Annotated in this window: 45 protein-coding genes, 2 pseudogenes and 1 riboswitch; of the genes and pseudogenes, 24 read left to right on the forward strand and 23 right to left on the reverse strand. The window is 70.7% G+C overall.

Going from position 1 to position 57,297, the window contains the following annotated elements; genetic code table 11:
* Positions 1-62: 62 nt before the first annotated feature.
* Entirely contained in the window at positions 63-473 is a 411-nt protein-coding gene (locus tag ACIA1L_RS24300; protein ID WP_396075188.1) for an ankyrin repeat domain-containing protein, read from the forward strand.
* An 88-nt stretch (positions 474-561) separates the two neighbouring features.
* On the opposite strand, the gene secA2 is transcribed toward ACIA1L_RS24300, so the two are convergent.
* Positions 562-2,850, reverse strand: a complete 2,289-nt coding sequence (secA2, locus tag ACIA1L_RS24305; protein WP_396075189.1) for an accessory Sec system translocase SecA2 — start codon at positions 2,848-2,850, stop codon at positions 562-564.
* 160 nt (positions 2,851-3,010) lie between these two features.
* On the opposite strand from secA2, the gene ACIA1L_RS24310 reads away from it, so the two are divergent.
* From ACIA1L_RS24310 to ACIA1L_RS24320, 3 genes are read left to right on the forward strand one after another with little or no spacing between them, the layout of a single operon-like run.
* Positions 3,011-3,751 carry an ATP-binding protein gene (locus tag ACIA1L_RS24310; RefSeq protein ID WP_396075190.1) on the forward strand — a complete coding sequence of 247 codons (741 nt, stop codon included), beginning with the start codon at positions 3,011-3,013 and terminating at the stop codon, positions 3,749-3,751.
* 32 nt (positions 3,752-3,783) lie between these two features.
* Positions 3,784-5,625 carry a CheR family methyltransferase gene (locus ACIA1L_RS24315; protein WP_396075191.1) on the forward strand — a complete coding sequence of 614 codons (1,842 nt, stop codon included), beginning with the start codon at positions 3,784-3,786 and terminating at the stop codon, positions 5,623-5,625.
* A 56-nt stretch (positions 5,626-5,681) separates the two neighbouring features.
* Positions 5,682-6,407: an STAS domain-containing protein gene (locus tag ACIA1L_RS24320; protein ID WP_396075192.1), complete on the forward strand. Its 726-nt coding sequence runs from the start codon at positions 5,682-5,684 to the stop codon at positions 6,405-6,407.
* 3 nt (positions 6,408-6,410) lie between these two features.
* Here ACIA1L_RS24320 and ACIA1L_RS24325 read toward each other — a convergent pair whose 3' ends face one another.
* On the reverse strand, positions 6,411-7,535 hold the full coding sequence (locus tag ACIA1L_RS24325) for a SigB/SigF/SigG family RNA polymerase sigma factor (RefSeq protein WP_396075193.1): 1,125 nt from the start codon (positions 7,533-7,535) through the stop codon (positions 6,411-6,413).
* Positions 7,536-7,728: 193 nt separating this feature from the next.
* Positions 7,729-8,994 carry a hypothetical protein gene (locus ACIA1L_RS24330; protein ID WP_396075194.1) on the reverse strand — a complete coding sequence of 422 codons (1,266 nt, stop codon included), beginning with the start codon at positions 8,992-8,994 and terminating at the stop codon, positions 7,729-7,731.
* A gap of 420 nt (positions 8,995-9,414) precedes the next feature.
* Between ACIA1L_RS24330 and ACIA1L_RS24335 the strand changes: the two genes are divergently transcribed.
* The gene (locus ACIA1L_RS24335; RefSeq protein ID WP_396075398.1) at positions 9,415-9,519 is read left to right on the forward strand and encodes a pentapeptide repeat-containing protein; all 105 of its coding nucleotides are present in this window, start codon (positions 9,415-9,417) and stop codon (positions 9,517-9,519) included.
* 1,866 nt (positions 9,520-11,385) lie between these two features.
* Positions 11,386-11,664, forward strand: coding sequence for a CDGSH iron-sulfur domain-containing protein (locus ACIA1L_RS24340; protein WP_396075195.1), 279 nt, complete (start codon positions 11,386-11,388; stop codon positions 11,662-11,664).
* A 24-nt stretch (positions 11,665-11,688) separates the two neighbouring features.
* On the opposite strand, the gene ACIA1L_RS24345 is transcribed toward ACIA1L_RS24340, so the two are convergent.
* Complete coding sequence (locus ACIA1L_RS24345) at positions 11,689-12,642, reverse strand: iron-containing redox enzyme family protein (protein ID WP_396075196.1); 954 nt, start codon at positions 12,640-12,642, stop codon at positions 11,689-11,691.
* Positions 12,643-12,784: 142 nt separating this feature from the next.
* Here ACIA1L_RS24345 and ACIA1L_RS24350 point away from each other — a divergent pair, with 142 nt between their 5' ends.
* On the forward strand, positions 12,785-13,327 hold the full coding sequence (locus ACIA1L_RS24350; RefSeq protein WP_396075197.1) for a hypothetical protein: 543 nt from the start codon (positions 12,785-12,787) through the stop codon (positions 13,325-13,327).
* A gap of 9 nt (positions 13,328-13,336) precedes the next feature.
* Here the strand turns inward: ACIA1L_RS24350 and ACIA1L_RS24355 are convergent, their stop codons facing one another.
* The gene (locus ACIA1L_RS24355) at positions 13,337-13,690 is read right to left on the reverse strand and encodes a DUF3817 domain-containing protein (protein ID WP_396075198.1); all 354 of its coding nucleotides are present in this window, start codon (positions 13,688-13,690) and stop codon (positions 13,337-13,339) included.
* 94 nt (positions 13,691-13,784) lie between these two features.
* On the opposite strand from ACIA1L_RS24355, the gene ACIA1L_RS24360 reads away from it, so the two are divergent.
* Positions 13,785-15,260, forward strand: coding sequence for a glutamate--cysteine ligase (locus tag ACIA1L_RS24360; RefSeq protein WP_396075199.1), 1,476 nt, complete (start codon positions 13,785-13,787; stop codon positions 15,258-15,260).
* Here the strand turns inward: ACIA1L_RS24360 and ACIA1L_RS24365 are convergent.
* The 5 genes from ACIA1L_RS24365 to ACIA1L_RS24385 form a co-directional block, all read right to left on the reverse strand.
* The gene (locus tag ACIA1L_RS24365; RefSeq protein WP_396075200.1) at positions 15,257-15,664 is read right to left on the reverse strand and encodes a cobalamin biosynthesis protein; all 408 of its coding nucleotides are present in this window, start codon (positions 15,662-15,664) and stop codon (positions 15,257-15,259) included. The genes ACIA1L_RS24360 and ACIA1L_RS24365 overlap by 4 nt on opposite strands.
* Complete coding sequence (locus ACIA1L_RS24370; RefSeq protein WP_396075201.1) at positions 15,661-17,019, reverse strand: cobyrinate a,c-diamide synthase; 1,359 nt, start codon at positions 17,017-17,019, stop codon at positions 15,661-15,663. Before ACIA1L_RS24370 ends, ACIA1L_RS24365 begins: the two co-directional genes overlap by 4 nt.
* Positions 17,016-17,618, reverse strand: a complete 603-nt coding sequence (gene cobO / locus ACIA1L_RS24375; RefSeq protein ID WP_396075202.1) for a cob(I)yrinic acid a,c-diamide adenosyltransferase — start codon at positions 17,616-17,618, stop codon at positions 17,016-17,018. Before cobO ends, ACIA1L_RS24370 begins: the two co-directional genes overlap by 4 nt.
* Positions 17,618-19,726, reverse strand: coding sequence for a VWA domain-containing protein (locus ACIA1L_RS24380; protein ID WP_396075203.1), 2,109 nt, complete (start codon positions 19,724-19,726; stop codon positions 17,618-17,620). Before ACIA1L_RS24380 ends, cobO begins: the two co-directional genes overlap by 1 nt.
* A gap of 33 nt (positions 19,727-19,759) precedes the next feature.
* Positions 19,760-19,884: riboswitch (cobalamin riboswitch) on the reverse strand.
* A 168-nt stretch (positions 19,885-20,052) separates the two neighbouring features.
* Complete coding sequence (locus tag ACIA1L_RS24385; protein ID WP_396075204.1) at positions 20,053-21,648, reverse strand: gluconokinase; 1,596 nt, start codon at positions 21,646-21,648, stop codon at positions 20,053-20,055.
* A gap of 93 nt (positions 21,649-21,741) precedes the next feature.
* On the opposite strand from ACIA1L_RS24385, the gene ACIA1L_RS24390 reads away from it, so the two are divergent.
* The gene (locus tag ACIA1L_RS24390; RefSeq protein WP_396075205.1) at positions 21,742-22,986 is read left to right on the forward strand and encodes a glycosyltransferase; all 1,245 of its coding nucleotides are present in this window, start codon (positions 21,742-21,744) and stop codon (positions 22,984-22,986) included.
* 125 nt (positions 22,987-23,111) lie between these two features.
* Here the strand turns inward: ACIA1L_RS24390 and ACIA1L_RS24395 are convergent, their stop codons facing one another.
* Positions 23,112-24,395, reverse strand: a complete 1,284-nt coding sequence (locus ACIA1L_RS24395; RefSeq protein ID WP_396075206.1) for a citrate synthase — start codon at positions 24,393-24,395, stop codon at positions 23,112-23,114.
* A gap of 519 nt (positions 24,396-24,914) precedes the next feature.
* On the opposite strand from ACIA1L_RS24395, the gene ACIA1L_RS24400 reads away from it, so the two are divergent.
* The 7 genes and pseudogenes from ACIA1L_RS24400 (at position 24,915) to ACIA1L_RS24430 (ending at position 31,680) form a co-directional block, all read left to right on the forward strand.
* Entirely contained in the window at positions 24,915-27,212 is a 2,298-nt protein-coding gene (locus ACIA1L_RS24400) for a putative bifunctional diguanylate cyclase/phosphodiesterase (protein ID WP_396075207.1), read from the forward strand.
* 137 nt (positions 27,213-27,349) lie between these two features.
* Positions 27,350-27,499, forward strand: coding sequence for a hypothetical protein (locus ACIA1L_RS24405; protein ID WP_396075208.1), 150 nt, complete (start codon positions 27,350-27,352; stop codon positions 27,497-27,499).
* Positions 27,500-27,636: 137 nt separating this feature from the next.
* Positions 27,637-28,407, forward strand: coding sequence for an exodeoxyribonuclease III (locus ACIA1L_RS24410; RefSeq protein WP_396075209.1), 771 nt, complete (start codon positions 27,637-27,639; stop codon positions 28,405-28,407).
* An 81-nt stretch (positions 28,408-28,488) separates the two neighbouring features.
* Positions 28,489-30,213, forward strand: coding sequence for a PP2C family protein-serine/threonine phosphatase (locus ACIA1L_RS24415; RefSeq protein WP_396075210.1), 1,725 nt, complete (start codon positions 28,489-28,491; stop codon positions 30,211-30,213).
* Positions 30,210-30,464, forward strand: a pseudogene (locus tag ACIA1L_RS24420) (B12-binding domain-containing protein); the annotation flags it as partial. The gene ACIA1L_RS24415 and the pseudogene ACIA1L_RS24420, both read left to right, overlap by 4 nt.
* A gap of 105 nt (positions 30,465-30,569) precedes the next feature.
* Positions 30,570-31,253, forward strand: a pseudogene (locus ACIA1L_RS24425) (B12-binding domain-containing protein); the annotation flags it as partial.
* 196 nt (positions 31,254-31,449) lie between these two features.
* Complete coding sequence (locus ACIA1L_RS24430; protein ID WP_396075211.1) at positions 31,450-31,680, forward strand: hypothetical protein; 231 nt, start codon at positions 31,450-31,452, stop codon at positions 31,678-31,680.
* Positions 31,681-31,852: 172 nt separating this feature from the next.
* Here ACIA1L_RS24430 and ACIA1L_RS24435 read toward each other — a convergent pair whose 3' ends face one another.
* From ACIA1L_RS24435 to hrpA, 3 genes are all read right to left on the reverse strand, one after another.
* Positions 31,853-32,608, reverse strand: a complete 756-nt coding sequence (locus ACIA1L_RS24435) for a LamG-like jellyroll fold domain-containing protein (protein WP_396075212.1) — start codon at positions 32,606-32,608, stop codon at positions 31,853-31,855.
* A 66-nt stretch (positions 32,609-32,674) separates the two neighbouring features.
* Positions 32,675-33,055, reverse strand: coding sequence for a DUF6401 family natural product biosynthesis protein (locus tag ACIA1L_RS24440; protein WP_396075213.1), 381 nt, complete (start codon positions 33,053-33,055; stop codon positions 32,675-32,677).
* A 93-nt stretch (positions 33,056-33,148) separates the two neighbouring features.
* Positions 33,149-37,066 (reverse strand): ATP-dependent RNA helicase HrpA, encoded by a 3,918-nt coding sequence (gene hrpA, locus ACIA1L_RS24445; RefSeq protein WP_396075214.1) that lies wholly within the window; start codon positions 37,064-37,066, stop codon positions 33,149-33,151.
* Positions 37,067-37,207: 141 nt separating this feature from the next.
* Here hrpA and ACIA1L_RS24450 point away from each other — a divergent pair, with 141 nt between their 5' ends.
* Positions 37,208-37,585 carry a response regulator gene (locus ACIA1L_RS24450; protein ID WP_396075215.1) on the forward strand — a complete coding sequence of 126 codons (378 nt, stop codon included), beginning with the start codon at positions 37,208-37,210 and terminating at the stop codon, positions 37,583-37,585.
* Here the strand turns inward: ACIA1L_RS24450 and ACIA1L_RS24455 are convergent.
* Together ACIA1L_RS24455 and gsmA are read right to left on the reverse strand one after the other, a co-directional pair.
* Positions 37,506-39,797 carry an ATP-binding protein gene (locus ACIA1L_RS24455; RefSeq protein ID WP_396075216.1) on the reverse strand — a complete coding sequence of 764 codons (2,292 nt, stop codon included), beginning with the start codon at positions 39,795-39,797 and terminating at the stop codon, positions 37,506-37,508. The two genes, ACIA1L_RS24450 and ACIA1L_RS24455, sit on opposite strands and share 80 nt — an antisense overlap.
* 70 nt (positions 39,798-39,867) lie before the next feature.
* Positions 39,868-41,004, reverse strand: a complete 1,137-nt coding sequence (gene gsmA, locus ACIA1L_RS24460) for a sporangiospore maturation cell wall hydrolase GsmA (RefSeq protein ID WP_396075217.1) — start codon at positions 41,002-41,004, stop codon at positions 39,868-39,870.
* Between the two features lie 197 nt (positions 41,005-41,201).
* Here gsmA and ACIA1L_RS24465 point away from each other — a divergent pair, with 197 nt between their 5' ends.
* Both ACIA1L_RS24465 and ACIA1L_RS24470 read left to right on the forward strand, forming a co-directional pair.
* Positions 41,202-42,098 carry a phosphatase PAP2 family protein gene (locus tag ACIA1L_RS24465; RefSeq protein ID WP_396075218.1) on the forward strand — a complete coding sequence of 299 codons (897 nt, stop codon included), beginning with the start codon at positions 41,202-41,204 and terminating at the stop codon, positions 42,096-42,098.
* Positions 42,099-42,126: 28 nt separating this feature from the next.
* The gene (locus ACIA1L_RS24470; protein ID WP_396075219.1) at positions 42,127-42,696 is read left to right on the forward strand and encodes a general stress protein; all 570 of its coding nucleotides are present in this window, start codon (positions 42,127-42,129) and stop codon (positions 42,694-42,696) included.
* A gap of 144 nt (positions 42,697-42,840) precedes the next feature.
* Here the strand turns inward: ACIA1L_RS24470 and ACIA1L_RS24475 are convergent, their stop codons facing one another.
* Complete coding sequence (locus tag ACIA1L_RS24475; protein ID WP_396075220.1) at positions 42,841-44,538, reverse strand: hypothetical protein; 1,698 nt, start codon at positions 44,536-44,538, stop codon at positions 42,841-42,843.
* A gap of 109 nt (positions 44,539-44,647) precedes the next feature.
* On the opposite strand from ACIA1L_RS24475, the gene ACIA1L_RS24480 reads away from it, so the two are divergent.
* The 3 genes from ACIA1L_RS24480 (at position 44,648) to ACIA1L_RS24490 (ending at position 46,305) form a co-directional block, all read left to right on the forward strand.
* On the forward strand, positions 44,648-45,190 hold the full coding sequence (locus ACIA1L_RS24480) for a GNAT family N-acetyltransferase (RefSeq protein WP_396075221.1): 543 nt from the start codon (positions 44,648-44,650) through the stop codon (positions 45,188-45,190).
* Between the two features lie 118 nt (positions 45,191-45,308).
* Positions 45,309-45,725 (forward strand): VOC family protein, encoded by a 417-nt coding sequence (locus ACIA1L_RS24485; RefSeq protein WP_396075222.1) that lies wholly within the window; start codon positions 45,309-45,311, stop codon positions 45,723-45,725.
* 202 nt (positions 45,726-45,927) lie between these two features.
* Positions 45,928-46,305, forward strand: a complete 378-nt coding sequence (locus ACIA1L_RS24490; RefSeq protein WP_396075223.1) for an MmcQ/YjbR family DNA-binding protein — start codon at positions 45,928-45,930, stop codon at positions 46,303-46,305.
* Positions 46,306-46,529: 224 nt separating this feature from the next.
* Here ACIA1L_RS24490 and glgB read toward each other — a convergent pair whose 3' ends face one another.
* Genes glgB through ACIA1L_RS24510 form a run of 4 tightly spaced genes read right to left on the reverse strand, consistent with a single transcriptional unit; the run spans position 46,530 to position 53,827 of the window.
* A complete protein-coding gene (gene glgB / locus ACIA1L_RS24495; protein ID WP_396075224.1) occupies positions 46,530-48,704 on the reverse strand; it encodes a 1,4-alpha-glucan branching protein GlgB in 2,175 nt (724 codons plus the stop codon).
* A gap of 19 nt (positions 48,705-48,723) precedes the next feature.
* A complete protein-coding gene (locus ACIA1L_RS24500) occupies positions 48,724-50,037 on the reverse strand; it encodes a maltokinase (protein WP_396075225.1) in 1,314 nt (437 codons plus the stop codon).
* A complete protein-coding gene (treS, locus tag ACIA1L_RS24505; RefSeq protein ID WP_396075226.1) occupies positions 50,034-51,809 on the reverse strand; it encodes a maltose alpha-D-glucosyltransferase in 1,776 nt (591 codons plus the stop codon). The genes ACIA1L_RS24500 and treS overlap by 4 nt, the downstream gene beginning before the upstream one ends.
* 50 nt (positions 51,810-51,859) lie before the next feature.
* The gene (locus ACIA1L_RS24510; protein WP_396075228.1) at positions 51,860-53,827 is read right to left on the reverse strand and encodes a maltotransferase domain-containing protein; all 1,968 of its coding nucleotides are present in this window, start codon (positions 53,825-53,827) and stop codon (positions 51,860-51,862) included.
* A gap of 577 nt (positions 53,828-54,404) precedes the next feature.
* On the opposite strand from ACIA1L_RS24510, the gene ACIA1L_RS24515 reads away from it, so the two are divergent.
* Complete coding sequence (locus tag ACIA1L_RS24515) at positions 54,405-54,983, forward strand: hypothetical protein (protein ID WP_396075229.1); 579 nt, start codon at positions 54,405-54,407, stop codon at positions 54,981-54,983.
* Here ACIA1L_RS24515 and ACIA1L_RS24520 read toward each other — a convergent pair.
* Positions 54,980-55,444 carry a PPOX class F420-dependent oxidoreductase gene (locus ACIA1L_RS24520; protein WP_396075230.1) on the reverse strand — a complete coding sequence of 155 codons (465 nt, stop codon included), beginning with the start codon at positions 55,442-55,444 and terminating at the stop codon, positions 54,980-54,982. The genes ACIA1L_RS24515 and ACIA1L_RS24520 overlap by 4 nt on opposite strands.
* A gap of 8 nt (positions 55,445-55,452) precedes the next feature.
* Positions 55,453-56,265 carry a polyphosphate--glucose phosphotransferase gene (ppgK, locus tag ACIA1L_RS24525; RefSeq protein ID WP_396075231.1) on the reverse strand — a complete coding sequence of 271 codons (813 nt, stop codon included), beginning with the start codon at positions 56,263-56,265 and terminating at the stop codon, positions 55,453-55,455.
* A 224-nt stretch (positions 56,266-56,489) separates the two neighbouring features.
* On the opposite strand from ppgK, the gene ACIA1L_RS24530 reads away from it, so the two are divergent.
* Positions 56,490-57,269: an RNA polymerase sigma factor SigF gene (locus ACIA1L_RS24530; RefSeq protein WP_396075232.1), complete on the forward strand. Its 780-nt coding sequence runs from the start codon at positions 56,490-56,492 to the stop codon at positions 57,267-57,269.
* Positions 57,270-57,297: the final 28 nt, after the last annotated feature.

Genomic DNA, 57,297 nt, shown 5'->3' on the forward strand with positions numbered 1-57,297 from the left:
CTGGACCCCCTCGCAGAATGCAGGGGAGATTAACACCGAGACCGGCGGGTAAGGCCGGACAAATGGATGCCGAAACGATCGCGTTCGCGCACCGGATGTTCGACCTCGCCCGATCCGGTGACGCCGGCGAACTCGCCGCCCAACTCGCCCACGGGCTGCCCGTGAACTTGACCAACGACAAGGGCGACACGCTGCTGATTCTGGCCGCGTACCACAACCATGCGGCGGCGGTGACGGTCCTGCTGGCGCACGATGCCGACACGGGGCGGGTGAACGATCGGGGGCAGACCGCCCTGGCCGCCGCCGTCTTCCGGAAGAACACGGCGACGGTGACGGCACTGCTCGCAGCCGGCGCCAACCCCGACGGCGGCAACCCCAGCGCCCGCGAGACCGCTGCGTACTTCAACCTGCCGGACATGACCGCGCTGCTAGACCGGCCGGCGCCAGTCCCACCGCAGCCGCCCGGGCAGTGACCGCGCTACGAGACACTGCGGCGTCCGCGTGGTGGGTGGGCGACCTCCTCGCCGCCCACCACGCGGACCGACACACAGCGGAGAGGAGTCAGCTGCCCGAGGTCAGGCGGCGACCGATCGCCGCGATGAGCCGGTCGAGCTCCGAGCCGAACGGGTTGTCGTGCACGAGGTACGTCCAGGTGGCAGTCGGACGCACCATGCCCGCCCGGTCCGGTTCCCAGCCCTCGGCGAGATCAGCTTCCTCGAACGTCTCGAGGGTGCGGCGCTCGATCTCGGTGAAGACGTTCTGGAACGCTGGCACGGCCGCCCGGTGAAACTCGTCCAGCGGGTCCAACTTGCCCAGCGCGCGCAGGTGCACGCCCTCACGCACCTCGGACAGCTCGGCCAGGTGCTCGGCCCACAGCCGGTCCAGATGGAAGAGCGCGATCGAGCGGGCCGCGTCGGAAAGCACGTCCTCGTCGGTCTCCTTCGCCTTCTCCGGCGACCGCTCCAACAGCATGATCGCGGCGACCTCCGAGGTCAGCAGCCGCTCTCGGCGCTCGGCCAGCGCCAACCGCTGTTCCTCGATCACCACGCTGTAGCGCCAGGTGTTGCGGTGGATCTCGTGGTTGACGCCCTCGGCGACCCGCTGGGCGTGCTCCACGGCGTAGTCGACCTGCTCGTCGTGCACGACGCCGTCCATGTCCATCCGCGGCGACGATGGCAGGACATCACCCGCGTGCCGGGCGACCAGGTCGTCCTCCAGACTGACGAAGAACACCGAGCCACCCGGGTCGCCCTGGCGGCCCGCGCGGCCGCGTAGCTGGTCGTCCACCCGACGGCTGTCGTGCCGGCCGCTGCCGATCACGTACAGGCCGCCCAGCTCGACGACCTTCTCCCGGTCCTTCTCGTCGCTGCCGCCGAGCCGGATGTCGACGCCGCGGCCGGCCATCTGCGTGGAGACGGTGACCGCGCCGAACGCGCCCGCCTCCGCGATGATCGCGGCCTCTTCACTGTCATTCTTGGCGTTCAGCACCACCGAGGGAACGCCTGCCGCGGCGAGCTGCTTGGCCAGCAACTCGGAAGCCTTGACGTCCAGGGTGCCGATCAGGACCGGGCGGCCCTTCTCGTGGGCAATCTTGATCTCCTCGACCAGCGCCTCGTCCCGGCTGTCGTGCGCGGAGTAGATCCGGTCCGGCTCGTCCTCGCGGATGTTCGGCGTGTTCGACGGCACGACCGCGACTTCGAGCTTGAAGTACTCGCGGAGCTGCTCACCAACGTGCACAGCGGTCGCCGTCATGCCGCAGACCGTCTTGTAGAGCGCGATGAACGCCTGCACGGTGATCGTGTCGAGCACCTCGCCCTCGGCGGTAGCGTGCAGGCCCTCCTTCGCCTCCACAGCCGCCTGCAGGCCATCCGGCCAGCGGCGACGCTGGGCGACCCGGCCGCGCATCTCGTCGATCAACTCGACCGTGCCGTCCCGCACGATGTAGTCCACGTCGCGGCGCAGCAGGGCCTTGGCGTGCAAGGCCACGTTCACCGCGGAGAGCTGGGCGACGTTCTCGTCCGCGTACAGGTCGAGGCCCATCTTCTCCTCGAGGGCCTGCAGACCCGCCTCGGTGAAGGCCACGCTGCGGCCATCCTCGGCGACCTCGTAATGCTTGTTCGCGCGCAGCTCGCGGACCAGCTCCGCGGCGTCGTGCACCGGGTCGCTCTCGACAGAGGTGCTGCCGGCCAACACCATCGGCACGCGCGCCTCGTCGATCAGGATCGAGTCGGCCTCGTCGACGATGCAGGTAGCCAGCTCCCGCTGCACCCGGTCCTCGACGTCCGTGACGAGCTGGTCCCGCAGGTAGTCGAAGCCCGCCTCGCTGACGGATACATACGTGACGTCAGCGGCGTACGCCTCCCGACGCTCCTCGGGGGTCGAGGCCTCCGTCACCCAGCCGACGGTCAGGCCGAGCAGCCGGTAGACCGGACCCATCCAGGTGGCATCCCGGCGGGCCAGGTAGTCGTTGACGGTGAGGATGTGCACCGGGCCGTTGCCGAGGCGGACGTGGCCGTACGCCGCGACCGTCGCGGTCAGCGTCTTGCCCTCACCGGTAGCCATCTCGGCGACCGCGCCGGACAGCAACGCCATCGCGCCGACCAGCTGCACGTCGTAGGGGCGCTGGTCGAGCGCACGCCGGGAAGCCTCCCGCCCGATCGCACAGATCTCCTCGTAGCTGGTGGCCTCACCTGCCGCCGCGGTCAGCGCGTCATCGTCGAGCTCCCGCAGCGCATCCTCACGAGCCTCGATCGCCGGCAACCGCCGCTGCAACGGCGCGATGTCAACCGTGGTGCCCGGACGCTGCAGAAACTTGCGGAACCGGCTCTTCAGCCGCTGAGACACACCCATGGCGCGATACGGTACTTCACTTTTCTGCGCGTGGGTTGCCGACTCCCGCGCGGAAACGCCGGGCTTTCCCTCCGCGGGGCGTTTGCCAGGGCCCGGCGAAGGGCACTGGGAGCGGGCGACGTGCAGGGTACGCACACACGACGGCCGATGAAGGGGGCCCATGTCTCGCCAGCTTGTCTGCCGGCCGGAGCAGGATCTCCCGGTGGCGGTCCTGCGGGTGAGTGGCGTGCTCGACGAGGTGACCGGCGACGCTCTGGAACGGGCCGTGGCCCGGAGCCTGTCCGCGCAACCGGAGTCGCTGCTCGTCGACGTCAGCGCTCTGCGGGTGGCCGAACCGTCCGCCCTGGACGTGCTCAGCTCGATCGTCTGCCGCACTGCCGAGTGGCCCGCCGTCCCGGTGGTGTTGTGCGGGGCGGAGACCGACACCGCCCGGGCATTGCAAGACTGGCCTGGCTGCCACACCGTCAGCACCGAGGAGAGCTGCGAGAAGGCGCTGGCCGACCAACAGGACGAGCCCGAGCCGCGGCGGCTGCGGGTGCGGCTGCGGCCCGTACCCGATGCGTGCCGGCAGGTGCGCCACCTTGTCACCCAGGCCTGCACGGCCTGGCAGGTCCGCGAGCTCGCCGCCACGGTCAATCTGGTCGCCACCGAGCTGGTCGCCAACGTCGTCCGACACGCCCACACGACGATGGAGTTCACGCTCGGCCTGCGGGACGGCCGGATGTGCCTGACCGTCCGCGACGGCAGTCGTCAGTTGCCCCGGCCGAAGGCTCCGGGGGTGGCTGAGGCGGGCGGTCGCGGTCTGCACTTGGTGCGGGAATTGACCGACGCGTGGGGTGTCCTGCCCGTTCCGGACGGTAAAGTCGTGTGGACGAAGCTGACCGCGGGAGCGCCTTCCTGAGCTGGCCCGCCGTGTGCGATAGGTTCTGCGGCGTGAACCCGATCGATCCCGACTTCGAGGCTCTCCTGGTCCATCTCAAAGAGTCCCGGGGGTTCGACTTCACCGGCTACAAGCGATCAAGCCTGATGCGCCGGGTCAACCGCCGAATGTCGCAGGTGGACGCGGACGACTACCTGGACTATACCGACTATCTCCAGGTGCATCCGGATGAGTTCACCGCGCTGTTCAACACCATCCTGATCAACGTCACGGGGTTCTTCCGGGACGCGGACGCCTGGGACTACCTCCGGGCTGACGTCCTCGAGCCGCTCCTCAAGGCCCGGCCCGCCGATTCGCCGATCCGCATCTGGTGTGCGGGCTGCGCGTCCGGCGAGGAGGCGTACACCTTGGCGATCGCGTTGGCCGAGGCGATGGGCATCGAGGCGTTCCGTGAGCGCGTGAAGATCTACGCCACGGACGTCGATGAGGAGCAGCTCGCCGAGGCCCGGCAGGCGACGTACGGCGAGCGCGAGATGCAGGCGGTGCCGCCGGAGTTCGCCACCAAGTACTTCGAGGCGACCGGCAACCGGTTCGTCTTCCGTAAAGACCTCCGGCGCTCGATCATCTTCGGCCGCAACGACCTGGTGCAGGATGCCCCGATTTCGCGCATCGACCTGCTGACCTGCCGTAACACCCTGATGTACTTCAACGCGGAGACCCAGTCCAAGATCCTTTCGCGGTTCCACTTCGCGCTTGCCGACGGGGGCGTGCTCTTCCTCGGCAAGGCCGAGATGCTGCTCAGTCACGGCAGCCTGTTCACGCCGATCGACCTCAAGCGCCGCGTCTTCCGGCGGGTGCCCCGGATCCAGCCGAACGTCGGCACAGTCTTCCCCGAGCAGATCACCGCCGCCGCGGGCGCCGTCGTCGGCATGGACGTGCTGCGCAACGAGGCGTTCGCCGCCAGCCCGGTAGCCCAGCTCGGCCTCACCTTCGACGGTCTCGTGGCACTGACCAACCGGCGGCTGGAAAAGATGTTCGGGGTCTCCTCCCGCGACATCGGGCGCCCGTTCCGCGACCTCGAGCTGTCCTACCGGCCGGTGGCGCTGCGTCGCTACATCGAGCAGGCCCAGGTGGAACGGCGCACGCTGCGGGTCACCGACGTCGAGTACGGCCGCAACGGCGACATCGCCCACCTCGAAGTGCAGGTCAGCCCGCTCACCAGCAGCGACGGCAGCCTGCTCGGCATGAACCTGATCTTCCACGACGTCACCGCCGCACGGCGTCTCCAGGACGAACTGGAACACGCCAACCAGCAGCTCGAAGCGGCGTACGAGGAACTTCAGTCCACCAACGAAGAGCTGGAAACCACCAACGAGGAACTGCAGTCGACCGTCGAGGAGCTGGAAACCACCAACGAGGAGCTCCAGTCGACGAATGAGGAACTGGAGACGATGAACGAGGAGCTCCAGTCCACCAACGACGAGCTCCAGAGCATCAACGACCAGCTCCGGATCAGCACCGCCCAGCTCGACGACGCCAACTCGTTCCTGGAGACCGTGCTGACCAGCCTGCGGGCCGGGGTGGCCGTCGTCGACCCGGACCTGCGGATCAGAATGTGGAACCGGCGGGCCGAAGACCTGTGGGGGCTGCGGTCCGAGGAAGTTGTCGGTGACCATTTCCTCAACCTCGACATCGGCCTGCCGTTCGAGCAGGTCCGGCCGATGCTGCGCGGTGCGCTGGGTGACGACGGCGCGTCCGGCGAGGTCACCCTGGACGCGGTCAACCGGCGCGGCCGGGCCGTCGTCGTCCGGGTGGCCTGTGCTCCGCTGCGGGGAATCGACCCCGGACGCGGCACTGAGGGCGCCATCATCGTCATGGAGGCGGACGACCTCTGACGTTTCCCCGGCGCGACCGCGGGTATCCGGACGCATCAACGGGCAGGGGGATCGGCGTGAGCATTCAGGCGCTCGTGCAGGCTGACGCCGGTCGGCTCGTCGTGACGATCTCCGGCAGCCTCGACCTGGCGACCGTCGCCACGGTCCGGATGCGGCTGATGAAGTGCCTCGCCGAGCAGCCCGACGCCCTGCTGATCAACGTTCCCGACCTCGAGGTCCGTGAGCCGCTCGCGCTCGCTGTCTTCGCCACGGTCGCCCGTCAGGCGCAGCGCTGGCCCGGCGTCCCGGTGCTGGTCTGTGGCCCGCAGCCCGAGGCGCGGCGCATCCTCACGATGGCGGCGTACCGGCGACTGCCCGTCCTGCCCTCGGTGGCCGCGGCGGAAGAGCTGCTGGAGAAGGACCCCCGGGTGCCGGCCTCCCTGTGCGATGAGCTCCTGCCCATGCTCGGGGCGGCGCGACAGGCCCGCAACGTCGCCACCGAAGCATGCATACGGTGGGACGTGCCGCACCTGATCGCCCCGGCCAGTCTCATCGCCAGCGAACTCGTCAGCAACGTCATCGACCACGCGCGCACGATCATGGACCTGCGACTCACCCTGCGCGGCCGCTTCCTGTGCCTGGCCGTCAGCGACGGTTCCACCACTCCCCCGGTGCCCGCCGGCGCCACCGTGCCGTCCGCGGCTGGCGGACGGGGATTGATGCTGGTGGCCGCCAGCGCCCACTCATGGGGGTGGCTGCCCTGCGAAGACGGCAAGGTCGTCTGGGCATCACTGCTGATCTGAGCGTCACCGCAGCTGGGCGCGCAGACCGGAGACACCGAGAATCCGAGCAACGTAAGGCTGGGCGCCGGTCACCACGACGTCGATCTCCGCGTCCGCCGCGGTCGTAGCGGCATCGAGCAGGGCCGAAACCCCGGCGGCGTCGACCAACGGAACGGCGGTCAGGTCGATCACCAGCCGGGCACCCGGCGCCGCCGTCGAGATGCCGTAGCGCAGGGACGTCCGCAAACGTTCTGCGGTGTCCCGGTCGACCTCGCCGTGCACGCGTACGGTCAAAACGGTCCCGACCTGCTCCACCGCGACCCGCATGCCCGGCATTTCGGCGGGGTTCGCCCCCTCCCAGCGCGGCGGCACGTCGCTGAGCATCGCCTCCCGCAGCCAGGCCAGCGACCGGCTCAGCATGCGCGACACGTGCATCTGGGAGATGCCGAGCTCCGCGGCGATCTCCGCCTGCGTCCGGTTGCCATAGAAGCGCATCGCCAGCATTCTGCGCTCCCGGACCGGCAACCGCAGCAGCAGCTTAGCGACCGTCAGCCGGTCATCGACCATCTCCAGGTCGCTGTCCGGGTCGCCGATCAGGTCGCCGAACTCGGCGGTGCCCTCCCCGCCGGCCGGGGCGTTCAACGATGACGGCGAATACCCGGCCGCCGACTCCTGCGCTTCCCGGACCGCCGCCTCGCTCACGCCCACCTGCGCCGCCAGCTCGGCCGTCGTCGGTGCTCGCGACAACTCCGTCGTCAGCAGCATCGCGGCATGGCCGACCTCGAGGCTGAGGTCCTGAATCCGCCGCGGCACGTGCACCCCCCACGTCCGGTCACGGAAGTGCCGCTTGATCTCACCGGAAATCGTGATGACCGCGTACGCCGTGAAGGACCCGCGCTCGGGGTCGTAGCGGTCGATGGCTTTGAGCAAGCCGAGTCGCGCGACCTGCTCCAGGTCCTCCAACGACTCCCCGCGGCCCCGATAGCGACGGGCCATCCGACCGGCAAACGGCAGGCAGACCCGGGCGAGCTCGTTACGCAGGACGGCTCGCTCCGCGGCGGTGGCGCACTCGGCCCGGGAGGCGTACTCGGCCGCCGCCGCGTCGAGATCCTCGAGGGCGCGCGCCGGTGACTGCTCTTGTGCGGGCATCCTGCTTCCCCTCGACCGGGCACGGCGGACCCGTGCAATGACACCGGGCCCCGCTCCCAGCGACGCTGATCCCCCAGCCGGCACAGACCGAAAGGCATCGACCACGATAGTGACGTTCAGTGTACGACTCGTTACCAGCTTTGTTTCCTGCTTGTCATGCCGGCGCACCACCAATGTCGCGCCGCCGAGTGACTCACCGACCGGGCAGACCACTCGGCGCGTCGTCCCCTCCCGCGGTCGCGGGGCGGCGTTCGGCCGGACCCTGCGGCGCCGCCTCATCGTCCGGGCGGCGATTCATCTGCCCCAGATCAGGCGCCTCCAGCGGCGGCCGCCCCGGGCGCGCGGCCGCCGGCGGGCGATTCAGCCCAGAAGGCGCAGCCGGACCAGGAGCGGGACGGCCCAGGCCCGACGGCGCGTCCGAGGCTGCGGGCGCGTGCAGACCGGCAGCCGCCTGTGCAGCAGCCGGCGCAGGCCGACCCAGGCCGGACGGCGCCTCCGCAGCAGCAGACGCGTTCATGCTGGGCGCCGGTGACGCAGTGGGCGCCGGACGGTCGACCTTTCCCGACGGACGCTGGAAAGCCGACGACAGGTCAAAACCACCCGACGGCGGTTCGGAAGCGGCCGGCTGGCCCCCAGCCGCAGCAGCGGGCGACACTGGGGGTGCAGCCGTTGCCGGCTGGGCCAACTGAGCGGCCACCGCCTGGTCAAGATTCGACGCTCCCCAGTCAGCTGGCGCCTCGGCCGCCGGCTGCGCGTCAGCGGATGCCGGATCGACGAAGCCGGCCAGCATGGTGCCGGCAAGACCGGACGCTGCCGGCTCCTCCGGGCGTCGGCTCTGCTGGCCCAGCTGCGGCGCTTCGAGCGGTGGACGGGCTACCGGGTCAGCATTGCGGAACGCACTCTCGGCGGTCGACGGCTTGGGCGCCGCCGGAGCGCTGTCGGCGGCCGCACCCCCAGGGGCCGCGGCCGTACGAGGCCCGGTACGGAACGCCGAATCGGCACCGGTGGTCGAGGTCGCCCGCGCTTCCTGAGGAGCGGGCGCAGCGTCAGCGGGTGCAACCTGGCTGGTGGGTGCGTCCTCGATGATGGGAGCGGCGTCCGTTGGGGTGGCCGGGGCCGAGGCCGTAGTGCTCTCCGCCGGGGCGGAAAGCGACGGGTCGCTGAGCGCGGCCAAGGCTGCTGCGCGGGCGGCCTCAGCGCGGGTCATGGCGGCGGGTGCCGCAGCGGGTGCGTCGCCGGCAGCGGCGGCTGGGATCGAGGCCGGGGCTGCGGGCTGCTCGGCGGGTGCCGCACCGGCCTGGCCGGCGGCAGGTGCTGCGGCGGCGGCCCCAGCCACCCTCGGCGGGACGGGGGCAGGCGGCGCAGCCTCCGGTGGGCGCACCGACGGGGTGAAGCGCGGCGCGTCCAGCGGACGGTTCTGCAAGGCAAACAGCGGCGGCCCGAGCTGGAGCGGGTCCATGCCAGGGTGCATCTGCGCTGGAGCGGGCCGGACGGCACCAGCGGGAGCCTGCACCGAAGGCGCCGCTGGCGACGGGTGCGTCGCCACCGGAGCGGCGCTGCCGGGGTGGGCAGCCCCCGCAATTCCGCCACCGGGAGGGGCGGCTCCTGGCTGGGCGGGCGGCGGAGTCAAGCCGGATCGCATGCCGTCGCTGGGCTGTCCAGAGCCGGGTTGGGTGAGACCTGGTGGGACCTGGCCGGGCTGAGGAAAGCCAGAGGGCACCGCACCGGGCGGGACAAGACCGGATGGAGTGGCGCCGGGCATGCCGGGTCCGGGTCGGGCGGGTCCGGTTTGCGCTGGGCCCGGCTGCGCCGGTCCGCGCGGGGCAGGACTCGATTGACCCGGACCCGACTGGGCGGGACCTGACTGGGCTGGACCCGACTGCACGAGACCCGACTGAGCGGGACCCGACTGGGCGGGACCCGACTGCACGAGACCCGACTGGGCGGGACCCGACTGCACGAGACCCGACTGGGCGGGACCTGACTGCACGAGACCCGACTGGGCGGGACCTGACTGCACGAGACCCGACTGGGCGGGACCTGACTGAGCGGGACCTGACTGAGCGGGACCCGGCTGGGCAAGACCTGACTGAGTGGGACTGGGGTGACCCGCGGGCGGGGCAACGGGCGGTGGGCTAGGGCGGGAAGCAGGTGGCGCCTGGGGCGCGGGCGGGAGCACCGCCGAAGGCGGCGCAGCGGGTGGCGGGCTGACGGTTGATGAACGGGGTCCGGCTGCGAAGGACTGCGGGACAGCTGGCGGAATCGCGCCGGCCAGCGGCGGGGCGGTGGACGGGGCGGAGGCTGGTGAACCAGCAGGCGGCTGCGACGCGGGTGGTGCGCCGGGCGGACGGGCCGGGCTGGGCGGGTTAAGGCTGGGCGGGTTAAGGCTGGGCGGGCTAAGGCTGGGCGGGGTGAGCGTGGGCGGGGTGAGGGCCGATGGGTGACCGCTGGGCGAGACCGCGGCAGGAGGCAGGGGATTTTGCGGCTGCGGGGCCTGCGGAAGCGAGTTTTGTGGCTGTGCGGTGTGCGGCAACGGACTGTGCGGTTGCGGAGCCCGGGACTGTGGGCCGTCGGAATGGGCTTGCGGCGGGGCGGCTGCTGGGATCGGGGCAGCGGCCGGACCAGTCAGTCTGGGTACACCGCCGGGCCCGGTTGGTCCGGGGGGCGCGCTCGGGTGTGCGGGGCCGCCCGACGAAGACGGTCCGGGGCGAGGGGCGGCGTGGGCAGGAGGGAAGGCCGAAGTGCTAGCCGCGCCGGAGCTGGTCGGGCCGGGCGTAGCGCCAGGGGTGGGCACAGCCGAACTGGGTGCGGCGCCGAGACCGGCCGAGCCCTGTGCAGCATCCGGGTAGGGGCCAGGGCCGGGAATGCCGGAGCCTGCAGGGGAGCCGGGCGCCGGGCCGGCCGACCCGGAGCCTGCAGCGGAGCCGGGCGCCGGGCCGGCCGACAACGCGGCGGGGTCCAGGCCGGGAGAGCCCGCCGCATTGCCATAGCCGGGTCCGTCGACGCCGGGCGTGGGACGAGGCGGGCTGATGGTCGGGGTGTCGAAGGCGGGGACCGGGCCCTGGACCGGGGGCGCGGACATGGGCGCGGAGAAGGAGAGGCCGGTTGGTTCGGGTCCGGGATCGGCCGGGTACGCGGGACGGTCGAAGTCGGGGGCCGTCAACGGATCCGGGGTGGGCGGGTGCGCGGCGCGGTCAAAGGTCGGTGGGGTCAGCGGATGGTATGCCGGTGCGGGCAGGGACGCTTCGGGCTGCGGAAAGGTAGGGGTGTCTCCGGGCGGGGCGTCGGCGGGCGGGAAGCCGGGGGCCGAGGCGTACGGGGAGAAAGACGACGTGGGTGGCGGGGTGGCCGGGGTGGCGAGCAGGTCGGCCGCGGAGGTGGACGGCAGGTAGCCGGGTCCGGGACGGGACTGCATGGCGACGGTGTCCTGTTGGACGGCTGTGGTGGGCAGGCCGAGCGCGGAGGCGCCGGGGCCGCCGCGTGCTGCCTGGACGAGGCCGGAGCTTTCGGCGAGGCCGGCCGCGGCGACGACTTCGGCGGCGTAGCGGCCGGCGGTGCAGGGGAGGGCTTCGCCGCAGACAGGGCAGATGGTGATGCCGTCGTGCGGGCCGAGTCCGCCCGCGTGTGCCTGGACCATCTCCCACGCCGTCCGCGCGAGGACGCTGTCCGGGTTGATGTATTTCATGCCGACCAAGCCCATGCTGTTCCACCCCCGTAGCTCGCCCATGCCAGGCGTTCCGCCTCAAGTTCACCGTGAACGGGGCAGCTCCGGGCCGGTTTTGCGCAATCGGTAGACGGACGGGTCCGGTGTTGGCGTTTCCCCGGGCCGGACCGGGGGCATCGCAGCGCCATGACTGACACCTCAGCGGCCGCGTCGGTGCCGGTGAGCCCGGAGAACGCGGGCGAGCGCGGCGCGGTCGTCGTCCCATACCAGGATGGTCCGCTGATCGTGCGCGGCGAGTTCACCCTGCGGACCCCGGACGGCCAGATCATCGAGCCGGGCCGCGGGACGGTTGCGCTGTGTCGGTGCGGACGGTCGGCGATCAAACCCTTCTGCGACGGTACGCACAAAGCGGTCGGTTTTCGCGCCGGAACCGGCCGGGCCGAGCCCGCACCTCGCAACCGGTAGCGGCTCACGCCCGCAGCTAGCGGCTCACGCGCGCAGCGACGTCTCCCCCGCCGCCCAGCGGGACAGGACGTGCTCTGCCCAGCGGTCCTCCAGCGTGAGGACGCAGCGGGCGCCGAAGAGCACGTCGGCGGCAAGCTCGGGTTCGGCTGCGCAGAACGAGCCACACATGTCGTACGCGGCGATCTGCTCGTGCACCGCGTCGGCCTCGACGTGCTCGTCGTAGAACCGGGTGGCCGCGGCGTCACCACCGAGGCGGCGGAGGCCGTTGCCGTAGTTGCGGTTCGGACCGGTGGACGTCATCTCATACGCGGCGAGGTGCCCGAGGAGCGCCCCGCGCCACCGCCGGTGCAGCCCGAAGAGGGACATCAGGTTGTTGTTGGCCAGGGTTTGCCAACCGACCGCGTCGACGTAGGCCCCGTAGGTGGTGTCGAGGCCGAGCGCGGTCATGGTGGCCTTGAACATCTCCTGGTGCATGCGGCGGGCCGTGCCTTGGCCGTACTCGTCGATCTGGATTTCGATGAGGGCGGCCTTGGCGGCGCCGCTGAGCCGGGGTATCGCGAAGGTGTGCGGGTCTGCTTCGCGCAGGTGGTAGACGGACCGGTGGGTGGCGAATTCGCGGAACTGGTCCAGGGTGGCGCGGCCGCGGATGTATCCGGATAGCGAGGGACCACCGGACTCGTTGGTCATGGCGATGAGGGTGCGGGGCACGTCGCTGGTGTCCGCGGGGACGGGCAGGCGGCGCAGTTCTGCCTCGAAGCGGGCTTCGAGGCCAGCGCGCACGCCGAGGAGGCCGGGGTCCCATTCCCAGCGGTCGTCGACGCCGTCCCAGCCGCGGTAGTGCAGTTCGTAGAGGACGAAGAGGCTGAGGTGGAGGTCTTCTTCGGAGTCCGGGGCGGCCACGGTGAACGGGTGCGGGTCCTGGGTGAGGGCGGCGATGACGACATCCGAGTGGGTGCCGCGGGGTGCGGGTAGTTTCATGCACCACTTCCTGGGAGAGTCGGACCGCAGGGATTCCCGGTCCGATCCCGGTCAAACGATCATGCCCGCTCCGGTGACGAATGAGACATGAAGCTGCACTCACTCACGGTTGCCAAGCAGTCGCTCTCCGTACGATAAGGAGATGGACGACACCGAACTGTTCCGCGAGCGGGTCCTCCGACACGCCGGGCCGGTCATCACCGGACGGTTCGTCGGATTTCTGCCCTCGTACACGCGGGAAGTGAAGGTTGGGCAGCCACTCGCCCTCGCGGTGTTCCTGACGGCATCGGTCGCACAGGCTCTCGGCGCCCTGCTGCTGACACTCGTCCGCCAAGGCGGCCGCGGTGGCTCCCGGCGCTCGTTCAAGGACCTGAAAAAAGGTCCCGAGTTCCTGGTCACCCCGGTGCGACTGCGCGACGAGCTCGGGCAGACGTACGAGGTGGAGCTGCACGGACAGCTGCCCCAGTCAGCGCTGCACCGTGGCGACCTCGTCCAGGCGCGCACGGTCGCCCAGAAGGATCCCGAGTTGCCGGTACGGCTGCACCAGCTGATCAACCTGGAGACGCTGCAGCCGTACACGCCGCGGATCCCGACGCTGTGGTCGCACCTCGGACCGGGACTGCTGATCCAAGCCACCCTGGGCCTGACCGTCACCGGCGCCGTCGCCGCGGCCTGGCTGCGATAAAGTCAGCGATCAGTGTCGATGAGCGGTGACCTTCTGTAGGGTGTCGCTGACGGGCTCCGCGTCCGCCGTCCGCACCAGACCCTTCGCGCGCGCCCAACGCTCGAAAACGATGGTGGCGAACGGCGGGATGGAACTCGCCAGCGCGATCAGTGTCACCCACCACCGCCAACGCCCGGCCCGCGCCTGCACCACCGTCACCGCGAGGTAAGCCACGAACAATGCCCCGTGGAGCGGACCGGCGATCTTCACCCCGATCTCGTTGTGCACCACCACGTACTTGAAGAACATGCCGGTAAGCAACAGCGCCCAACTCACCGCCTCGGCGATTGCAACGGTCGCGAACAGGGCAGGTATGCGGCGCACGCACGCACCTCCGAAGGACAGGTCGGCGCGTGCCGTGCGCCGAGGGCGGACTGGGCAGATCATAGATGTGGGCTCGCGGAAGGGTGGGTGCGCGGTGGGCGAAGAGGTCGAGAGCCGAGAGTTCTCCCGCGAGGACCGGACCAGATACCGACACAAGATCCGCCGCAGTCTCGACGTGTTCGCCGCCATGCTGCGCGAGTCGCGGTTCGAGTTCGAGCGGCCGCTCACCGGGATGGAGATCGAGCTCAACCTGGTCGACGGGAACGCCGACCCGGCCATGCGCAACGCGGAAGTGCTCGCCGCGCTGGCCGACCCGGACTTCCAGACCGAGCTGGGCCAGTTCAACATCGAGATAAACGTCGCGCCGCGACGGCTGGCCGGTGACGAGAACGCCGACCTCGAACGGGAACTGCGGGCCAGTCTGAACAACGCCGAGGAGCACGCCAAGGCCACCGGCTCGCACATGGTGATGATCGGCATCCTGCCGACCCTGCGCCGCGAGCACCTGACCGGTGCGGCGCTGTCGGCCAACCCCCGGTACGCACTGCTCAACGAACAGATCTTCGCGGCCCGCGGCGAGGACCTGGACATCCGCATCGACGGCATCGACCGGCTCGCGGTGACCACCGACTCCATCGCCCCCGAGGCGGCCTGCACCAGCACCCAGTTCCACCTGCAGGTGAGTCCGAGCGAGTTCGCCGCGTACTGGAACGCGGCCCAGGTCATCGCCGGTGTCCAGGTGGCCCTCGGCGCCAACTCGCCGCTGCTCTTCGGGCGGGAGCTGTGGCGCGAGACGCGGATCCCGCTCTTCGAGCAGGCCACCGACACCCGGTCCGAGGAGATCCGCGCCCAGGGCGTACGGCCCCGGGTGTGGTTCGGCGAGCGCTGGATCACCTCGGTGTTCGACCTGTTCGAGGAGAACGTCCGCTACTTCCCGGCGCTGCTGCCGATCTGCGACGACGAGGACCCCGAGCAGATCCTCGAGAGCGGCGACATTCCGCAGCTCAGCGAGCTTCGCCTGCACAACGGCACGGTCTACCGCTGGAACCGGCCGATCTATGCCGTCGTGAAGGACCGCCCGCACCTGCGCGTGGAGAACCGGGTGCTCCCCGCCGGCCCGACCGTCGTCGACACCGTCGCCAACGGCGCCTTCTACTACGGCCTGGTCCGTACGCTCGCCGAGGCTGAGCGTCCGATCTGGAGCCAGATGTCGTTCAGCGCCGCCGAGGAGAACTTCCACTCCTGCGCCCGGCACGGCATCGCCGCCTCGGTCTTCTGGCCCGGCCTCGGCTACGTACCCGTGTCGGAGCTGGTGTTGCGCCGCCTGCTGCCGCTCGCCCACGAGGGCCTGGAGAAGTGGGGGGTGTCCCAGTCCGAACGGGAGCGGCTGCTGGGCATCATCGAGCAACGCTGCCTCACCGGCCGCAACGGCGCCACCTGGCAGGTGGAGACCCTGCACGCCCTCGAAGGTGACGGCCTGGACCGGCAGGATGCCCTGCACGAAATGCTGCGTCGCTACCTGCCGCCGATGCACGAGAACGTGCCGGTCCACGAATGGCCGCTGCCCTAGGGGCGGTGCGCGATCGCCACCGTGACCGGCCCGATGATCTGCTTGGGCAGGAGCAGGTAGGCGCCCGGACCTGCCCCGACGAGGGCGGCCGCCTCAGCGACGCTGGGCACCCCCGCGAGCTCGGCTACCCGGTCGGACGGGTGTGGCGTGCCGGCCTCGACGAGCCGGTCCGGCGCGAGAGCCAGCAGCGGCCAAGCCCGGGCCTCGACAACCGGCGCCAGCTGGGCAGCCCGGCGGTCCAGGGTCGCGGCCGCAACGACCTGGGCCGCGCTCAGCCCAGCCCGGAGCAACGCCGCATCAACCGCCGCGTCCACCACCGCCGCCGGCACACCGGGCCGCACACCGATCCCGACAACGACGCCGGGCAAAGCAGCCGGTTCGGCGGCGGAAGGCGGCGTGATCACGCCGGGACGGCAGCTGCGGCGCAGACGACGCGGTGGGCGAGGGCGTGGTCCGCGGCCCAGTGCAGGTGTAGGTAAGAGGCGTGCAGGCTGGGCGTTGCGAAGCCCTCCGGGTCGGCGTCGCGCCAGGCCCAGGCCGCTCCCCCGGCCGGCTGCAGCAGCAAGCCTGACCGCGGATGCACCGTCGTGCGGTGGAATTCGTGGCCGGTGATCCGAGCGCCCGCGGGCAGGAGCGGGCTGTCGGACAGAGCCACGGCGTCGCGGTAGCCCAGGGTCAGCGACGGTGTCATGGCGGCCTCCGCGTCCAGGACGCCGCACATGTCGACGCCGTCGAGGCTGCGGCACAGCCACAGCAGGCCCGCGCACTCGGCGACGATGGGACGGCCCGCCGCGGCCAGGGCGGCCACCTCGCGGCGTAACGGCTCGTTGGCGGACAGCTCGGCGGCGTACACCTCGGGGAAGCCGCCGCCGACGACCAGCGCGCGGGTGCCGGGCGGCAGGGCTTCGTCACGCAGGGGGTCGACCACCACGACGTCCGCTCCGGCTCCGGTGAGGAGTTCGGCTGTTTCGGCGTACGCAAAGGTGAAGGCCGGGCCACCGGCGAGCGCGACCACCGGACGGCTCGGCACCGGGTCCTCGGCCGTGGGGCTCCAGGCGGTGGCGCTGAAAGCGGGCGCCGAGCGGGCCAGCGCGTGCACCGCGTCGAGGTCCACCGAGGCTTCGACGAGCGCGGCCAGGGCTTCGACCGACGCGAGCGCCTCCGCGCGACGCTCCGCGGCGGGGACCAGGCCGAGGTGCCGCGAGGGCGCCTCGACCGCGGCGGCGCGGCGCATGGCGCCCAGGACCGGGGTGCCGACCTCTTCGCACGCCTCGCGCAGGATCGTCTCGTGCCGGTCCGAGCCGACCTGGTTGAGGATCACACCGCCGATCCGCACGCTGCCGAAGCTGCGGAAGCCGTGCACCAGCGCAGCGACCGACCGACCCTGCGCGGCGGCGTTGACGACCAGCAGCACGGGGGCGTTGAGCAGGGCCGCCACCTGCGCGGTCGAACCGGTGTCACCGGCGCCGGTCCGGCCGTCGTAGAGCCCCATGACGCCCTCGACGACCGCGAGGTCCGTGCCGGCGGAGCCGTGTGCGAACAGCGGCCCGATCCGGTCCTCGCCGACCATGACCGGGTCCAGGTTGCGGCCGGGCCGACCGGCGGCGAGCGCGTGATAGCCGGGATCGATGTAGTCCGGCCCGACCTTGAAGGGCGCGACGGACAGACCCCGTTTTGCGTACGCCGCCAGCAGGCCCGTCGCAACAGTGGTCTTCCCGTGTCCCGAGGCGGGCGCGGCGATGACGATCCGGGGGATCACCACTCGATGCCTTTCTGGCCCTTCCGGCCGGCGTCCATCGGGTGCTTGACCTTGGTCATCTCGGTGACCAGATCGGCCGCCGCGAGGAGGTCGGGGTGGGCGTCGCGACCGGTGATGACCACGTGCTGGGTGCCGGGCCGGTCCCGCAGGGTGGCGACCACGTCCGCGACGTCGACCCAGCCCCACTTCATCGGATAGGTGAACTCGTCGAGCACATAGAAGGTGTGCGTCTCGGCGGCGAGGTCGCGCTTGATCTGGGCCCACCCTTCGGCGGCCTCGGCGGCGTGGTCCCGTTCGGTGCCGGCGCGCTGGATCCAGGACCAGCCCTCGCCCATCTTGTGCCACGCGACCGGCGCGCCACCGTCCACCGCGCCCAGGGCTTTGAGGGCGGTTTCCTCGCCGACCTTCCACTTCTCGCTCTTCACGAACTGGAAGACGCCGACCGGCCAGCCCGCGCTCCACGCCCGCAGCGCCATGCCGAACGCGGCGGTGGACTTGCCCTTGCCGTGTCCGGTGTGCACGGCGAGGACGGCTTGGCGGCGACGCTGGCGGGTGGTGAGGCCGTCGTTCGGCACCGAGGTGACCTGTCCCTGCGGCATCAGGCAGCCCTCCGGTGGGATCCGTGGGCGCCCGGCCCGTTGGCAGCGAGTGCGTCCAACGGCATGACGTCGGCGTGCAGGGCGGCGGCCAGGCGGCGGGCCAGGCCCAACCGCACCGGGCCGGACTCGCAGTCGACCACGACGGTCGCGACCCCGGCGAGGGCGGGCGCGACCTCGACCGGGTCGCCGCCGCTGGTGGCTCGCCCGTCGGTGACGACCACCAGCAACGGGCGGCGGCGCGGATCGCGGCGGCGCTCGGTGGCGCTGGTGGCGGCGGCCTGCCGCAGCCCGGCCGCGAGGGGGGTGCGGCCCCCGGTCCGTAGGCTCGCGAGGCGCAGCACACCGACCTCGTGGCTGGAGGTCGGTGGCAACACCTGCTCGGCCGTGGAGCCCCGGAAGGTGATCATGCCAATCCGGTCCCGGCGCTGGTACGCGTCGCGCAGCAGCGACAGCACAGCGGTCTTGACCACAGTCATCCGCTGACGGGCCGCCATCGAGCCGGAGGCGTCGACCACGAACAGGACCAGGTTGGCCTCCCGCCCGACGTGCACCGCCTCACGCAGGTCACGCGGCTGCACGCAGGAGACGGCCCGCAACGACCCGGGAACGGGTGTCGCGGTGGCCCGCCGGTGCAGGGCTGCCCGGAGCGTGGCCGGCAGGTGCGGCGCCCCGGCCAGCTTGCCGTGCGGCACCCGGGAGCCGACCACGCGGCCGCGGCGCGCAAAGGCCGGTGAGCGTCGACCGGCGTGGCCGCCTTCACCGCGCGCGCCGATGCGGAATGTGCGCGGCCGGTACGCCGTTCCCGCCTGCGCCGCACCGCCGGCGGCTTGCCCAGGCTTGTCCTCAGTGTGCTCCCGCGGATCCGCGGCGTCCCGCGGATCCCGGTCGGCTGCGGGCTCCGGACCACGGTCATCCGCACCACCGCCGGGGTCGGCACCCGCAGCACCGCTGCCGGGACCGCTACCACCGGGCTCGCCCTGGTCAGGACCGTTGTCTGGACCGTTGTTGTCGGGCCCACCACCGTTGTCGGGCCCACCGTCCGGGCTGCCGCCGTCGGGCCCGCCGTCCGGGTCGTCGTCGGACTCCGGCGGGGCCTCCGCGTCGGCCTGCTCGAGGGCCTCTTCGAGGCGCTGCTCATCGGTGCCGGGCGGGTCCAGCGGGTCCTTGCGGCGGCGGTGCGGCAGGGCCAGCCGGGCGGCGTCGCGAATGTCGTCGGCCGTGACCCGGTCCCGGCCGTGCCAGGCGGCAAGGGCCACCGCGCACCGGGCCACCACGATGTCGGCGCGCATGCCGTCCACCCCGTACGCGAGACACACCCGGGCAATCCGGTCCAGCTCGGCGTCCGGCAGGTGCACCGCGGGCAGGGCGGCCCGCGCGGTCACAATCCGCGCGGCGAGAGCTTCCTCGGCGGCACCGAAGCTGGCCGCGAACCCGGCCGGGTCTGCCTCGTACGCCAGCCGTCGCCGGACGACCTCAGCCCGCTGCACCGCGTCCCGAGGGGCCGCCACGGTCACCACCAGCCCGAACCGGTCGACGAGCTGCGGCCGCGGCTCGCCCTCTTCCGGGTTCATCGTGCCCACCAGCAGGAACCGGGAGGCGTGCTTGACCGACACGCCGTCGCGCTCGACATGTGCCCGGCCCATCGCCGCCGCATCCAGCAGCAGGTCCACCAGGTGGTCGGGCAGCAGGTTGACCTCATCGACATAGAGGGCGCCCCGGTGTGCCGCGGCCAGCAGACCCGGCTCGTACGCCTTGACACCGTCTGCGAGCGCACGCTGGATGTCGAGCGTGCCCACCACCCGGTCCTCGGTGGCGCCGACCGGGAGCTCGACCAACGCGGCGGGCCGGTGCCCGTGCGGAGCGTCGGCCTCGTGCGGGCCGTCTGGGCAGCCGGAGTCGGGCGCCGTCGGGTCGCAGGCGAACCGGCAGCCCCGGACGACGTCGACTTCGGGCAGCAACGCGGCGAGGGCGCGCACGACGGTGCTCTTGGCGGTGCCCTTCTCGCCGCGGACGAGCACCCCGCCGACGGCCGGAGACACCGCCGTGAGCAGCAGGGCAAGGCGCAGATCGTCGAGCCCGACGACGGCGGAGAACGGGTACGGCGTCACGCCACGATCCTTCCCGCGGGTGTCCACGCCCGCGTGTCAAAGGGAGCGAGCGGCAGGAGTCTCCTGACTCCCAGGCGGCCGTAGCCGCCCGGTCACAGTGGCGGGACCGTCCCGGATTTGCACCGGGTTCCTCCGCTACCGCTCGTCGGTCACTCTGTCGCACCGCCGCCCGCGCCGTCAACGCGACCCGTCGTGGCCATCCTCACCCGGCCGCCACCCGGCACTCGCAGGACAGCGCGGGCGGCCCGCGGCGAGCACCCCGCCACCTTGCGCCCACGGCGGCTGGCCTGTTCCACGGGCCGGCGGCCGAATGCGGCGCCGGTGCATCAGTGCGGTCTGTCGGGGACGTGCTCGTCGCGGGCGCCGACCGCCTTCTCGGTGCCGGGCAGCGGCGAGGGCGCCAGCCGGTCCAGTTCGGTCAGGACGTCGGTGACTGCCAGTGCAGACCGTTCCACGAGCGGCCGGAGCCGCCCGTACAGCGCCGCGTCGGCCGGGTCGGGGTGGGTGCGCGCGGTGACGTCGACCAGGTCCGCGGCGCGGTCCAGGTCGGGCAGGCGGCCGATGGCGTGCAGCCCGAGCAGGCAGGCGCCCATCGCGGTACCCTCCGGCGTGTCGGCGATGGCGACGGGCAGGTCCAGCGTCGCGGCGAGGATCTCGACCCACAGCTCGGAGGCCACCGCTCCCCCGGTGGCGCGGACTTCACTCAGCTCGATCCCTTCGGCCCCGAAGGTGTCCCGGACCAGGGCCAGCTGCTGGCACACCCCCTCGACGGCAGCGCGGACCAGATGCGCGCGGCCGTGTTCGCGGCGCAGCCCCAGATAGGCCCCGCGCATCCCGCCACGCCACCACGGTGCCCGTTCCCCCAGCAGGTACGGCAGGCAGAGCAGGCCGTCGCTGCCCGCCGCCACCGCCGCGGCTTCGACCAGCAGCGCGGCGTCGCGGACGTCGGCGTCCTCGCCTTCGGCGGCGGGACGGTCGAAGCCTTCCGCCATCGTCTGGCCGGCCCAGCGCACCACCGAACCGGCGTTGTTGACGGCGCCGCCGAGCACCCAGCGGTCTTCGGTGAGGGCGTAACAGAAGAGCCGCCCGGCAGCGTCGGCGGTGGGCTTGCCCACGACCGTCCGCAACGCTCCGCTCGTCCCCAGCGAGACCGCGGCGACGCCGGGCGGGGTGGCGCCCACGCCGAGGTTGGCGAGCGGCCCGTCGGCGGCGCCGATGATGAGCGGGGTGTCCGGGGCCAACCCGGCCGCGGTGGCGACGTCGGGATGCAGGCGCAGAGCGGTGGTGGTCGGCACGACTTCAGCGAGCCGGGTGGCGTCGATGCCGGCGAGATCCAGGGCCTCGGGATCCCACCGACGCTCATGGATGTCGTAGAGCCCGGTGCCGGACGCCACCGACAGGTCGACGACGAAATCCGCCCGGGCCAGGCCGCCCAGCACGATCTCCTTGACGCCGCCCCAACGCGGAGTGTCTCGCAGCATCCTCGGCTCGTGCGCACGCCACCAGGCCAACTTCGCCAACGGCGACATCGGATGCACGGGCGTGCCGGTGCGGGCCTGCAGGGCTTTGGCGCGGCCAGACGCGACGATCGCCTCGGTCTGCGGCGACGAACGGTTGTCCGCCCAGGTCATGAGCGGACCGGCGGCGGTACCGCTGCCGTCCAGTGGCGCAAGGCCGTGCAGGAAGGCGCTGAGGCTGACCGCGAGCACGTGGTCGCCACGCTCCCGGCACTCCTGCGCCACGGTGACGAGCGCCTTGGCGGCGGCGTCGCGCAACTCGGCGGGGTCAAGTTCGGCTCGGCCCGGGCCGGGCACGGACAGCGGATAGTGCACGCTCGTGGCAGCGCGGACCTCGCCGTCGAGGCCGGCGGCAACCGCTTTCGTCGCAGTAGTTCCGGTGTCGATCCCGATGACGACGTCCATGCATCCTCCCGAATCCCGCGCCACTGCCGGCTCGTCGAGCAGGAACATGCCCGATGGGCCGTCCGGTCATGCGGCCGGTGCGATGATGGGCGGGTGCGGGTGCTGATCGTCACGTCGGGCTCCACCGGCGACGTGGCCCCGTACACGGGATTGGGAGCCCGGCTCCAAGCCGCCGGTCACGACGTCACCGTCGCCACGCACGAGCATTTCCGCGACCAGGTCGCGCTGCCGTTCGTGCCGCTGCCCGGCGACCTGCGGGAGATCCTCCCGCAGGCCCACGGTCAGGACGGCCGCGGTTCGGGGACCGGACCCCGGGCGTTGGTCCAGCTGCTGCGCATCGCGCGCCCGCTGGTCGCGGAGCTGGGTGCCGGAATAGCCGCTTCCGTACGCGAGACGCAACCCGACGTCGTCCTGCTCTCCACAGTGGTCGCTCCCCTCGGCTATCAGGTCGCCGAGGCCGCGGGCATCGGTTGCGCAGGAGTCTTCCTGCAACCGATCCATCCCACCGGCGCGTTCGGTCCGGTGCTGCTGGGCGGGCGTTCCGCCGGCCCGCTCGGCAACCTGCTGTCCGGCCGACTCGCCGAAGCAGCGGCACGCCCGCTCTACCGCGGTCCGGTCCGTGAGCTGCGGTCCCGCCTGGGCCTGCCCCGCCGCAGCCTCTCCCGGTTGCAGCACGACCAGCGGCATCGGTGGCCGACGTTTCACGGGTTCAGCCCGGTCGTGGTGCCGCGCCCGTCGGACTGGCCGGCCTCGCAGGAGGTCGTCGGCTACTGGTGGCCTGCGCGGCCGCCGGGGTGGACGCCGCCGCCGGAGCTGTCCGCGTTCCTGGCCGCCGGCCCGCCACCGGTGTTCGTCGGCTTCGGCAGCATGGCCCCCGGGCACGGAGACCGCCTGTCCGGCCTGGTCCGGGCGGCCATCCGGCAGACCGGCCGCCGCGCCATTGTGCAGGCCGGCTGGTCGGGGCTGCGCGGCGCCGGCGACGACCCCGACGTGTTGAGTATCGGCCCGGTGCCCCACGACTGGTTGTTCCCGCAGCTGGCAGCGGTGGTGCATCACGCGGGCGCGGGCACCACGGCGGCCGGGCTGCGCGCGGGAGTGCCGGCCGTGCCCGTGCCCGTGCTGGCGGACCAGCCGTTCTGGGCGCGCCGGCTGCACGACCTCGGGGTGAGCCCGGCGCCGATTCCGCTGTCCCGGCTCCGCGCCGACCGGCTGGCGGCGGCTCTGACGGCGGTCACGACCCAGCCCGCCTTCGCACAGCGAGCGCAAACGATCGCCCAGCGGCTCGCCGCGGAGGACGGCGCCGCCCGGATCATTACCTGGCTGGACGGCGTCCAGTGAACCTATCCATCGTGCCACGCGGTCCACTTACCACGCGTTCCTGCCCGAAAACACTGCGGCCCGCTACCCGAAACGCCGCGCGGCCGCCCCGGAGAACCGGGACGGCCGCGCGGGACGAACGAAACTCAGCGCTCGCTGATCGGCACGAACTGCCGCTCGGCTTCGCCGGTGTAGAGCTGGCGCGGGCGGCCGATCTTGGTGCTCGGGTCGGCCATCATCTCGCCCCACTGCGCGATCCAGCCGGGGAGCCGGCCGAGCGCGAACAGCACGGTGAACATCTTCGTGGGGAAGCCCAGAGCCTTGTAGATCAGGCCGGTGTAGAAGTCCACGTTGGGGTAGAGCTTGCGCGACACGAAGTAGTCGTCCGCGAGGGCGATCTCCTCGAGCTGGAAGGCGATCTCCAGCAGCGGGTCGGGACGCTCCAACGTGGAGAGAACTTCCTTCGCAGCCTTCTTCACGATGGCGGCGCGCGGGTCGTAGTTCTTGTAGACCCGGTGGCCGAAGCCCATCAGCTTGACACCCTTTTCCTTCGCCTTGACCCGGCGGACGAAGGACTGGACATCGCCACCGTCGGCGCGGATCTGCTCGAGCATCTCCAGGACCGCCGAGTTGGCACCGCCGTGCAGCGGGCCGGACAGGGCGTTGATGCCCGACGACACCGAGGCGAAGAGGTTGGCCTGCGCGGAGCCGACCAGGCGCACGGTCGACGTGGAGCAGTTCTGCTCGTGGTCGGCGTGCAGGATGAACAGCATGTCGAGGATCTTCGCGATCTTCGGGTCCACCGGGTACTCCACGGTCGGCAGGCCGAAGGTCATGCGCAGGAAGTTCTCGACGTAGTCGAGCGAGTTGTCCGGGTACGGCAGCGGGTGGCCGATGGACTTCTTGTACGCGTACGCCGCGATGGTGGGCAGCTTCGCCATGAGCCGGATCGCGGAGATCTCGATCTGCTCAGGGTCGGTCGGGTCCAGCGCGTCCTGGTAGAACGTGGACAGCGCGGTGACCGCCGAGGACAGCACCGCCATCGGGTGCGCGTCGCGCGGGAAGCCGGAGAAGAAGGCGCGCATCTCCTCCTGCAGCAGCGTGTGCACGCGGATCTTGTCCGCGAACTCGGCGAGCTGGGCGGGCGTCGGCAGGGCATCGTGGATCAGCAGGTAGGAGACCTCCAGGAAGGAGGACTTCTCCGCGAGCTGCTCGATCGGGAAGCCCCGATAGCGCAGAATGCCGGCGTCACCGTCGATGTAGGTGATCGCCGAGGCGCACGATGCCGTGTTGACGAAGCCCTGGTCCAGGGTGACGTAACCGGTCTCCTTGAGGAGGGCGCTGATCTCGACGCCACCGGGACCTTCGACCGCCGGACGCACCGGCAGAGACAGTTGGCCACCAGGGTGGTCGAGCTTGACATCCGTCATGTATTTCCCTCACTTCACCGGCAGATGTCGCCAATAACCTGCCGTTCACCGTAAACCCTTGGGCTGAGCGGGTCATCAGACGGTCGACCGCTGAGGTATTGATCACGGCCGCGCCGATCCGTGAACCGGCGGGGACCATCGATAATCGTCGGCGGATCGCGTCGTGGCGAACTCCTCCTGGCGGTGGTGTGTTCGCCTGGCCGAGCAGTCGTTACCCCGATGATCCCCCGGATTGCCGCTCGGCGCGACAAGAAGCCGGGCGAATTGTGGAAGAAGCTGCGCCAACCGGCTTCTGGTCGAAGATCCTGCGCCAACTCGCGTACGCGCGTCCCGCCTAGCCCGCATGATGATCGCAAGACCCGCATGGCACCGGCGGTGGAGGCTGACGCCATGGCGGGTGCGCTCCCGCGGCGCTGCGCGTGCCCGGTGCTGTCCACGTCCGGCAATCCGCCGGGGACGGCCCGGCCGGCACCCGATCAGTCACGGGGGCGGCTGACGAGTTGAGCGGGCCGGGGGGCGATGCGCGTGCAAACCGCTGCTTCGTCCCGTGCTGCCCACCTGCCGTGGCAGGTGTTCGGCGGGGCCGGCGTAACCGCGACCGTGCTCTACGTTCTCGACCTCACCTCGGTCGTGGACACCGCCGCTTTCCTCCTGATCGGCCTCGGCACTGTGGTGGCCTGCGGCACCGTGCCGCTGCGGTCCACCGCCCGGCCCCGCGCGGCCTGGCCGCTGATGGGCGCGTCCGCCCTGTGCTTCCTCGTCGGTGTCATCGTTCGCCCGCTGGTGACCGAACAGCCGCTGCTGGCAGACGCCGCGACCGTGCCCGGCTACGCCCTGCTCGGCCTGTTTTTCACGCTGCTGCTGAAAGCCCGCGGCGGCGTCACCCGGCACGCCGTCCTCGACGGGCTCATCGTCTGCCTGGCCGGTGGGCTCGCCAGCGCCCTGCTGCTCGCCGCGCCGGCCGCCGAGATCGCCGACCGCCCGGCCCTGGTGTCGTTCCTCGCCGGGCTCTACCCACTCTTCGACATCGTGTTGCTGGCGCTGTGCTTCAACCTGACCTTCACGGCCCGCACCTGGCCGCCGGTGTTGACCGCGCTGGTCGCTGGCATCGGCCTGATGGTCGCCGGCGACCTCATGTACGCGATCATCGGCGTCTCCGGGCGCACGTACGCGTCGCCGCTGCTCGATGTGCCGTTTCTGCTCTCGTACACGCTGATCGGGTTGAGTGCTCTGCACCCCTCCGTGGCGGAGCTGGGGCGCGCCGACCGGCACCAGGTGCAGGCCTGGTCGTGGCGCCGCATGTCGCTGTTGGTGCCCGCCATCGCCACCCCGTTCGTCCTGCTGGTGCTGGTGGGTGGGCACTCCGCCGGCAACCGCATCCTCATCGCCTGCTGCGGCGTGTCGATCGTGGCGCTGCTCCTGCTCCGCGCGGTGTCAGCCGTGCAAGCCCAGGCGGCGGCCCAACGACACTCCGAGCATCAGGCCATGCACGACCCGCTGACCGGGCTGCCGAACCGGCGGATGGCGACCACGGAGGTCGAACGGCTGGTCGCCGCGCTGGCCGCCGACGCGACCACCCGGGTCTGGGTCTGCTTCCTCGACCTCGACGGCTTCAAATGGGTCAACGACTCGTGGGGTCACGACACCGGCGACCAGCTGGTCATCGAGGTGGCCGACCGGCTGCGCGCGGCACTGCCCACCGGAACAGTTCTCGCCCGGGTCGGCGGGGACGAGTTCGTGGTGGCGTACGTCGGCGAGGAAACCGGGGCGCTACGCCTGGTCGACCGGGTGCAAAGCTGCTTCGCGACGCCACTGCCCCTGCACGACACCGAGGTCGTGATCAGCGCATCACTCGGCCTCGCCCACGCCCCCGGTGGCGGCGACCCCGCGCTGACCACCGAGGCCCTGCTCCGCGACGCCGACACGGCCATGTACCGCTCGAAGGCCGAAGGCCCCGGCCACGCCACCATTTTCGACGTGTCGATGCACGACCGGGTCCGCGAGCGCATCGAGCTCGAAGGAGCGCTGCGCGCCGCCCTCGCCGACGACGGCCTCACCGTGGTCTACCAGCCCATCGTGCACCTGGACTCGGGCCGCCCGACCGGCGCCGAGGCCCTCGTCCGCTGGACCCACCCCGACCGCGGCCCCATCCCGCCGATGACCTTCATCCCGGTGGCCGAGGAAGCCGGCCTGATCGACACGTTGGGCACCTGGGTCCGCAACGAAGCCCTGCGCCAACTTGCCCTGTGGCGCGCTGACGGCACCGTGACCGGCGACTTCTACCTCTCCATCAACGTGTCCCCGCGCCAGCTCGAAGACCCGCAGCTGCCGATGGTGGTCGCCCGGGAACTGCAGCACCACGGCGTACCGGCCTCTGCCGTCGCCCTGGAGATGACCGAGTCGGTGATGGCCGACGGTGGCGGGCTCGCCGCCCGCGTGCTCTTCGAACTGCGCGAACTGGGTGTACGCCTGCTGGTCGACGACTTCGGCACCGGCTTCTCGGCGCTGGGCTACCTGCGCCGCTTCCCGGTCACCGGCGTGAAGATCGACCGATCCTTCGTCTCCGGCCTCGGTGAAAGCGGCGAAGACGAAGAGATCGTCCGTGCGGTCGTCGCCATGAGCCGCGCCCTGGGCCTCAGCATCGTCGCCGAAGGTGTGGAAACCCGCGCCCAACGCGATGCCCTCGCCGCGGTCGGCGTCACCCAGGCCCAGGGCTGGCTGTGGGGCCCAGGTGTCCACCCCGCCGACTTCGTCCTGCACTGGGCCGCCCACCGGCACGCCCCGGGCCCGGCCCCGATCGCCGCCGGCAACTCCTGACGATCACCCTCCCCACCAGGTGACAAACGTCTCGTACACCTCTGGCGTACCTGCCACAGATCCGGCATTATTCCTTCGGCCAGGGTCCTTGCGTGCGCCCCGGCCGTGCCGATCAGCTGAGGACGAGGAGGCGACACATGGCAACTTTGCTCGGATCCGACGGCTCAGTGGTGTGGCTCGTGACCGTACTCATGATCCTCGCCACCGGCCTCTGCGGCGCGGTGCTCGCGGCCACCCGTCCGCAGCCTGCCCCGATCCGCGCCCAGCGCCGCAACCACGAGCGCTGACACGCGCCGTGCTTCACGACGCGCACGTCACCGACCCGGTATTGGTGAACCTGACCTGAGCAACCGCGGGGCCTGGACCAGAGCTGGACGGTCCCGGGATGCGCTGCGCGCGTACGGTGCCGGGTAGGTTGTGATTTATGCGGTTCGCCACGTGGAATGTGAATTCGGTGAAGGCTCGCTTGCCGCGCCTGCTCGAGTGGCTGGCGACCTCCCAACCGGACGTGCTGTGCCTGCAAGAGACGAAGGTGGCCGCGGACGCTTTCCCGGCTGCGGAGGTGGCCGAGCTGGGTTACGAGACGGCCGCGCATTCCCAGGGGCGGTGGAACGGGGTCGCCGTGCTGTCGCGGATCGGGCTGGCCGAGGTCAGGCGGGGTTTTGACGGGGAACCGGGCTTTCCCGATCCGGAGGCGCGGGCGATCTCGGCCACCTGCGGCGGGGTGCGCTTCACGTCGATCTATGTGCCCAACGGGCGGACGCCGGATGATCCGCACTACCGCTACAAGCTGGACTGGCTGGCGGCGTTGCGGACGGCGCTGGCGAAGCAGAGCGGTCCCGCAGTGTTGACGGGTGATTTCAACGTGGCGCCTACCGACGCGGATGTGTGGGACCCGGCGCTGTTCATCGGGTCGACGCATGTGACGCCGCCGGAACGAGACGCGCTGTCCAACTTGCGGGAGTTGGGGCTGGTGGATGTCGTGCCACGGCCGATGAAGGGTGACCGTCCGTACACGTACTGGGATTACCGGGCCGGGATGTTCCACCAGAACAAGGGCATGCGGATCGATCTCGTATACGCGTCCGCGGAGGTTGCGGAGGCGGTCCGGGATGCGGTGGTGGACCGGGAGGCACGCAAGGGCAAAGGACCTTCCGACCATGCACCCGTCGTCGTCGACGCTGACCTCGGTTAACCCTTCTGAGCCGCGCCGTGGGCCGCCCTGGCGCGTAGGGTGGTGGAGATCGCTGCCGGGAAAACAGAGAGGAGGACCGTGGTGACCGCTCATCTTCCGCTGCAATCGGACGAGCGCCGCAGGGACGACCCTGCGACCGGTCCGCCGGTTGCTGTTCCCGCTCCCGCGCTGCTGCTGGCCGCGCTGGACGCTTCCGCCGAAGCTATCGTGCTGTGCACCGCCGCGGAGCACACGATTCTGCTGGTCAATGCCGCCGCGTCGGAGTTGCTGCCGGCCCTGCAGCTGGGCGGCAGCGCAACGGACGGCACGCTGCGCGGTCTCGCCAGCGCCGTCGCGGCGAACGCCGAAACCTTCACCGATGAGTACGGGGGCAGGCAGGTCCACGGCCGCCGGCGGCCGTTGGACGAGGACCACTACGCCTGGTACCTGCGCGATTGCACGGCGGAGCTGCGCCGCGCCGCGGAGTATCGCGCCGAGCGGGACCGGAGCGCGTTTCTCGCCGAGGCTGGGCGGCGGCTGTCCGCTTCCCTGCATCAGCGTCGTTGCCTGCGGACCACCGTCGAACTTGCCGTGTCGCAGCTGGCCGACGCCGCCATGATCGTGCTGCCCGCGCGGCGCCGGCAGAGCGAGTGGATGCGCCTGGTCGCCAACGGCTCCGTCGAAGAGGGCACGCTGCGGGAGCAGGTGCTCAACGAGGTTCCCGGGCTGGAAGAGGCACTCGCCGGATTTCCGCCGATCCCCAGTCGCTGGCTGGACGCCGCTCAGATTCCGTCGTGGCTCCTGCCGGCCGGCTTCGGCGAGGTCGGCGCGTTGCTGGTGACCCCGCTGCCGGGCAATGCCGAGCCGGCCGGTGCGCTCATCCTGGCCCGACGCAGCGCCGGGTTCACTCCCGAGGACGAGATGCTGGCCCGGATCTTCGCCGCCCGCGCTGGCGCCGCGATCTCCGCCGCTGCGCTCTATCGCGAGCAGGTCGACACCACGGCCATCCTGCAGGCCGACCTACTGCCGCCCGAGCTGCCCCGGCCGGACGGCGTCGAGCTGATCGGCTCCTATCAGGCCGCGCGTGACTCGCTGCGGATCGGCGGCGACTTCTACGACGTGTTCGAGCCGGCCGAGGCCAGCGGCGACACCGTGGTCGTGCTCGGCGACGTCTGCGGCAAGGGTCCCGAGGCTGCGGTGCTGACCGGAAAGATCCGGCAGACGCTGCGCGCCCTCTGCCTGGTCGAGGATGACCCCGCCGTCCTGCTGACGGTGCTCAACCAGGCGTTGCTGGGCAGCAGCCGCCAGCACCGGTTCGTCACGCTGGTCGTCGGCGCGATCAGCCGGGCCGAGCACGGTCGGGTCCGCTTGGAGCTCGCCACCGGCGGCCACCCGCCCCCGCTCGTGCTCCGCGCCGACGGGAGCGTCGAGGCCGCCCCGGTCAGCGGCACCCTCATCGGTGTCGTCCCGCAGATCACCATCCGGCCGAGCGCGATCGAACTGGCCCCGGGCGAAATGTGCCTGCTCTACAGCGACGGGCTCACTGAGGCTCGCGGCGGCGTGACCGGCCAGGAACAGTACGGCGAGACCCGGCTGCGCGACGCGCTGGCGAGCTGCCAAGGCATGCCCGGCGACGCCACAGTGGAACGGATCCGTCAGCTCGTCTCCGACTGGGTGCACGGCGGCACCCGGGACGACATCGCCATGCTCGCCGTCCGTGCCCCCACCCGAACGCCGCTCAGTCTCATGGGTGCCGGCGCCCCGACCGGCTCGCCGTTCGCCATCGACGCCCGGCGAGGTGACCGAAGGAACCGAGCCCGCTCATGACCGTCTTTTCCCAGGCGACGTCCCGGTCGCTCGACGACCCCGGCCTGCACGAGCATTATCTGCGCCTCCTCGGCGACGGTGACGAGTACGGCGCCGTGGAGGTCGTCACCGCGCTGCTCGACGACGGCGCCCCGGCCGACCGCATCATGCTGGACCTCATCGCGCCCGCCCAGGGCCGGGTCGGTGAGCTGTGGGCGGCGAACGCGTGGACGATCGCCCGGGAACACGCCGCGACGGCGATCAGCGAACGTGCCCTCGCCGCGGTGGCGGCGCGCTGCCAGATCCGTCCCACCCGTGGACGGGTCACCGTTGCCTGTGTCGATGGTGAGTGGCATGCGTTGCCGGTCCGCATCCTCGGCGAGATGTTGCGCCTCGACGGCTGGCGGGTCGATTTCCTCGGCGCCAGCGTGCCCGGCCCCCATCTGGTCACCCACCTGCACCAGACCGGCCCGGACGCGGTCGCCCTCAGCTGCATGATCGCCACTCGACTCCCCCGAGCGCACGCCGCGATCACGGCCTGCCGCTCCGCCGGGGTGCCGGTGATGGCGGGCGGCCGCGGCTTCGGCCCGGACGGTCGCTGGGCGCAGCGGCTGGGCGCTGACGCCTGGGCAGCCGGCGCGAACGAAGCTGCCGCCCGACTCGCCGAGGACTGGCCGCCGGTCATGGGCGACCCGTACGACACGGCGTTCCTGGGCGACGACGAGTACACCTACCTCGTGCGCCGCCGAGGCGATCTCGTCCGCACCGCCCTCGAACGGCTGACCGCCACCTATCCGCCGACAGCGGCGTACGACCAGCGCCAAACCGACGCCACGGTCGAAGATCTGGGACACGTCGTCGACTTCCTCGCCGCCGCCCTGTATGTCGGCGACGCGCAGGTCTTCACCGACTTCGTGGACTGGACCATCGCGGTGCTCCGGGCCCGCGACGTGCCACCGGCCGCGCTCGGTGTGGGCCTGCGGCTGGTCGGCGAGCAGCTCCGTGATTACCCGGCGGCGACGGCGATGCTCGGCGAAGGTCAGTCCCGAGTCCCCCGATAACCGTTGGACCGGTCCACGCCATCGGGCTACGGTGGCCGCATGACCTCCTGAGACGCAGCCTTCTGCCGCATTCTCGCCCTTCGGGCTGTGCCGGCGGCGCCGTCCGCCGTGGGTCCGCCGCATCCGGCGCCCGGGGCTTTGCTGATCTGCTTGCCGTACCACGGCATTCGCTTTGCTCTTGTGAGGAGGCACCACTATGCCTGCCGCATTCTCCGTCCACATCGATCCGGACGATCTCGCCCACCAGAACCTCGCCGCCGCGCTGTCCACTGCGACGGCGTCGCCAAGTGACCGGCAAGCGCCGGCCCTGGCCCACCATGGCGCGCAGGACGACCGCCAGGCCGCCCGGGAACGTTCGGGGTGGGCCCGCTCCGGCCGGGCAGCGACAGCCGGCACCGGCCGGTCGTACGCATTCCGGCGCAGCTGATCGGCTAGTTGTCGGCGCAGCACGGCTGGATAAGCAAAGGCAGAAGGCCGGGACCCTTGCCGGGGTCCCGGCCTCCTTCATGGCCGGACCACCGCCGTTCCGGGCCGGTGGTGGCGGCGGTGGTCCGGGTCTAGGGGCGCGGCGCCCAGCCAAGACCCACTGCGGCGTGCGCTCAGCCGAGGCGGGCGTAGACGTCGTCGAGCAGGCCCTGGTACATGTCGCTGCGGGTGTTGAAGTTGGGACCGCCGATGCGCAGGGGCAGGTTGTTGCCGATGCTCAGCGCGGTCGGGATGGTGATGTGGCCGCGGTCCTTGCCGTCGACATAGACGGTGAGACGGTTGCCGGAGCGCTGGCACATGACGTCGTGCCACTTGTTGTCGGCGACGCCGACACTGGAGCGCACGAGGTAGACGGTGGGCTTGGTCGAGCCCTGGCCGACCACCACGCAGTGGGCCTTGGCCTGGTTGGCGCCGATCTGCAGCTTCCACTGGCTTTCGGTGTCGACGACGCCCTTCTGCATGACGTTCGAGGAGCCGGCCACCTGGGCCTTGGTCAGGCGCAGCGTGGCACCCCACCGGAACAGGCGGGTGCCCGGGTCGAGGTCGGGGTCGTCGGTGCCCTCCAGCAGTGCGCGGGGGCAGGTGGTGGCACTCTTGGCGCACGGTGCGGGGAAGGCCGCGTACTTATCGGCGGTCGTGCCGTTGAAGTTGACGCGGCCGCGGTCCGCGGTGCGGATGGTGAGGGCGGAGCCTCGGCCCGACCGGTCGGAAACCTTGCCGCCGGCGACGGTGCCGGTGTCGAAGGTGTAGCGCGCAACGGTGACGGGTGCGGTCGCGGTGGGTGCCGCGAGAGCTGGCGCGGCAAGTGCGGGAACAGCGAGGCTAGAGGCGGTCAGAGCGGCGGTAGCGAACGTCGTGGCGAGGCGCATGCCACGAAAGGTACTTTCAGCGCCTAAGTCTCACAAAATGCATCGACTAGGCGTTTCGGGCAGGACCTAGAGCAGACCGGCCGACTCGGCAATCATGCAGACGGCCACCAGACGCATCAGGTGCCACTCCGCGCGCAGCCAGGCCGTGCCCGACACATACGCGTGCCCGGGCTCCGGCACCGGCCGGCCCATCCGGTCGGCGGCGGCGGCGATCGACTTGGCGTACGCGGCCAGGCCCTCCGCGTCGACTGCGCGGCCGGCATGTCCCAGAGCGTCGCGAACGGCGGCCGCGTGCTGGTCGACCTGGGCGAGCAGACCTGCGTCACCGTGCGCGGCGACCAGGCCGTCGACGCCCACCCGCGCCATCATCTCGTCCAGGAGCGCGCGGGCCGGGTCGGCGGCGGGAGCGGTGGAAACCGGGGCGAAGGCGAGGAATTCGTTCGTCATGGGAAGGACGCTAGGGCCTCGGGGGCGCGGATAACAGGCAGGTAACCGAACGGCACCCGACCGCACCCACAGCGCACCCGGCGGGACCCGGATTCAGGCCGGGAGCTGGTCCATCGCCCGGTAGATCCGCTTGTCCGAGACCGGGTAGGCGGTCCCGAGCGACTGCGCGAACAGGTTGATCCGCAGCTCTTCGATCATCCAGCGGATCTCCCGAAGCCCCTCGTCAGCGGGGCCGCCCACGGGCAGTTCCTTGCGCAGCTCGCGGTACTCCCCCTCGACCTCGTGCAGCTGAGCCATCAACTGCCGGTCACGGGCCAGGTTGCCGCCGAGACGGTCCAGCCGGTACGCCACGCCCTTGAGGTAGCGGGGCAGGTGGTGCAACTGCCGCCAGCCGGTGTCGGTCACGAAGCCCGGGTAGACCATGGCCTTGAGCTGAGTCCGGATGTCGGCGAGGGCGGGCAGCAGCGCCGGGTCACGGGTGGTGGCGAGCCGCTGGCCGATGTCGTACGAGGTGGCAAGCACCGCGCGGACGTGGGTGACGACCGCGGCGGTGGCGTCGACGAGCTCGGCCCGGACCTCGTCGCGCAGCTTGGTGAACGCAGGCCCGGACCAGGCCGGACCGCCGGCGTCCTGCACGAGCCGGTCGACCGCCGCGCCGGCGCAGTCGTCGAGCAGGTCGGCGATCGAGCGGTACGGGTTGCCCCGGGACAACTCCAGCTTGGCGCGGTTGTCCAGGCGGCCCTGCAGGTAGCGGGCGGCGGGCGGCAGGGTGAGCAGGAGCAGCCTGCGGGTGCCGGCCCGCATCGCCTCCCGCTGCTCCGCCTCGGTTTCGAAGACGCGGATTGCCACACTGTCGGTCTCGTCGGCCAGGGCCGGGTAGACGGTGACCTGGTAGCCGCCTCTGACCTGCTGGACCGTGCGCGGCACCGTACCGAAATCGCCGGTCGTGATGCCGCGCCGCTCGATGTTGCCGGCGGCGGCGGAAATGGTGGCCTGGACCTTCGGCGCCAGGGCGGCGCGCAGCACGTCGAGGTCGCGGTTCTCCCCCATCACGGTGCCGTCCTCGCCGACCACCTGGAAGTTCATGCGCAGGTGGTCGGGGACCTGGTCAGGCCGCCAGGCGTCGCGGGGCACGACCGTGCCGGTGAGCCGGCGCAGTTCGTCGCCGACGGCGTCCGGGAGCGCGCCTCGTCGAGCCGGAATCCGGGACACGACGGCGTCGGCCCAGTCCGGCACCGGGACGAAGCTGGTGCGCAGGTGTTTCGGCAGGGCCCGGATCAGCGCCACCACGATCTCGCGGCGCAGGCCGGGCACATTCCAGCCGAAGTCGTCGCCGTCGAGCTTGTTGAGCAGCGGCAGCGGTACGCGGACAGTCACCCCGTCGGCGGCGGTGCCGGGCTCGAACTGGTACGACAGCGGGAGCCGAACATCCCCGGCGAGCCACGCGTCCGGGTAGGCGGCCGGGTCCACCGCGTCGCGGCCGCTGTTGACCAGCAGTTCCCGGGTGAAGGTCAGGAGTTGGGGGTTGTCTCGGCGGGCCTTCTTCCACCAGGCGTCGAAGTGCCGGGCGGACACCACGTCGGCCGGGATCCGGGCGTCGTAGAGGGCGAAGACGGTCTCGTCGTCCACTTTGATGTCGCGGCGGCGGGCCCGGTTCTCGATCTCCTCGATCCGCTCCAGCAGAGCGGTGTTCTCGGCGAAGAAGGCGTGGTGGGTGTCCCAGTCGCCTTCGACCAGTGCGTGCCGGATGAACAGCTCCCGGCACAGCGCCGGGTCCACCTTGCTGTAGCCGACTTTGCGCCGGGGCACGATCGGCAGCCCGTAGAGGGTCACCTTCTCGTACGCCATGACGGCGCCTTGTTTCTTTTCCCAGTGCGGCTCGCTGTAGCTGCGTTTGACCAGGTGCGGGGCGAGCGCCTCGGCCCACTCCGGCTCGATGCGGGCGTTGACCCGGCCCCAGAGCCGCGACGTCTCGACCAGCTCGGCCGACATGACCCAGCGGGGTTGCTTCTTGAACAGCACCGAGCCCGGGAAGATCGCGAACTTGGCACCCCGGGCACCGAGATATTCGCGCTTGTCGGTGTCTTTGAGGCCGATGTGGCTGAGCAGACCGGCGAGCATCGCGCTGTGGAAGCGGCGCCCGTCGGGGACCCGCTCGTCATCCTCGGTGATCACCAGGTCCAGTCCGCGGGCGACCTGCTTGAGCTGGGAATAGAGGTCCTGCCACTCCCGGACGCGCAGATAGTTGAGGAACTCGGTGCGGCACAGCCGGCGGAATTGGTTGCCGGACAGTTCGCGCTGGCGTTCGCGCAGGTAACGCCAGAGGTTGAGGTAGGTGAAGAAGTCCGATTCCTTGTCGGTGAACCGGGCGTGCTTCTCGTCGGCCTGCTGCTGTTTGTCGGCGGGCCGCTCGCGCGGGTCCTGGATGGACAGCGCCGCGGCGACCACCATGATTTCGGCGACGCACTCCTGTTCCCCGGCCTCGACGACCATCCGGGCAAGTCGGGGGTCAACCGGCAGCTGGGCCAGCTTGCGGCCCAGCGGGGTGAGTTTACGGCCGTCGAGCGCGCCCAGTTCCTCGAGCAGTTTGATGCCGTCGGTGACATTGCGCCGATCCGGCGGGTCGATGAAGGGGAAGGCGGCCAGGTCGCCGAGGCCGAGGTTGGTCATCTGCAGGATGACCGAGGCCAGGTTGGTGCGCAGGATCTCCGGCTCGGTGAACTCCGGCCGGCCGGTGAAGTCCTCTTCGGAGTAGAGCCGAATGCAGATACCGTCGCTGGTCCGGCCGCAGCGGCCCTTGCGCTGGTTGGCACTGGCCTGCGACACCGCTTCGATCGGCAGCCGCTGCACCTTGAGCCGATGGCTGTAGCGGGAGATACGCGCGGTGCCCGGGTCGACGACGTAGCGGATGCCCGGCACGGTCAGGGAGGTTTCGGCGACGTTGGTGGCCAGGACGACGCGGCGGCCGGTATGACGCTCGAAGACGCGATGCTGCTCGGCGGCGGACAGCCGGCCGTAGAGCGGAACGACTTCGGTGTTGCGCAGGTCGCGGCGGTTCAGGGCGTCGGCGGTGTCACGGATCTCCCGTTCGCCGCTGAGGAAGACCAGGATGTCGCCGTCGCTCTCGCGGCCCAGTTCGTCGACCGCGGCGGCGATCCCGTCGACCTGGTCGAGCGGCTCCTCACGGTCCTCTTCGGTCTCCACCACGAGCGGCCGGTAGCGTACCTCCACCGGATAGGTCCGGCCGGACACCTCGATCACCGGCGCCGGCCCACCCGGACCCGCGAAATGTTCCGCGAACCGGCCGGTCTCGATCGTTGCCGAGGTGATGATGAGTTTCAGGTCGGGCCGCTGTGGCAGCAATTGCTTGAGGTAGCCGAGGATGAAGTCGATGTTGAGGCTGCGCTCGTGCGCCTCGTCGATGATCAGGGTGTCGTAGCGGCGTAACAGCCGGTCGTGCTGGATCTCGGCCAGCAGGATGCCGTCCGTCATCACCTTGATCATGGTGTCGTCGGACACCTGGTCGGTGAAGCGCACCTTGTAACCGACCGTGCCGCCCAGCGGAGTGTCCAGCTCCTCCGCGATGCGTTCGGCCACGGTGCGGGCGGCGATCCGACGGGGTTGGGTGTGCCCGATCTGTCCCCGTACGCCGCGGCCCAGCTCGACGCAGATCTTGGGGAGCTGGGTGGTCTTGCCCGAGCCGGTCTCGCCCGCCAGGACCACGACCTGGTGGTCGCGGATCGCCGCGAGGATGTCGTCCTTGCGCTGGCTGACTGGCAGCTCGGGCGGGTACGACACCTGCGGCACGGCGGCAAGCCGGGTGTCGCGGCGCTGCTCGGCGCGAACCACCTCAGCGGCGATCTCCGCCAGAGCGGCGGTGCGCGCGGCAGCGTCGCGTACTTTGCGGAGGCCGTCGAGCCGGCGCCGGAGCCGGCGTTCGTCGCGGGGCAGCAGGTCGGAGAGGCGGCGGCGGAGCTCGGCGAGATCCTCGCTCAGGGGTGTCACAGACATGGCGCGTCAACAATAGGCAATCGGCGCCGGGAGCGCCCCGTGATTAATCCGGCAACGATTCGGCCGCCGCCCGTGTCCAGCCACCAATGACGATCTTTACCCCTGTCGAGACCGGTGGAGCGGGGAAAGGCGGGTGACGTCGTGATCGTCGTCGCAGAAGACCACGAGGACATTCTGTTCGTGTTGCGCAGGGCGTTGGAGCGGGCCGGGCACGAGGTCGTGGCGACCTCGGACGGCGAGGAAGCGCTCGAAGCGGTTCGGCGGCACAAGCCGGACGTGGTCGTCACCGACGTGGACATGCCCCGGATGAACGGGCTCGACCTGTGCCGGGCCATCCGGGCCGACGCCGGGTTGCAGCACATCCCGGTGGTGCTGGCCAGCGGTTCGCTGCTGCCGGGCGACACCCGCGCCGAGGAGGTCGGCGCGAGCGCGACCCTGCTCAAACCATTTCTGCCGGCCCAGCTCCTGGCCTGCGTGGCGGAGCTGATGCCGAACGCGCCGGCGCTTCCCCCGCGATAGCGGAGTCGGGCAGGGCCGCCTCCTGCACGGCGGCCCGCTCGGCGAGTGCCCGCGCCAGGGCAGCGCGCTCGTCCAGCAGCACCGGTGCCAGTGGCAGGGTGAACGAGAACCGGGTGCCGCCGCCGGGGTTGTCGGCGACCGCGATGACCCCGCCGTGCCGTTCCACGATCCGGCGGCAGATAGCCAGGCCGAGCCCGGTGCCGGCGTACCCGGCGGCGCTGCGCGCCCGGTGGAACGCCTCGAAGATGTTCGGCTGGTCGTCGGCGGGGATGCCGATGCCGCGGTCGGCGATCTCGATCCGGGTCCAGCCCGGCTCCGCAGCGCCCGTGGAGACGTCGATGTGGGCGGGGCGGCCCGGCGGCACGTACTTGAGCGAGTTGCCGATCAAGTTGTCGAAGACGTGCCGCAACATCGCCGGGTCCGCTTCGACCACCGGCAGCTCGCCCACGTAGATCTCCGGCGCCGGCACATCGACGGGCCGCGGCTGCTCGGTACGGTGCTCGACCACATCCGCCACCAGCGGACCGAGCGGCACCGGGCGTTGGGCCAGTGGCGCATCCCGGGCCGTCGTGTACGCCAACAACGTGTCGATCATGGCGGCCATCCGGTCCACGGCCCGCGCGATCCGATCCAGGGAGGCCCGGGCCGCGACCACCTCGGGTTGTTGCAGGCCGTCGCTGAGCTCGTCGACCGCCGTCTCGCAGTGCCCGCGGATCACGGCCAGAGGCGCCTTGAGGTCGTGCGCCACCACCCCGGCGAAGACGGCCAGATCGGTCTCGTAGCGCCGCAGCTCGGTGATGTCGTGGAAGACGGCTACCGCGCCGAGCAGCCCGGCGCTGGGATCGAGCGGTCGGCCGTCGACGCTGACCAGAATGCCGTCCGGTCGGGCGTCGTTGCGGATCAGCATCTCGACGCCGTCCGACGACTCGCCGTGCAGCGCCCGGACCAGCGGCATCTCGCTCACCGGGAACGGCGTCCGGCCATCCGAGCGGTACAGCCCGTAGTGCGCCTGCCAATCCTGCGGCCCGTCAATGTCCTCCGGCACGCCCAGCAGCGCTTTCGCTGCCGGATTGTGCAGCAGGAACGCCCCCTTCTCGTCGACCACGCCCACGCCGTCGCCGATGCTGTTCATGATCGCGTTGAGCAGCCCGGCCTGGCGCCGGCTTTCCGCCTCGGCACCGCGCAGGTCGGCAGTCGCCACCAGCACCTGCGCCTGAGCCCGGGACCTGCCGGTCGCCAGCACCCACACCAGCAGCGCGAGCATGAGCGAGACCAGGAGCCCCCCGCCCAGGACCATCGTGGCCGAGGTGCTGCGCGCACCCGGCAGATACCGCGAGTCGGCAGCGGTCGTCAGAGCCCACTGCCGGTCGGCGACCGGGAAGGAGGCCTGCCGGACCAGGTCACGACGGCCGCGGGCGTCGAAGGCGGCGACCTGGACCCGGCGGCCCTGGGCATCCGTGGCGTACAGCTCGCCGTCCAGCAGGCCCTGGCTCGCTGTGCTGAGCACACCGCCGAGGAAGTCCCGGCCGTGCAGGCCGAGCGCCAGCCAGCCTCGAAAGACCGGCCGCGGCCCGAGGCCGAAGACCGGCGCGACGAACAGAAACGACAGCTGTTGCTGAGCGAGCGGCAGGTCCCGGTCGCGCAGCAGCACGTACGCGTCCGACACACTCGGCTGCCCGGTGCGTCGGGACTCGGCGAACACGGCGGCCGCCTCCGGCGCGGCCGAGGCGTCGAGGCCGAACTGGCCGGGTGAGTTGGCGTTCACCCCGCGCCGCAGCACCGAGAAGAAGTGCTGTTCCGGCGTGCCCCGGGGATGCAGGGTGAGACCGACGACGCCCCGCGCACGCCAACGGCGCTGGGTCTCGGCGACCTCGTCGGGCCGGGTAGCGACCACGAACGCCACCGAGGTGGCACCCACCAGCCCGGCGTTGTCGAGTGGGGCGGTGGCGGCGTCGAACGAGGCCGGGGTCAGGTCGTCGTTCGTGCCCAACCCGGCGGCGACCGCCTTGACGATATCGCGGTACCGACCGGTCTCCCCGGTGACCGCCGCGCGGGCGACCGCTGTGCGCTGATCCATGACATGTGCGGCGTCCTCGTGCTGTCGGGCGCGCAGGGCCTCTACCGCGAGCACGGTAACGGCGACGCCGGGCAGCAGGACGAGAGCAGCGAGAAAGGGGCCGATCATCCGACTGTGCTGCATCCCCGTGCCCACCGGACGCAGCATAAAACGCGAATCACCCCCGCCGGAGGGGTTCCGCCGACGGGGGTGAGCAAGATTCGCCTTACTTCCAGGTGTCGTACTGGTACAGGTTCCAGGAGGCCATGATGCCGGTGACCTTGGTGTAGTAGTTCGGGTCGGTGGCGTACCCGGCCTTCCACACCTTCCAGATGAACTTGTTGGCGTTCTTGGTGTACTCGAAGGCGGGCGCGTAACGCGGGTTCACCCGCAGGAACGAGCCGTGGTCGCGGAACGAGTGCGACTGCGACGCGTACGTCCGGAAGGCGTCCGAGGTCGAGAAGCAGTTGCCGGCCTTCGTGCACTCCTGCGTGCGGTAGACGTGGCAGCCGTTGGCCAGCTTGCCGAACTTGCCGTTCTGGCACTTGATGCCGAAGTAGTTGCGGTCGACCGTGGAGAGGCTGCTGCGGCCCCAGCCGGACTCGAGAATCGCCTGGGCCATCGTCACCGAGGCGGGCACGCCGTACTCGCGCCAACCGCGCTGCGCGCCCGGGATCGACGCCTTGATGAACTGCTCCGGGGTCAGCGTCACGGTCGGCTGCGGCACCGACGAGCCGGTGCAGGCCTTCAGCGGACCCGAGTACATGTACGCGTGCGAGATGTAGCGCCCGGTCGACGTCACGTCCCACTGGGTCGTCGTCCGCACCGAACCGTCAACATTCTGGCCGGTCACCGCACACACCAGGTCGACCTTGGCGCCGTCGGCGATCGTGCCGAGCACCGACGACGAGGTCGACGGGCCCGAGCGCAGGTTGACCCGGCCTTCGAGGCTGCGCACCGTACCGACCACGTACTTCTTGGCGGTCGAGGTGGCCGGCTTCGCCTTCGGCGGCACCACGGCCGAGCCGGTGGCGCAGCGCGGCAGGGTGCGGGTCGTCTTCACGTACGCGTGCGACACGTACCGACCGTTGCTCAGCCGGTCCCACAGGTTGGTCTTGCGTACCGAGCCGCGGACGGTCTGCCCGGCGACCGCGCAGCTGACGGTGACCTTGGCGCCGTTGCGCAGGGTGCCGACCGCCTTGCTCGCCAGCGACGGCGCCGACCGGACCTGCAGCGACCCGCTGACCTTGATGGTCGCGGACACCCCGGCGGCGGCAGCGGCCTCCGGTGCCACGACCACGCCGGCGCCGAGTGCGGCGACGAGCAGCGGCCCCGTGAGCAAGCGGCGGGCGGTGCGCAACATAGAGGTCCCCTCGGTCGCGGCCTCGGCATCCGTGCTTCGGCTCACTTACGAAGGTCGAGGGAGGCCGTTGCCGTCCGAGAGCGATCATGGGTGCAGTCCCGTTGCACGAGTCACTCCTGAGCGCAGGCGCGCTTGAACTCGGCACCGGCTGGGCAATGCGGAACCGCCCAGTCGTGACGTTCAGGAGGACACCGCCGATGACGACCTTGGCACCACGGTCGGCGCAGGCAACACCACCCGACACTGCGGGTGGCGGCCGCGGCGTCGCCCACGTGCTCGCCCACGCCGGAGTCGCCGTGTGCGCGGGCACAGCGGTCGCCCTCGTCTATTACGTGTGCGTCCGGACGTCGCTCGGGCAAAGCGCGGACACGCTGGTCATGCGCGGCGCGGACGTCCACCACCCGAAGATCGAGGACTTCCTGCAGCGCGCCCTCGACGCCACGACGCTGGTCAGCCTGGTCGCCGTCTGCCTCGCCGCCGCGGCCATCGGCGTGGTCCGGCGCCGCGCCGATCTCGCGGTCGCGGCGGCGGTCCTCGTGCTCGGCGCCAACCTGACCACCCAGCTGCTGAAGGCGCGGCTCCCCCGACCCGTCCTGGACGGCTTCCCGGCGCCCAACTCGTTCCCCAGCGGCCACACCACCGCAGCGGCATCGGTCGCGTTCGCGCTGATCCTGGTGCTGCCGTTCGCCATCCGCGGCACCCTCGCGCTGGCCGGGGCGGCGTACGTGACGATCATCGCGATCGCCACCGTCTGGGCCGGCTGGCACCGCCCGAGCGACACCGTCGCGGCCCTGTTGGTGGTCCTGGCGTGGAGCGCTCTCGCCTCGGCCTTCGTCCGGGCGCGCCGCATCCGCATCACCGGGGTCGCGGCCCGCCCGAACCGCAAGGCCATGCTCCTCTTCACCGTCGTCGGCGCAATCAGCGGCGGCATCGCCCTGCTCGGCCTAGGCGCCACGGCACTGTCCGAGCTGGCAGCCCCCGACCTGGTCCCCGGCTTCCTCGCCTTCGCGGCCGGCGTCGCCGCGATCACCGCCGCCGTCGCCGGCGGCTTCGCTATCTGGGTCCGCCTCGCCGCAGGCGACCGACCGTCCTAGGCACCCCCACCCCTTGCAGGAGGACACCATGACCATGCCCGCCCAGCCCACCATGCCCGGCGCGACCGGCACCGTCCCGCCCGGCCCGGCCGGTGTCCCGGCCACCCCCGCCGTCGACCCGGCCGCACAGGCCGGCTCCCCCGGCCCGACCGTGTCCGTGGCGACCTACCCGAACTACCTACAGGCCCAGCGGGCCGTCGACTACCTGTCCGACAACAAGTTCCCGGTCGAGCGAACCAGCATCATCGGCACCGACCTACGCCTGGTCGAGAACGTCCTCGGCCGGGTCACCATCGGCCGCGCCGCCCTCGCCGGCGCCGCCAGCGGCGCCTGGTTCGGGCTGTTCATCGGGCTGTTCTTCGGCCTCTTCAGCGACTCCAGCTGGACCGGCGTCATCTTGCTCGGCCTGATCATCGGCGCCGCGTGGGGCGCGGTCTTCGGTGCCATCGCCCAGGCCATGACCGGCGGCCGCCGCGACTTCTCGTCGCGCAGCTCGTTGCAGGCCGCCCAATACGCGATCATCGCCGACGCGGACGTCGCCGACGACGCCCGCCAGCTCCTCGTCCGCCTCAACTGGCAGGCCAACGGCGCCAGCTGAGCCTTCCAGCTGCGCTTTGCAGGCACGGTCACGCTTTGCAGGCACGGTCTCGCGCCGTCTCCGGTCCCTGGAGGCGGCGCGTTTTCGTACGCGCACACCGAACCACTGCCTGCATCGTGGCCCAGCTCTCAGGGCTTGGTGTCGTCAGCGCGCGACCCCGATCATGACGTTGTCCTCCGCGACCCATGCCGACGCCGATCCGGCATAGCGCACGGAGAGGTATCCGGGGCCGGTTCGGCTTCCCGCGCGTACGGTGAACGCGATCTTGCCCTTGCCGTCGGTCTTTGCCGTCCGGGTGACGGCCTTAGCACCGGGCATCATGATCGTGAGCACGAGCTTCTGCCCGGCCGCAGGTTTCCCGTCGAACGTCAGCACGGCGGTGCCGGTGACGCTCCGGTCCCGCTTGACGGTAGCGGGCGCCGAGACCTGGATCCGACTCTCGCGCCGCCCCACGGTGACCGTGACCGGAGCGCTGGTCACCACCGACGCGCCCACCCGTATGACGGCCCGGTAGCGGGTGACGGCGGTAGGCCTGTGGCTCATGGAGACGACACCCGAGAGCACGTCCTCGGGAGTGCGAACCGTGCGCCAAGGGCCGTCGGAAACGCTGGCCTGCACGCCGATGACGGCTCGATAGGGCTTGCCCTGCACGGTGGTTGCGGCCTTGAAGGTGTAGCGGCCGCCGGAGGCCGGGGTCACCTTGAGCGTGACCATGGGAGTGGCCTGCTGCACGATGAGCTGCCGCGTTGCGGTGATGCGCTCACCGTCGACCGTCCCGGCAGTGACGGTGACCGAGACCGGACCGGTGACGTCGCTCGGACACTGCACCGCCACCGACCGCTCGGTCGTCGACACGGGCAAGCAGGGCGCATCCGCCTCCCACGACCACGAGTCGGTCACGGCAGTCGAACTGTCCTGCACGGTCAGGGTGGTGCCGGATACTCCGGCGGTCGTGGTCTCCGGTCCGGCGATGCCGACCTGCGCCGAGAGGTCGGCAGTCGGCGTGTAGATCGTGTAGGTGACGCCACCGCTCATCGGCACTGCGACGGCGTTGCGGGCCATGACGACGCCGGGGCCGGGCAGCGACTGGCCCTCCGGCACTTCCCGGGCCAGCGACACCCCGGCCGGGAGGTCCGACAGCGCTACAGACCGGGTATGCGGGTACGGGATGAAGTAACGCTTGCAGGTGTCGTCCCAGGTCGCGTTCACCGCCGCCACGTTCTGCTGACCGGCGCAGGTCGGCGCCGCGGCCGGGGTGTAGACGGTCTTCACGCCTTCGTCGGTGTGCACCCAGACCTGCTGACGCACAGCAGGCGCCGGGACCGCTGCGCCCTGCGCCAGTTTGGCCGCCCGTACCGCTCCCACCGGCGCCGCCGCTCGGACGTTCACCGCGGTGTGCGGCTCCGGAACGAGGTAACGCGCGCAGACCCCGTGCACGGCGGTGACCACTACGCCCGGCGCTTCCAGACAGTCACTGTCCGTCTGCCCGGCCGGCACGTCATACGGGAAGATCGGCCGAATGATCGAGGTGGAGCCGGACGGCAGCACCACATAGACCGCGTGCTTGACCGGGTTGCCGATGGGATCGACGCTCTCGCCGTCGGCGAGTACTCGGGCCGGTTTGACGTCCGACCCCACCGATTCGCCCACCGGCAGGGTCGAGACCTCCGAGGGGAACGGCACCGCCCACCGGGTGCACTTGCCGACATAAGTCATGACCATGGATCCCGGGCCTGCGCTGCAGACGGAGACGGAGGCGGAGGCCGGTGAGCTACTCACGGCCACCGCGCCGACGGTGGTGACAGCGGTGAGCAAGGCAGCCGCGACGGCGCGTACCCGCATGATCATCCTCTTCCGTGAGTGTTGCCAGGGGCGTCGGAGTCGATCGGTGGGACGGGTGGAGACCTGACCATTCCGGCGTTGCAAGCGGGTAGCGGACTAGGATCGACGGGTGCTGATCACCACTGAGCGGCTCGTGCTTCGCCGGTTCCGGCTCGAGGACGCGGCGGCGTTGGCGGCGTACCGGTCAGACCCTGACGTTGCCCGCTATCAGTCGTGGCGCTCGCCGTACTCGCTGGACAAGGCCCGGTATGCGGTGCAGACGATGGTTGCGGCCGACCCGGAGCAGCCAGGCTGGTTCCAGTGGGCGATAGAGCTCCCCGATGAGGCCGCGCTGATCGGTGACGTGGGTGTCAATCTGGCCGACAACCTGATGCAGGCCGAGATCGGCTACACGCTGGATCCGCGCTGGCAGGGCCACGGCTACGCGTCCGAGGCCGTCAGTGCCGTGCTGGATCATCTCTTCACGACCCGCGGCCTGCTGCGAGTCTCGGCGGAGTGCGACGCCCGCAACACCGCTTCGGCGCGCTTGTTGGAGCGGGTGGGCTTCACCCGCGAGGGCCTCCGCCGCCAGCACACGTGGCTCAAGAACGAGTGGACCGACGACCTGCTCTACGGCCTGCTCGCCGCCGAGTGGAAGGGCGCCACCGCATAGGCGCTGCCACCCGGATGGGCGGTTGTCCACCGGCTCACGGCGATCAGAGCCGCGACGGGTCCACTCAGCGCTATGGTGCTCCTGCATCGGCCCGTCCGGCACGGCAAAGGAGCCGCTCATGAGCAGCCGCCTCAACCCCTACCTCTCGTTCCCCGACGGCACCGCCCGCGCCGCGTTGGAGTTCTACCACTCCGTCTTCGGCGGCGATCTCCGCATCAGCACCTTCGGCGAGTACGGCGCACCCGATCCCGCCATCGCCGACCAGATCATGCACGGCATGCTCGAGGCGCCAAACGGCTACACCCTGATGGGTGCCGACACGCCGCCCGGCATGACGCACACACCCGGCACCAATATCGCCGTCAGTCTCAGCGGGGACGACGCCGACGAGCTGCGCGGCTACTGGACCAAGCTGTCCGACGGCGGCACGGTGACGATGCCCCTCGAGAAGCAGATGTGGGGCGACGAGTTCGGCGCGTGCAAGGACAAATTCGGCATCGAATGGATGGTCAACATCGCTGGCACCCAATCCTGACGTCTGTCCGCCGATTCAAGCTCGCGGCAACAACGGACCGGTGGGTGCGGCCGTCTGCAGGCCCTCGGTGGTCTGGCGCCAGCCCACGGTGGTCTGGCGCCAGCCCACGGCAGTCAGCTGTCACCTCACGGCGGTCGGCGCCAGCCTCAATGCAGTCGGCCCCTGGCCCCACGGCGGGCGTTCGCGGCCCTAGGGTGAAGGCATGCCCACAAAGCCGCCGCCCGACCCCGGGAGTCTGCTCGACGAGGTGCGGCGGATCTGCACCGCGTTGCCCGAGGTGACGGAACGGCTCAGTCACGGGGCGCCGACCTGGTTCGTGCGAAGCAAGCGCACGTTTGTGTCCCTCATGGCGGACGGCCACCACGACAACGATTTTCCGCACCTGTGGTGCGCCGCGCCGCCGGGCGCTCAGGAGGAGCTGATCGCCGCCGACGGTGCCCGCTTCTTCCGGCCGCCCTACGTGGGCCATCGTGGCTGGCTCGGCGTTCGCCTCGACGGTGAGGTCGACTGGTCCGAGATCGCCGAGCTTTGCGAAGACGCCTTCCACACCGTCGCTCCCGCATCGCTGCGCAAGAGCTGACAGCTGACAGCTGACAGCGTGCACGAAGCCGCCGGTCGAACTAGACGCCCGACCCTGTCCACCGAAGCTCGGGCGTCGCCATCGGCTTCAGCGCCCCCGACCAACAGCCGGAGGTCGCTGGCGGCATCTCCGTGGGCGGGTATGTGCGCTGACGCTTGCCGAAGCCGTACCGCAAAGGGGCTGGACCGCGATGGTCCAGCCCCTTCTGCGTCGAGCGGTGCGGATCAGGCTTCGAGCCGCAACCAGATCGCGCCCAGCGGAGGCACGCGCAGGGAGGCCGAGGCGTTCAATCCGTGCCAGGGCAGGGATTCGGCGTGGACTTCGCCGAGGTTGCCAACGCCGGAGCCGCCGTAGAGGGAGCTGTCGGTGTTGATGACCTCGCGCCAGACTCCGGCGCGGGGCAGGCCGATGCGGTAGCCCTCGTGCGGTACCGCGGCGAAGTTGACGATGCAGGCGAGGGTGTCGCCGTTGGGGGCGAAGCGCAGGAACGAGAACGTGTTGTGCTGGGAGTCCTCGGAGGTGATCCAGCGGAAGCCGCTCGGTGTGGTGTCCTGGGTCCACAGGGCGGGCGTGTCGCGGTAGACCCGGTTGAGGTCCTTGACGAGGCGGTGGATGCCGCCGCCGCGGGACTCGTCGGCGAGCAGGTTCCAGTCGAGGCCGCGTTCCTCGCTCCACTCGCGTTCGTCGCCCATCTCGGCGCCCATGAAGATGAGCTGTTTGCCGGTGAAGGCCCACATGAAGCCGAGCAGGGCACGGTTGTTGGCGAGTTTCTGCCACAGGTCGCCGGGCATCTTGCCGGTCAGGGAACCCTTGCCGTGCACCACTTCGTCGTGGCTGATCGGCAGGATGTAGTTCTCGCTCCAGGCGTACACGGTGGCGAAGGTCATCTGGTGGTGGTGCCACTGGCGGTAGATGGGCTCCTTCTCCATGTAGGAGAGGGTGTCGTTCATCCAGCCCATGTTCCATTTGAAGCCGAAGCCGAGGCCGCCGAGGTGGGTCGGTCGGGTGACGCCGGGCCAGGCCGTCGACTCTTCAGCGATGGTGACCACGCCGGGGCAGTTCTTGTAGACCGTCGCGTTCATCTCCTGGAGGAAGCTGATCGCGTCGAGGTTTTCGCGGCCGCCGTACTGGTTGGGGGTCCACTCGCCGTCCTTGCGGGAGTAGTCCAGGTAGAGCATCGAGGCGACCGCGTCGACGCGCAGGCCGTCGGCGTGGAACTCCTCGCACCAGTAGAGGGCGTTGGCGACCAGGAAGTTGCGGACCTCGCGGCGGCCGAAGTCGAAGACGTACGTGCCCCAGTCGGGGTGTTCGCCGCGCCGCCAGTCCTCGTGTTCGTAGAGGGGGGTGCCGTCGAAGCGGGCCAGGGCCCATTCGTCCTTGGGGAAGTGGGCCGGGACCCAGTCGAGGATGACGCCGATGCCGGCCTGGTGCAGCTTGTCGACCAGGAAGCGGAATTCGTCCGGGTTGCCGAAGCGTGAGGTCGGCGCGAAGTAGCCGGTGACCTGGTAGCCCCAGGAGCCGCCGAACGGGTGCTCCATCACCGGCATCAGCTCGACGTGGGTGAACCCGGTGTCGACGACGTAATCCACCAGCTGCTCGGCGAGCTCCACGTAGGACAGACCGGGGCGCCAGGAGCCGAGGTGCACCTCGTAGACGCTGGTCGGTTCCTGGTGCCAGTGCTTGGTGGCCCGCTCGGCCATCCAGGTGCTGTCCTGCCACTCGTACCCGGAATCGAAGACGACCGACGCGGTAGCCGGCGGCACCTCGGTGTGCTGGGCCATCGGGTCGGCCTTTTCCCGCCACACGCCGTCGCGGCCGAGGATCTTGAACTTGTAGCGGGTGCCGGCCGCAGCGCCCGGCAGGTAGAGCTCCCAGACGCCGCTGCTGCCGAGCGAGCGCATCGGCAGGCCGTCGAACGGGCCCCAGCCGGCGAAGTCGCCGATGACCTGCACGCCGCGGGCGGACGGCGCCCACACGGCGAAAGCGACACCCTCACCGCGCGGGTGGGCGCCGAGGACGGTCCACAGCTTCTCGTGCCGGCCCTCGCCGATCAGGTGCAGGTCGAGCTCGCCCAGGGTGGGCAGGTGCCGGTACGGGTCGTCGCAGATCGTGCCGTCCACGTCGATCCGGTAGTCGAGCACGGTGCCGGGCAGCTCGGCGGCGTAGATGCCGTCCGGGTGCACCTTGGTCATCTCCGTACGCGCACCGTCGGCAACGACCGCAACCTGCTGCGCGCCCTTACGCATGGTGCGGATGGTGGTGTGCTCGCCGGCCGGGTGGGCGCCGAGCAGCGAGTGCGGGTCGTGCGTGTCGCCCGAGATGACGGCGTGCATCAGGCGCTGGTCGTGGCCGCCCGGGGCGGGCGAAGCGGGGGGCGGGGACGTGGTGTGCCCGATCATCGGTAATCCTCCGGGGTTATCAGCCGACGAGCCGGGCGATGGACCGCAGCGGAATGCGCAGCCATCCGGGCCGGTGCCGGGCTTCGTACGCGGCCTCGTAGACCGCCTTGTCCAGCTCGTACGCCGCCAGCAGCGGACCGTGCTCGCGTGGATCGGTGCCAGCAGCCGCGGCGTACCCGTCGCAGAACGAGGCGCGGTTGCGGTCGACCCATTCACGGGCGCGGGCGGCGAGGTGTTCTTCGTCGGTCTGGTCCACCAGCAGCTGGTAGGCGGCGTACTCGTAGCTGCGCAGCACGCCAGCGACGTCGCGCAGCGGCGAGTCGGGCAGCCGGCGTTCGTCCAAGGGCTGACCGGGCTCGCCTTCGAAGTCGATGAGCAGCCACGCCTGCGGGGTGCGCAGCACCTGACCGAGGTGCAGGTCGCCGTGCACCCGCTGGACGGTGACCTGCTCGCCGGTGAGCTTGCGGAACCGCTCTTCGATGACGGAGACGTGTTCGGCCAGCTCCGGCACGGCGGCCGCAGCGGAGTGCAGCCGGGCCACGACCGCGTCGACGGGGAACGGCGACGGGCCGGCGCCGAGTTCGTCGGCGAGGGCGCGGTGCACGGAGGCGACGGCCTCGCCGAGCCGGTACGACTCGCCGGCGAAGTCGCCACCCGTCTCGTCGGCGCGCAGGTCGGCGTCGTCGGCAAACAGATCCCGGGCGCTGGCGGTAGCCATCGCCCAGCCCTCGGCCGAGTTGGCGGCGTACGCGGTGACCATGGCGAGCGGGCACGGCTCACCGTCGGCGCTCAGTTCGACGGAGCCGAGCAGCCGCGCGACGTGCGGGTTGCCGGACCGGCCCAGGACCCGGTTGAGCTCGATGTCGGGGTTGATCCCACAGTCCACCCGCCGGAAGATCTTGAGGATCGCCTCCTGCTCGAAGATGACGCTCGTGTTGCTCTGCTCCGCGTCGAAGACCCGCGGAGCCGAGTCGAGGGGCAGTTCGGTGTCCGGCTCCTTGGCGAATACCACATCGCCGACGGTCGTCGAGGAGTCGATGAGTGACAGCAGGTGCCGGGCGGCGCCCGGATCGTAGAGCGCGTCGTAGCCGGTGCGGTCGTTGTCGGTGCCGATGGTCGCCACCGTGCTGTATTCGGAGATCGGGCCGTTGTCCCAGGCCACCAGGACCTGGTAGCGCTCGGAGCTGCCGTCGGTGTAGGCGGCGTCGACGAGCATCAGGTCGAGGTCGTCGCGCAGGGCCGTCACCGAGGCGGGCTCGGCGGAGGCGAGGGTCCGGCTGCGGCCCGCGTACCAGCGTTGCTGGGGCAGCCATTCGGTGAAGGGCAACGTCATTGCTTCTCCTCAGAGCCGCAGAGCTGGAACCAGTAGAACCCGTGTCCCGGCAGGGTCAGCAGGTACGGCAGCTGACCGATCCGCGGGAAGTTCACGTGACCGGTCAGCTCGACCGGGGTGTACCCGTTCCAGTGCTGCAAATTCAACTCGATGGGCTGAGGGAACCGCGAGAGGTTGTTGACGCAGAGCACCACGTCGTCCCCCGCCTCGCGCAGGTAGGCCAGCACGGACGGGTTGGAGCCGCCGAGCTCACGGAACGAGCCGATGGCGAACGCGTCGTGGCGGCGCCGGACGGCCAGCATGGTGCGGGTCCAGTTGAGCAGCGAGGTGGAGCTGTCCCGCTGGGCCTCGACGTTGACGGACTGGTAGCCGTAGATCGGGTCCTGGTTGGCGGGCAGGAACAGCCGGCCGGGGTGGGCGGTGGAGAAGCCGGCGTTGCGGTCGGGTGTCCACTGCATCGGCGTACGCACGCCGTCGCGGTCGCCCAGCCAAATGTTGTCGCCCATGCCGATCTCATCGCCGTAATACAGCACCGGCGAGCCCGGCAGGGACAGCAGCAGGGCCGTGAACAGCTCGATCTGGTTGCGGTCGTTCTCCAGCAGCGGGGCGAGCCGCCGCCGGATGCCCACGTTGGCTTTCATCCGCGGGTCTTTGGCGTACTCGGAGTACATGTAGTCGCGTTCTTCGTCCGTGACCATTTCGAGGGTGAGCTCGTCGTGGTTGCGCAGGAAGATGCCCCACTGAGCCATGTCGGGGATGCCCGGCGTCTGGGCCAGGATCTCCGAGATGGGAAAGCGGGACTCGCGGCGGACCGCCATGAAGATGCGCGGCATCAGCGGGAAATGGAACGCCATGTGGCATTCGTCGCCGCCGGTCTCCGGGTCGCCGAAGTACTCGACCACGTCGGCCGGCCACTGATTGGCCTCGGCGAGCAACACCCGGCCCGGGAACTCGTCGTCGATCACCTTGCGGCAGTGCTTGAGGAAGGCGTGTGTCTCGGGCAGGTTCTCGCAGTTGGTGCCCTCGCGCTCGAACAGGTACGGCACCGCGTCGAGCCGGAACCCGTCGATGCCGAGGTCCAGCCAGAAACGCAGGACGTCGAGCATCGCTTCCTGCACAGCTGGGTTGTCGTAGTTCAGGTCGGGCTGGTGGCTGAAGAACCGGTGCCAGTAGAACTGCCGGCGCACCGGGTCGAAGGTCCAGTTCGACTCTTCGGTGTCCACAAAGATGATCCGGGCCTCGGAGTACGGCTCGGAGGTGTCGCTCCACACGTAGTAGTCGCCGTACGGGCCGTCGGGGTCACGGCGGGACTCCTGGAACCAGGCGTGCGAGTCCGAGGTGTGGTTCATGACGAGGTCGGTGATGACCCGGATGCCGCGCTTGTGGGCGGCGTCGAGCAGTGCCACGAAGTCTTCGACCGTGCCGAAGTCCGGCAGGACCTTGTAGAAGTCGCGGATGTCGTAGCCGCCGTCGCGCAGCGGCGAGTCGTAGAACGGCGGCAGCCACAGGCAGTCGACGCCCAGCCACTGCAGATAGTCCAGGCGCTCGATCAGTCCGCGCAGGTCGCCGGAGCCGTCCGCGCTGGAGTCGTAGAAGGCCCGGACCAGCACCTCGTAGAACACTGCGCGCTTGAACCAGGTGCGGTCCGCGGGCAGTGTGCGGGCGTGCCCGAAGTCGTCGGCGGTGGGGTGCTCGACCACACCATCCTCGACGTGGCTGCCCTCCGCGGGATCGTGCTCGACGATCTCGTCGAGTTCGTTGATCAGGTCCATCAGACGTCCACCTATCCCCCACCCCGCAGGAACTTGTCGCGTGCGCGCCTTCAGCGGCGCGGGTGCACCACGAAGACATGTGCCGGCTCGACGTACGGATCGATCCGCACGGCGTTGTGCTGCCCCCACTCGTACGACGCCCCGGTGATCTGGTCGACCACGTCGAAGCGCTCGTGCCAGTCCATTCCCAGGGCCGGCATGTCGAGCGTGGTGTTGCCCCACTGCACGTTCGCCGAGTCGAACGAGCAGATCACCAGAACGGTGTTGCCCGTCTCGGTATCGCGTTTGGACCAGCACAACAGCTCGGTGCTGTCGATCTCGTGGAATTCGATGTTGCGCAGCCAGTGCAGCGCCGGGTTCTCCCGCCGGATCTTGTTCAGCCGGGTGATGTACGGCGCGAGCGACCGTCCGGCCCGCTCGGCCCCGGCCCAGTCCCGCGGCTTGAGCTCGAACTTCTCGTTGTCGATGTACTCCTCGGCTCCGGGCCGTGCGACGTGCTCGAACAGCTCCAGTCCCGCGTACATGCCCCAACTCGGCGAGAGCATGCTTGCCAGGACCGTACGAATCTTGAACATCGGCGGGCCGCCGTGTTGCAGCGACTCGTGCAGGATGTCCGGGGTGTTGGGCCAGAAGTTGGGCCGCATCCAGTCGATGGACGCTTTGAGCTGGCCCAGGTATTCCTTCATCTCCCAGGCCGTGGTGCGCCAGGTGAAGTAGGTGTACGACTGGGTGAAGCCGATCTTGCCAAGCCCGTTCATCATCGCCGGGCGGGTGAACGCCTCGGCGAGGAACAGCACGTCGGGATCGACGGCCTTGACCTTGGCGATGCACCACTGCCAGAAGTTCAGCGCCTTGGTGTGCGGGTTGTCGACCCGAAAGATCTTGACGCCCTGCTCGACCCAGTGCAGCACCACGCGCAGCACCTCCTCGCGCAGGCCCTTCGGGTCGTTGTCCCAGTTCAGCGGGTAGATGTCCTGGTACTTCTTGGGCGGGTTCTCGGCGTAGGCGATGGTGCCGTCGGCGCGGGTGGTGAACCACTCCGGGTGCTCACGGACCCAGGGGTGGTCCGGGGCGGCCTGCAGCGCCAGGTCCATCGCGACTTCGATGCCGTTGTCGTTCGCCGTACGGATGAAGGCTCGGAAGTCGTCCAGGGTGCCCAGCTTGGGCTCGATGGCGTCGTGACCGCCCTCGTCGGAGCCGATTGCCCAGGGTGAGCCGACGTCTTCGGGCCGGGCCACCAGGGTGTTGTTGCGGCCCTTGCGGTTGATCTTGCCGATCGGGTGGATCGGCGGCAGGTAGAGCACGTCGAAGCCCATCGCCGCGACGGCGGGGATCCGTTCGGCGGCGGTCGCGAACGTGCCGTGTTTGATCGGCGTGGCGTCCGGGCCGATCTGGGCGCCCTCGGAACGTGGGAAGAACTCGTACCACGAGGAGAACATGGCGCGCTTGCGGTCGACCCAGATCGCGTAGGAGCGGGTCGTGGTCACCAACTGGCGGACCGGGTTGTGCCAGAGCAGCTCTTCGAGGTCGAGCGCCGGAGACACCCGGGCGAAGAGTGAGCGCTGGTCGTCGCGCAGCGCGGCGGCCGCATCGCGAACCCGTTCCTCGTCGGCGTTCGACACGATCTTGACGGCCAGGTCCAGCACGTCCGCGCCCTCGGCCAGGTCGTTGGCGAGGTCTTCGACGCCCTGCCCCGCACCGATCTTCTTGGTGACCGCGTTACGCCAGGTCTGGTAAGGATCCTCGAACGCCTCGACGGTGAACGTCCACCGGCCCACCCGGTCCGGCTTGATGATGCCGTGCCAGCTGTCCAGGCCGGGCTCGCCGGGACGCATCCGGGTGAACGGCTGCGCTTCGCCGTCCGGGCCGGTCCATACCACGTTCACGCCCAGCGCGTGGTGGCCTTCCCGATAGGACACCGCCGAGACGGGAACGAGTTCGCCCACAACTGCCTTGGCCGGATAGCGGCCGCAGGACACGGACGGCGTCACGTCTTCGATGGGAAAGCGTCCGGTCATGATCTCCACCGTAGTCAGAATGCGCGGGAGGGTGCTCGGAGACGGCGAAATGCGGCAAGGTCGAAACCTCACTGGCCGTCGACGCTAGTTTCTCCGCATTGGAGCAACCGCAAACGACCCGTGCCCCCGGCACTTCCCAACCTACTCCAGCGGGCTCACGCCTACCCGTCGAGGCGCGCCTTGGCGCCGCCGAAGAAACCCACCCAAGATCTTTTCGGGTACGGCCGCAGGCGCACCCACCCGCACCACCGCGGGCGGGCCGGTGCACGGATTCGCCAACCAGGACCGCAGCAGCGCCCAAGATCGACATACGACGGCAGCACCCCGTCCCCGCACACAGCCCCGCACGGTCCCCGCACTCGGTCCCCGCACACGGTCCCGCACTCGGTGCGCCCGCGGTGCGTGCGGCGTCCGGTTCCGGCATCGCCGTGCCGGTCACCATCCGCGCGACGACCGTTGCGCGCTGGTTGCCGTGCGTTGCCATCGGGGCGAGGGTACTCATGGCCGGGGCCGGCCCGCCGAGCAGTAGCGGTGAGGCACCCCAAGGACGGGGCGCCCAGAAGCCCTGGGGGAACACATGGCGAGTCCGTCGACCGCGCTGTCACCGGTGATCGCGGCCAGCACGCACTGGCTGGTCCGCGCGTACCCGGCGACCGGCGGGGACCGGGTCGCCCCCACCCTCAACGAGCTCCAGGCCCGCCAGGCGATCACCGTCGCGGCCTGGTTGCGCTACCCGACGCCGGTCGACGCCGAGCTGGTTGCCATGGCCGGCCCGGGCGGCTCGGCCGTGCTGGACTGGCGCACCGGCAGCGAGCCCGACGACGAGATGGCCGAGGACGAGGGCTGGCGCACCTGGGTCGACGAGGTCGTCGTCAGCTGGGCCGCGTGCCTGCTCGCCGACCCGCTGCTGGCCGCCCGCGCGGTCGACGCCGTCGCCGCCGCCGTCCCCGCGGACCACGACCCGGCCGGCCCCCGCCCGCGCCCCCGCCGCGCCGTCGGCGACCCTCCGGCCGAGTTCCAGCGCCTCACCGCCCCCGACGACCGCGAGCAGGCCGCCGCGATCCTGCTGCGCCACCCCGACCTGCTCGAGCCGGTCGCCGAACTACACCGCGACGATCTGCTCTACCTTCTTCCCGTAGCCGTCGGTCGGGCCTAGTCCGCGAGGCGGGGCGGGAAGCCGCCGGTGGCGATGGGGCCCCAGGATGCGATCGTGATGCGTATTAGCGATTTACCCTGATCTTTCATGGCTTGTCGGTATTCATCCCAGTTGGGATGCTCGCCGGAGATGACCCGGAAGTAGTCGACCAACGGTTCCAGGGCCTCAGGCAGGTCCAGGACCTCGGCAGTGCCGTCGACCTGGACCCAGGCGCCGGTGAACTCGTCGGACAGCACACAAACGGTCACCCGTGGGTCGCGGCGGATGTTGGTGGCCTTGACCCGCTCGGGATAGGTGGAGATCACGATCCGGCCCTCGGCGTCCACGCCGCAGGTGTTCGGAGACGACTGCGGCCGGCCGTCCCGGCGGGTGGTCATCAGGATCGCGTGGTGCCGAGGCCGCAGGAACTCCAGCAGCTCCTCCCGCCTGACCCGGGTAGTGGTGGCGATGGTGCGGGCCATGCTGCCCCCTATCCCTCGTGGGCGCCGGCGGCGACGTTCTCGGCGCCCGGGCGGTCGGCTTCGGTGCGCACGGCGCCGGGGTGTCCCCCCGCCTGTTCGGCGGTCACCGCCGCGCCGATGATGCCGGCGTTGTTGAGCAGCGTCGCGGGGACGATCGGGGTGCGGATGTCGATCAGCGGGAGCCACTTGTCCGCCTTCTTGCTGACGCCGCCACCGACGATGAACAGGCGGGGCGAGAGCAGCATCTCCACGTGGCGCAGGTAGCGCTGCACACGGGGTGCCCAGTCCTGGAAGCTCAGGTCCTCCTGCTCGCGGGCGCGGTCGGAGGCGCGCCGTTCCGCGTCGTGGCCGTCGAGCTCGAGGTGGCCGAACTCGGTGTTCGGGAGCAGGGTGCCGTCGAGGAACAGGGCGCTGCCGATGCCCGTACCGAAGGTCAGCATCATCACCAGGCCGCGCTCGTCGTGACCGGCGCCGAAGGCCACCTCGGCGACGCCCGCGGCGTCGGCGTCGTTGAGCACGGACACCGGCCGGCCCAGCCGCTCGCTGAACACCCGGGCCGCCGGCGCGTCGAGCCACGACTTGTCGACGTTCGCCGCGCTCCGGGTGACGCCGTCGACCACCACGCCGGGGAAGGTCACGCCCACGCCGTCGTAGCCGCTGAACTGGCCGGCGACCTCGGCGACGGCGTCGGCCACGCTCGTGACATCGGCCGGTTGCGGCGTGGGCACGCGGAAGCGGTCGGCGAGCAGTTCGCCTCGTACGGTGTCGACCGGTGCTCCCTTCACGCCCGACCCGCCGATGTCGATGCCCAGGATGGCCATGCTCTGTTCTCCCGTCGCCGGTGACGTTGATGCGGGGGTAGTACCCGGCCTCGCATCGTGCCATCCCCCCGGCTGTCGCCCGTGCGGTGGATGCGGTCGCCGACACCCCGACGTGACTCATACTTTCGGCTAGTCAACGCTAGTACGAGCGGCTAGCGTGAACCGGAGTGATCGGTCGCCGCGTGCGGGCACGGCTCTCTGCCCGTTGTTGGAGGACCACCGAGATGACCGTTACCGCCACCAGGGCCGCCACGGTGAGCGACTCCGCCACCGGCCTACTGGACGCCCTGTCCACCACGCCCGCCGGCGATGGCCGGCGCGGGCGACTCAGGGACCAGGCGATCGAGGCGTGGCTGCCCCTCGCCCGGCACCTCGCCCACCGCTACGCCGGCCGCGGCGAACCCACCGACGACCTCATCCAAACCGCCATGGTCGGCCTCATCAAAGCCGTCGACAAATTCGACCCCACCCGCAGCGTCGACTTCGCCGGCTACGCCATCCCCACCATCATCGGCGAAATCAAACGCCACTTCCGCGACCGCACCTGGTCCGTCCGCGTCCCCCGCCGCCTGCAAGAACTCCGCCTCGCCATCACCGAAGCCAACGCCACCCTCACCCACACCCTCGGCCGGTCCCCCACCGTCACCGACATCGCCGTGCACCTCGGCGTCACCGAAGAAGACATCCTCGAAGGCCTCGAAGGCGCCCGCGCCTACAACGCCACCAGCCTCTCCACCCCCATCAGCACCGACGGCACCACCGAACTCGGCGACACCCTCGGCGGCGAAGACCACGAATTCGAACTCGCCGAAACCCGCGTCGCCCTCGGCCCCGCCCTCGCCACCCTCGACCCCCGCGAACAAAAAATCCTCACCCTGCGCTTCTACGGCAACCTCACCCAATCCCAGATCGCCGACCACATCGGCATCTCCCAGATGCACGTCAGCCGCCTGCTCACCAAAGCCCTGACCAAGCTGCGCAGCCAGCTCGACGCCTCACTCTGAGCCTGATCGGCAGAAGCCGGGACCATGA

This window comes from Actinoplanes sp. NPDC051859 (genome assembly GCF_044452725.1).
Classification (GTDB): Bacteria; Actinomycetota; Actinomycetes; order Mycobacteriales; family Micromonosporaceae; genus Actinoplanes.

Excerpts from the sequence above, each read along its gene's own strand:
- ppgK (WP_396075231.1), bottom strand. The coding sequence starts at position 56,265 with ATGGCCATCCTGGGCATCGACATCGGCGGGTCGGGCGTGAAGGGAGCA.
- gsmA (WP_396075217.1), bottom strand. The coding sequence starts at position 41,004 with ATGTTGCGCACCGCCCGCCGCTTGCTCACGGGGCCGCTGCTCGTCGCC.
- ACIA1L_RS24430 (WP_396075211.1), top strand. The coding sequence starts at position 31,450 with ATGCCTGCCGCATTCTCCGTCCACATCGATCCGGACGATCTCGCCCAC.
- ACIA1L_RS24530 (WP_396075232.1), top strand. The coding sequence starts at position 56,490 with ATGACCGTTACCGCCACCAGGGCCGCCACGGTGAGCGACTCCGCCACC.
- ACIA1L_RS24300 (WP_396075188.1), top strand. The coding sequence starts at position 63 with ATGGATGCCGAAACGATCGCGTTCGCGCACCGGATGTTCGACCTCGCC.
- ACIA1L_RS24310 (WP_396075190.1), top strand. The coding sequence starts at position 3,011 with ATGTCTCGCCAGCTTGTCTGCCGGCCGGAGCAGGATCTCCCGGTGGCG.
- ACIA1L_RS24465 (WP_396075218.1), top strand. The coding sequence starts at position 41,202 with ATGACGACCTTGGCACCACGGTCGGCGCAGGCAACACCACCCGACACT.
- ACIA1L_RS24385 (WP_396075204.1), bottom strand. The coding sequence starts at position 21,648 with ATGGACGTCGTCATCGGGATCGACACCGGAACTACTGCGACGAAAGCG.
- ACIA1L_RS24475 (WP_396075220.1), bottom strand. The coding sequence starts at position 44,538 with ATGCGGGTACGCGCCGTCGCGGCTGCCTTGCTCACCGCTGTCACCACC.
- glgB (WP_396075224.1), bottom strand. The coding sequence starts at position 48,704 with ATGATCGGGCACACCACGTCCCCGCCCCCCGCTTCGCCCGCCCCGGGC.
- ACIA1L_RS24520 (WP_396075230.1), bottom strand. The coding sequence starts at position 55,444 with ATGGCCCGCACCATCGCCACCACTACCCGGGTCAGGCGGGAGGAGCTG.
- ACIA1L_RS24325 (WP_396075193.1), bottom strand. The coding sequence starts at position 7,535 with ATGCCCGCACAAGAGCAGTCACCGGCGCGCGCCCTCGAGGATCTCGAC.
- ACIA1L_RS24435 (WP_396075212.1), bottom strand. The coding sequence starts at position 32,608 with ATGCGCCTCGCCACGACGTTCGCTACCGCCGCTCTGACCGCCTCTAGC.
- ACIA1L_RS24440 (WP_396075213.1), bottom strand. The coding sequence starts at position 33,055 with ATGACGAACGAATTCCTCGCCTTCGCCCCGGTTTCCACCGCTCCCGCC.
- ACIA1L_RS24410 (WP_396075209.1), top strand. The coding sequence starts at position 27,637 with ATGCGGTTCGCCACGTGGAATGTGAATTCGGTGAAGGCTCGCTTGCCG.
- hrpA (WP_396075214.1), bottom strand. The coding sequence starts at position 37,066 with ATGTCTGTGACACCCCTGAGCGAGGATCTCGCCGAGCTCCGCCGCCGC.
- ACIA1L_RS24515 (WP_396075229.1), top strand. The coding sequence starts at position 54,405 with ATGGCGAGTCCGTCGACCGCGCTGTCACCGGTGATCGCGGCCAGCACG.
- ACIA1L_RS24340 (WP_396075195.1), top strand. The coding sequence starts at position 11,386 with ATGACTGACACCTCAGCGGCCGCGTCGGTGCCGGTGAGCCCGGAGAAC.
- ACIA1L_RS24490 (WP_396075223.1), top strand. The coding sequence starts at position 45,928 with ATGCCCACAAAGCCGCCGCCCGACCCCGGGAGTCTGCTCGACGAGGTG.
- ACIA1L_RS24405 (WP_396075208.1), top strand. The coding sequence starts at position 27,350 with ATGGCAACTTTGCTCGGATCCGACGGCTCAGTGGTGTGGCTCGTGACC.
- ACIA1L_RS24350 (WP_396075197.1), top strand. The coding sequence starts at position 12,785 with ATGGACGACACCGAACTGTTCCGCGAGCGGGTCCTCCGACACGCCGGG.
- ACIA1L_RS24345 (WP_396075196.1), bottom strand. The coding sequence starts at position 12,642 with ATGAAACTACCCGCACCCCGCGGCACCCACTCGGATGTCGTCATCGCC.
- ACIA1L_RS24395 (WP_396075206.1), bottom strand. The coding sequence starts at position 24,395 with ATGACGGATGTCAAGCTCGACCACCCTGGTGGCCAACTGTCTCTGCCG.
- ACIA1L_RS24500 (WP_396075225.1), bottom strand. The coding sequence starts at position 50,037 with ATGACGTTGCCCTTCACCGAATGGCTGCCCCAGCAACGCTGGTACGCG.
- ACIA1L_RS24400 (WP_396075207.1), top strand. The coding sequence starts at position 24,915 with ATGCGCGTGCAAACCGCTGCTTCGTCCCGTGCTGCCCACCTGCCGTGG.
- cobO (WP_396075202.1), bottom strand. The coding sequence starts at position 17,618 with ATGCCGCAGGGACAGGTCACCTCGGTGCCGAACGACGGCCTCACCACC.
- ACIA1L_RS24485 (WP_396075222.1), top strand. The coding sequence starts at position 45,309 with ATGAGCAGCCGCCTCAACCCCTACCTCTCGTTCCCCGACGGCACCGCC.
- ACIA1L_RS24330 (WP_396075194.1), bottom strand. The coding sequence starts at position 8,994 with ATGGACCCGCTCCAGCTCGGGCCGCCGCTGTTTGCCTTGCAGAACCGT.
- treS (WP_396075226.1), bottom strand. The coding sequence starts at position 51,809 with ATGGACCTGATCAACGAACTCGACGAGATCGTCGAGCACGATCCCGCG.
- ACIA1L_RS24470 (WP_396075219.1), top strand. The coding sequence starts at position 42,127 with ATGACCATGCCCGCCCAGCCCACCATGCCCGGCGCGACCGGCACCGTC.
- ACIA1L_RS24510 (WP_396075228.1), bottom strand. The coding sequence starts at position 53,827 with ATGACCGGACGCTTTCCCATCGAAGACGTGACGCCGTCCGTGTCCTGC.
- secA2 (WP_396075189.1), bottom strand. The coding sequence starts at position 2,850 with ATGGGTGTGTCTCAGCGGCTGAAGAGCCGGTTCCGCAAGTTTCTGCAG.